Origin of the sequence: Micromonospora sp. NPDC048887 (assembly GCF_040649715.1) — a bacterium.
Taxonomy (GTDB): Bacteria; Actinomycetota; Actinomycetes; order Mycobacteriales; family Micromonosporaceae; genus Micromonospora.
This window is the reverse complement of the sequence record NZ_JBEZGA010000008.1, coordinates 113,895-169,850: the sequence shown is the minus strand read 5'-3', so window position 1 is coordinate 169,850 and position 55,956 is coordinate 113,895. Positions and strand designations below refer to the sequence as shown.

Here is a 55,956-nt window from a genome sequence, read left to right as displayed (position 1 = left end):
TGATGCCGTCCTTGTCCCGCACGTGCTCGGGGGCGACGCAGTAGCCCAGCGCCTCCTCGTAGCCGTACACCAGCGGCTCCCGGCCGCCGCCGGCCCGCACGATCCACTTGAACCCGGTGAGCGTCTCGTCGTAGGGCAGGCCCCGGGCCGCCGCCATGGCCCGGAGCAGCGCCGACGACACGATCGTGGTGGCGTACAGGCCGGTCACGCCGCGCCGCATCAGGTGGTCGGCGAGCAGCGCGCCCACCTCGTCGCCGCGCAGCATCCGCCAGGACCCGGCGCCGCGTACGGCCACCGCGCAGCGGTCCGCGTCCGGGTCGTTGGCGATGGCGAGGTCCGCGCCGGTGCGGTCGGCGAGCGCGACGAGCAGGTCCACCGCGCCCGGCTCCTCCGGGTTCGGGAAGCTCACGGTCGGGAACGCCGGGTCCGGATCGGCCTGCTCGGGCACCACCCCGGGCACGCCGAACCCGGCGCGCGCGAACGCGGCGGTCAGCACCGCGGCGCCCACCCCGTGCAGCGGCGTGTACGCCACCCTCAGGTCCCGCGGTCCGGTCGGATCCACCACGGCGGCGGCCCGCTCGACGTACGCGGCCACGAGGTCGTCGCCGAGCACCTGACCGGCCGGGCCGAGCGGCACCGCCGCGAGCGGGCCGACGGACCGGATGGCCGCCTCGATCCCGGCGTCGGCGGGCGGCACGATCTGCGCGCCCGCGCCCAGCTCACCGCCGAGCCGTGCGCCCAGGTAGACCTTGTAGCCGTTGTCCTGCGGCGGGTTGTGGCTGGCCGTCACCATCACTCCGGCGACCGCGCCGAGCTGCCGGACCGCGAACGCCAGCACGGGCGTGGGCAGCGGCCGGGGCAGCAGCAGCGCCGGGCGGCCCGCACCTGTGGCCACCTGCGCGGTGCGCTCGGCGAAGGCACGCGAGCCGCGCCGGGCGTCGTACCCGATCACCAGCGGGCCCTCGCCGCCCTGGGCGGCGAGCCAGCCGACGAGCCCGGCGGCGGCCTGGGTGACCACGGCGAGGTTCATGCCGTTCGGCCCGGCGCGCAGCGGGCCGCGCAGCCCGGCGGTGCCGAAGGTCAGCGGACCGGCGAACCGGTCGGCCAGGTCGGCCGCCGTGCCGGGCAGCCCGTCGAGGACCGCGCGCAGCTCGTCGCGGTCGGCCGGGTCCGGGTCGTCGGCGAGCCAGCGCTCGGCCCGTACGCGAAGGTCGTCAAGGTCAGTGGTTTCCGCCGCCATTGCCTCATGAAAGCACGGCGGCGGATCACCACTGGCCGTCGGCCTCGACTCAGTTGGCCGCCGTGAGCTGGAACGAGCCGGCCATCGCGTCGAAGATCGGCTTGCTCTCGGCGAACCGCGCGTCGGTCGAGGAGAGGTAGAACGAGTAGACCTTGCCGTCCTTGACCAGGCCCCGCCAGATGCCGTGGCGCATGGACTCACCCTCGCCGCAGGTGTATTCGAGCTGGCCGCCGGTCTGCCCGGCCAGCGGCTGCTCGGAGACCGACACCTCGGTGTAGGGGGCGGGGCAGTTCTTGCTCTTGGCGCTGTTCTTCTTCAGGTTCCGCGACGCGAACTCGGCCCAGCTGATCGAGGTGCCGCCCCACGGCTCGGCGATGACCCGCACCTTGCGGCCCTCGTCCTCCGGGTCGACGTAGTCGACGTAGAGGCCGCCGGTCTGCCGCTGCCAGCCCTTCGGCACCTGGATGGTCACGCCCTTGACGGTCTGCTCCTGCATCTCCACCGGGGAGGCGGCGGCCGAGTTCGACGGCAGCGTGCCCACGATCGGCGGGGGCGCGTCGTCGCCGCCGCTGGTCAGCGCGATCACGCCCAGCAGCAGCACCACGGCGAGGCCACCGGCGGCGGCGAGCTGGACCTTGCGCGGCCACGCCTTCACCCGGCCGAGCAGCCCCTTCGCGCCGCCGCCACCGGCGGTGTCCGGGGCGGTGGACGGGGTGGTCCACGGCTGGCCGGTGCCGGGCACCGACCACTGGTTGCCGCCGTACACCGGCTGGGTGGCGTCGACGGTGCGGCCGTACGTGGCCGGCACGGCGGTGGGCACCGCCTGGGTCGCGTCCGCGGCGCCCTGGCCGAGCCGGACCGTGGCGTCCGGCGAGATGCGCTGGGTGGCCTCCGGCGTGCCCGGCCCGGACATCGCGCCGGTCGGCGTGTGCAGCGGACCGGCCAGCGCGTCGGCGCTCGTCTCGTCCAGCGCGGCCGCCGTCGCCGGCTTCTCGGCCGTGGGCCGCTCACCGCGGCGCAGCGCGGCGAGTCGGTCGGTGAGCGACTCTTCCGGGCCGATCATCGCCCGGCCGCCGATCTGCCCGCTCGGCTTCGGCTCCGCCGCGATCGCCGGCGGCGTGGTCGGGCGCGGCACCGGCACCACCGCGTACGGGTCGGTGACCGAGTTGACGGCGGTGGCGGTGCTGGTCAGCGGCCCGGCGAGCAGTTCGCGCAGGTTGGCGCGGGCCCGGTGCACGTCCATCCGGCGGGCCGGGTCCTTCTCCAGCAGCCCCATCAGCACGCCGGTGAGCGGGCCGCTGCGCTGCGGCGTGGCGGGCGGGTCCTCGACCACCGCGTGCATGGTCTCGATCGGGTCGCCCTTGTCGAACGGTGGCCGGCCCTCGACCGCCGTGTAGAGCGTCACGCCGAGCGAGAACAGGTCGCTGGGCGGCCCGAACTCCTGGCCCATGGCCCGCTCGGGGGAGATGAAGTGCGGCGAGCCGAGCACCATGCCGGGCGTGGTGAGCTGCACGTCGGTGGGCATCCGGGCGACGCCGAAGTCGGTGAGGACGCAGCGGCCGTCGGTGCAGATCAGCACGTTCGCCGGCTTGACGTCGCGGTGCAGCACGCCGATCGCGTGTGCCACCTCCAGGGCGCCGAGCAGCGCGATCCCGATCTTGGCGACGGCGCGCGGCGCGACCGGCCCGTCCTCGATCACCATGTCGGCCAGGCTGCGGGCGTCCAGCAGCTCCATCACGATCCAGGGGCGGCCACCCTCGGTGACCACGTCGTAGACCTGCACCACTGCCGGGTGCTGGATCGCGGCGGCGGCGCGGGCCTCCCGCAGTGTCCGTTCGTAGAGCGCGTCGCGGTCGCTCGGGGCGAGCCCCGGCGGGAGGACGACCTCCTTGACCGCCACATCACGGCGCAGCAACGTGTCTGTGGCCCGCCAGACCGTGCCCATGCCTCCGTTGCCCACCGGGGAGCGCAGCGAGTAGCGACCACCGATGGTGGTGCCGGGCGCCGCGCGTCCAGTGGGAGGACTGGCCGGTCCGCCGCTCCACGTCGGAATCTGAGTCACAGAAAAGCCACCGGGGGATATCGAGGGGGCTGGGACACAACCCCTCTATCTTGCTGGTTCCGACGCCCGATGCGAAACCCGACGCGGCGGGCGTTTACCTACTCGACGGTATGTGGTCGCTCGCTCACCTCCGGTGGGACGCCGCCGTGGGGTGTGCGGTATCCCTCACCCACCTGACGGTCTGCTCGTCCTACCATCCGGTAATGAGCGATGCGCGGTCAAGCGAGTCGGGTTTCCCGATCCAGGGCGTCTACACGGCGGCAGACCTTCCGGCGGACCTGGACGCCCGGCTGGGTGAGCCGGGCGAGTTCCCGTACACCCGCGGGGTCTACCCGACGATGTACACGTCCCGGCCCTGGACGATGCGACAGTACGCCGGGTTCGGCACCGCGACCGAGAGCAACGCGCGCTACCACCAGTTGCTGCGCGCCGGGACCATGGGCCTGTCCGTCGCGTTCGACCTGCCCACCCAGATGGGGTACGACTCGGACGACCCGATCGCGCACGGCGAGGTGGGCAAGGTCGGCGTCGCCATCGACTCCATCGAGGACATGCGCACGCTGTTCGGCGGCATCCCGCTGGACAAGGTCTCCACCTCGATGACCATCAACGCGCCCGGCTCGGTGCTGCTGCTGCTCTACCAGCTCGTGGCCGAGGAGAACGGCGTGCCGGGGGCGGCGCTCAACGGCACGATCCAGAACGACATCCTCAAGGAGTACATCGCCCGGGGGACGTACATCTTCCCGCCGAAGCCCTCGCTGCGGCTGGTCGCCGACACCTTCGCGTACTGCCGCGCCGAGGTGCCGAAGTGGAACACCATCTCCATCTCCGGCTACCACATGGCCGAGGCCGGCGCCACGCCCGCGCAGGAGGTCGCGTTCACCCTCGCCAACGGCGTGGAGTACGTCCGCGCGGCGCTCGCCGCCGGGCTGGCCGTGGACGACTTCGCGCCCCGCCTGTCGTTCTTCTTCGTGGCCCGCACCACGCTGCTGGAGGAGGTCGCCAAGTTCCGCGCGGCCCGGCGCATCTGGGCCCGGCTGATGCGCGACGAGTTCGGCGCGAAGAATCCGAAGTCGATGATGCTGCGGTTCCACACCCAGACCGCCGGTGTGCAGCTCACCGCCCAGCAGCCGGAGGTGAACCTGGTCCGGGTGGCGGTGCAGGGTCTCGGCGCGGTGCTCGGCGGCACCCAGTCGCTGCACACGAACAGCTTCGACGAGGCCATCGCGCTGCCCACCGAGAAGGCGGCCCGGCTGGCGCTGCGCACCCAGCAGGTGCTGGCGTACGAGACGGACCTGACCGCCACCGTCGACCCGTTCGCCGGGTCGTACGTGGTGGAGGCGATGACCGCCGAGGTGGAGGCGGCGGCCACCGAGCTGATGGACCGGGTCTTCGACCACGGTTCGGCGGTGGACGCGATCGAGGCCGGGTTCCAGAAGCGGGAGATCGAGCAGTCCGCGTACCGGATCGCCCAGGAGATCGACTCGGGCGAGCGTGTGGTGGTCGGCCTCAACCGGTTCCAGGTCGACGAGGAGGAGCCGTACGAGCCGCTGCGGGTGGACCCGGCGATCGAGGCGGCGCAGGGGGAGCGGCTGGCCCGGCTGCGCGCCGAGCGGGACTCGGGCGCGGTGGAGCGAGCCCTGGCCGAGCTGCGTGCCGCCGCCGAGGGGGACGCCAACGTGCTCTACCCGATGAAGGAGGCGCTGCGGGCCCGCGCCACCGTCGGCGAGGTCTGCGGCACGCTGCGCGAGGTGTGGGGGATCTACCGGCCCAGCGACCGCTTCTGAACCGTCCGGCGGCGGCCCCGCCGCGCACTGCGGTGCGTGGCGTGGGCCGCCGTCGCGCGTGTGCGATCCGGCGATCCGGGTAACCCGATCGGGTGAACGGGGACGGACAGCGTGTGCGGGCGGCTGTCGGGCGGTCGTGTCACCGTCGGGAGTCCTCCGGCAGCCGACAGTTGTCGGGCAATTGTCGGAGCGGCAGTTAATTGCCACGACTAATGCGACAATTCGGAACGGCTGACGGGTATTTGGGGGCCGCTGAAACGGTTACGCGTTGTAGGAGGTGGGGGGCGGATGACGGCGTTTGACCGCGATCTACCTGCTGTCCCGCAGATATTCGAGCCCTCCCACCAGGGCATTCGTGACGCTGCGCGGTCCGACCGCTACACGAAAGATGTTGCGCAGCGTCACCGTCGGAGGTCTAGGCTGTCTGCTGTCCGACCCGAAGATCCATCCACTTCTAGTGATCGAGAATTCGACGTGACGAGTGCGTTGACGCTGCCTTCCGGCGGCCCGCTGGCGTCGTCCCGGCCCGAGGCGCCGACCGGTTACCAGCCCCTGCCCTTCGAGCTCGACCATCTGCTCGCGCTGCGCGTACCCGGCCTCATCGAAACGCGCCGTCACCTCCACTCCCACCCGGAACTGTCCGGCGAGGAGTTCGAGACGGCCGCGCTGGTGCACCGTGAGCTGTCCCTCGCCGGTCTCAAGCCGCGCCTGCTGCCGAAGGGCAACGGCGTCATCTGCGACATCGACGGGCGCCCGGACGGGCCGGTGATCGCGCTCCGCGCCGACATCGACGCGCTGCCGCTGAGCGACCCGAAGGACGTGCCGTACCGGTCAACCGTGGAGGGCGTCTGCCACGCCTGCGGCCACGACGTGCACACGTCGGTGATGCTCGGCGTCGGCATGCTGCTGGCCCAGCTCGCCGACACCGGCCGGCTCGACGGCCGGGTCCGGCTGATCTTCCAGCCCGCCGAGGAGATCCTGCCCTGCGGCTCGCTGGAGGTCATCGAGGCCGGCGGCCTGGAGGACGTGGTGCAGATCTTCGCGCTGCACTGCGACCCGAACCTGCCGGTGGGCAAGGTCGGCCTGCGGGTCGGCCCGATCACCGCCGCCGCCGACAACGTCACTGTCAGGCTCACCGGGCCCGGCGGGCACACCGCCCGCCCGCACCTGACCGTCGACCTGGTGGACGCGCTCGGCCGGCTGGTGACCGAGGTGCCGACGCTGATCAGCCGCCGGGTGCCGGCCAACAGCGGGCTGCTGCTGGTGTTCGGCCACGCCTCGGCCGGCACCCGCTACAACGTCATCCCGTCCGAGGCGTGCGCGGCCGGCACCCTGCGGGTGATGGACCGCGACACCTGGGACCGGGCGCCCGAGATCGTCGCTCAGGTGGTGCGAGACGTGCTCGCGCCCACCGGCGCCACAGTCGACCTGGAATACCTGCGCGGCCGGCCCCCGGTGACGAACGACGCCGGCGCCATCGGCGTGCTCACCGCCGCCACCGCCGCGGCGCTCGGCCCCGACGGCATCGCCGAGACGCCGCAGAGCATGGGCGGCGAGGACTTCTCCTGGTACCTGGAGCACGTGCCGGGCGCGCTCGCCCGCCTCGGCGTCGGCCGGAGCGGGCCCAACGTGGACCTGCACCGGGCCTCGTTCGACGTGGACGAGCGCGCGATCGAAGCCGGCGTACGCCTCATGGTCCAGACCGCGCTGCGGGCACTGGCGGCGGCGCGCTGACCGGACCGTCGGCCGGCCCGGCCGGGCCCGGCGGCATCGGGCCCAGGCCGGGCGGCGGCATCGCGCCCGGGCCGGGCGGCGGCGTCCTCCGGGCCCGCACCCGGCGCCGCCACAGCAGCAGCAACCACAGCGGTACGCCGATCACCACCGCGAAGGGCAGCACCGCGCCGAGCACTGTGAGCAGGACCCGGGCCGAGGCCAGGAACGCCGACCAGCCGCCGCCCAGCCCGGCCAGGAAGCCCAGGTCGGCCTCCTCGTCGGCGGTGCTGGCGTCCTGACCGAGGAACGTCACGGTGATGGTGGACAGCGCGGTCAGGTCCGCCAGCCGGCGCTTGCGGGCCTCCAGCGACGCCAGGTCCGCCTGCCGGGTGCCCACCTCGTTCTCCAGCCGGACCAGCTCGTCGACCGACGTGGCGCGGGCGAGCAGCTTGCGGGCGCTCTCCACCCGCGCCCGCTGGGTGGCGATCCGGGCGTCCAGGTCGACCACCTGCTCGGTGACGTCCTCGGTGCGGATCTCCCGGCGCTCCTGCCGGCCGAGACCGGCGAGCCGGTCGATCACCGCGGTGAACCGGTCCGCCGGCACCCGCAGCGTCAGCGCGGCCCGCGCCTCGGCGGCCCGGCTCGACCGCCGGTCGGCGCCGACGAACCCGCCGGCCGCCGTCACCGCGGTGGTCGCCTCCCGCGCGGCGGCCTCCACATCGTCCACCCGCACCTGCATGGTCCCGGTGTAGATGATGGACCGCTGGTCGACCCGCAGGTCCGCGCCGCCGGTGCCGCCGGGAGCGGCCTGGTCGCTGTCCGCGCCGCCCTCGGCGAGTTGCTCGCTCCCCGCGCCTCTGTCGGCGGCTGGCGCGGCCGAGTCGCTGCCACCGTCTCCGCCCGCGCTGCACGCGCCCACGCCCAGCGCCGCTATCAGCCCCACCGCCACCAGGGCCACGCCCCGGAGTCGCCGTCCACCCATGCCCCGTACTCCGATCCTCGACGGCCCCGCCCGCCGGGACCGATACCTCGGACGTGACGCGTGGTCGCGCCGGTTCCGGCAGACTGCGCTGAGGACATCACGATTCGATAAGCGAGGGATCACGATGCAGGTGACCAAGTACGCCCACTCCTGCCTCCGGCTGGAGCACGACGGTGCGGTGCTTGTCGTCGACCCGGGTGTCTTCAGCGATCCGGCGGCGCTGGACGGTGCGGACGCGGTGCTGATCACCCACGAACACCCGGACCATGTGGACGTCGGCGCGCTGACCCGGGCGCTGGAGCGGCGGCCGGTGCCGGTGCACGGCCCGGCCTCGCTCGCCGGGGTGCTCGGCGACGCGGCCGAGGCGCTCGTCACGGTCGAGCCGGGACAGTCGTTCACCGTCGCCGGGGTGCCGGTGCGGGCGTACGGCGGGCAGCACGCGGTCATCCACCCGGACATCCCGGTGATCCAGAACCTCGGCTACCTCTTCGCCGACGTGGTGTACCACCCGGGCGACGCGTTGTTCGTCCCCGACGACGTGCGGGTGGACACGCTGTTCGCCCCGATCCACGCGCCCTGGTCGAAGTTCTCCGAGGTGGTCGACTTCATCCGCGCGGTCGCGCCGCGCCGGGCGTACGCGCTGCACGACGGGCTACTGAACGACAACGGCCTCGGCGTGCTGGACCGGCAGTACACGGCGCTGTCCAAGACCGACTACCGCCGTCTGGAGCCGGGCACCCGGATCGACGCCTGACCATGGCCGAGGTGCCCGCGGAGGTGATCCGGCGGCTCTACGCCACCCCGCCGGACCGGTTCGTCGCGGCCCGGGACGCCGCCGTCGCGCAGGCGCGGCAGTCCGGCGACCCGCTTACCGCCCGGGAGATCGGCAGACTGCGCCGGCCGACGGTGGCGGCCTGGCTGGTCAACCTGCTGGCCATCCGCCGTCCCGAGCTGGTCGCCGACCTCACCCAGCTGGCCGGGGCGCTGCGCGCCGCGCAACGCGACCTGCGCGGCGGCAAACTGCGGGAACTGTCAGCGCAGCGCCGCGCCGTCGTGGGCGCGCTGGTGGCCGAGGTACGCCGGCTCGCCGCCGCCGAACCCGCCGCGCCACCGGCCGGGAAACTGCCGTTGGGCGAGGTGGAGGCGACACTCAACGCCGCGCTGTCGGACACCGAGGTGGCCGAGCAGGTACGCGCCGGACGCCTGCTGCGGGCCAGCCACTACGCCGGGTTCGGCGAGGTGCCCCGACCCCAGCTGCGGCTCGTGACCGAGGGCGGGGAGACGCCTGTCGTACCGGATCGGGCGGCCGAGCGGGCCGACGCGCGCCGGGCCCGCGACGAGCGGGCGGCGCGGGCCGAACGGGCCGGGCGACGGCGGACCGCGACCCGGGAGCTGACCCGGGCCCGCGCGGACCTGGACCGGGCCGAGAAGGAGCTGGGAACCGCCGAGGCGGCCGAGCGGGACGGCGCTGCGGCGCTGGACCGGATCGAGACGGAACTGGCCGAGCTGGAGCGTCGCCGGGCCGTGGCCGAGCAGGAGCTGAGCCGGGCCCGGCTGGCCCGCCGGGGCGCGGAACGGGCGGTCACCGCGGCTCGGCGCCGGGCCGGCGAGGTGGAGGCCGTGTTGGAGGCGCTCGACGCCGAAGAGGGGGATGCCGACACCGGTGAGCACCCGGCAGACTGAGCGTGATGAATGGCTACGGTGGAGTGACGGTGACGGGCCGCCGATGACTCCGGAACAGCTCGCCGCCGCCTGCAAGCCGCTCGTGCTGGAACTCGGAGAGGCGTTCGCCCGCTGCCCGTCCACGCTGCGCCGGGCGCGGCTGCTCGGCATCTCCGGGTGGGCCTTCTACATCACCGGGCGGGCCGGAGCCCTCGGTGACGTCCGCGCCGAGACGGTGGCCGCGGCCCTCGGTTTCATCGCGCCCGAGGCGGTCACCGACGGCTGGGACGCCGCCGCGCGGACCGTCCCGCCGATCGAGGTGGCCGCCGCCAACCTGGCCGAGTGCTGCCGGTGGGGCACCGCCCGGCTCGGTGACGGCGCCGAGTCGGCGCGGCTCGCCGCGCTGCTGGGCCGGGCGGTCGACGCGGCGGACGCCAGCGGCATGCCGCTGTTCGCCGCCTGGCGGGCCATGCCGGTGCCCGAACCGTCACCCGGCGCGCGGGCGGCGGTCGGCATGCTGCTGCTGCGCGAGCACTTCGCCGGGGCGTACCTCCTGGCGGTGCGCGCGGCCGGACTGACGCCGCTGGAGGCGGTGCTGGCCGGGCCGGAGGGCGAGGCGGGCGCGGCCGCGTGCGGCTGGGCGCCCCCGTACCCGCCGGTCGGGCCGCTGGTGCGGCGCCGGCTGTGGGCCGAGGCGGTGACCGACCGGCTGGCCTCGGCGGCGTTCCGCGCGTTGAGCACCGCCGAGGGCGCCGAGCTGCTGGGTCTGCTCGGTGCCGCGCGGCAGCGCGCCCGCGGCGGATAAATGGGAGGCGACGCGCCCGGTCCGGCTGCCAGGATCTGGCCCGTGACGCTTCCCGCCGGCTGGTCGGCCCGCCGCCCGACCCTCGACGACGTGCCCGCGATCCTGGCGGTGGTGCACGCCGCCGACACGTTCGCCGTCGGCCACCCCGACTTCGACGACGAGGACGTGCGGTCCGCGCTGACCGCGCCGTTCGTCGACCCGGCCCGCGACTCCTGGCTGGTCACCGACCCGGACGGTACGGCGGTGGCCTGGTCGATCCTGGCCAACCCGAGCGGCGTGGGCCGGGAGTGGGTGGACGTGCTCGTCGACCCCGACCGCGGCGCCGACCTGCGTGCCCCGCTGCTGGCCCGGCTGCTGGAACGGGTCGCCGAGCGGGCCGCCGAGCGCGGCCTGCCCGCGCTGACCGCCCGCGCCGGGGTGTACGCGCCGGAGACCCGCTGGGCGGGCGAGCTGGCCGAGGCCGGGTTCACCCGGCTCAAGCGCTACATCCGGATGACCCGGTCGCTGGCCGGCCTGCCCGCCGAACCGGCGCCCCCGCCCGGGGTGACCGTCCGGCCGCTGCGCGCTGGCGACGAGAGCGACCTGCGGCTGTTCCACCGCATCTACGACACCGCGTTCCGGGACACCCCGGACCACGACCCGCTCGACTTCGAGCAGTGGCGGGATCTGCTGCCGTCGTACGGCAAGGTCTGGGACGAGTGGTTCCTGGCCGAGGTCGACGGCGCGCCGGCCGGCGCGCTCCAGTCCTCCGACCAGGCGCTCGACCAGGACCGGGGATGGGTGCGGACGCTGTCGGTGCTGCCCGCGTACCGGCGCCGGGGGGTGGGCGCGGCGCTGCTGCGCCGGGCCTTCGCGGTCTACGCGGCGAAAGGCCGCGCCGGGGCGGGGCTCGGCGTCGACCTGGCCAACCCGACCGCGCCGGTCACGCTCTACCGCTCCGTCGGGCTGGTGGAGGAACGCTGGGTCGACATGTACGAGCGGAGTGTGCCCGCCTCGCGGGTGTGACCCGGCACCCCCGTACCGGGGTCGCCGAGCGCGGCTGCGGCCGCGCGGCGCACACTGTCGGTGTGGGAGACGCGCTACGCCGACGCGGTGCCGGTGGGGCGGGACCGCAGCTCGGTGACGTAGTCGTCCGGCGCGCCCGCCTTCTCCGCGGCGTTCGCCAGCTCCGACAGGTACCACGCGGTGGGCAGTCCGCCCTCGTACCCGTCGAACACGTAGACCCACGCGGTCACGTCTCCGTCCAGCGTCGAGACGCGGACCGTCAGCTTGCGGTACGTCTCGGCGGTCACGCCCTCGATCTCGTCGAGCTGCGCGGCGTCGTACGGGTGGATGTCGTAGAGCGCCACGAACACCCGGTCACCCGGGGACTCGACCACGGTGCTGACCGAGCCCTCCCAGCCGATGACGTCCTCGCCGGCGAAGGTGAGCCGCCACCCCTCCAGCCAGCCGGTGCCCACCATCGGCGAGTGCGGGCAGTAGGCGCGCATGCGGGCGGGATCCAGGTTCGAGCCGTAAGCAGCGTAGAGACCCACGGCGACGACCATAGCCCGGCCGACGGGTGGGGGAGAATACGACAGTGCGTGTCGGACGGGACGGGGAGAAGAAAGTCACTGTGAGTTTCGACGAAGGGACGGCTCTGTGAGCCAGATCGTGATCATCGGCGGCGGGCCGGCCGGGTACGAGGCGGCTCTGGTCGCCGCGCAGCTGGACGCCGATGTCACAGTGGTCGAGGCGGAAGGCGCCGGCGGCGCCTGTGTGCTGTCCGACTGCGTGCCCTCCAAGACGTTCATTGCCAGCTCCGAGGTGGTCACCGGCTACCGGGACACCGAGGAGTTCGGGGTGCACTCCGACGGCCTGGAGGCGGTCACCGTCGACGCCTCGGCGGTGCACGAGCGGGTCAAGCGGCTCGCCCTGGCCCAGTCCGCCGACATCCACACCAAGCTGGTGAAGGCCGGCGTCGAGTTCGTGGCCGGCACCGCGCGGCTGGGTGAGGACACGCTCGGTCACACCCACCGGGTGATCGTCACCCCGGCCGGCGGCGGTGCGGACTACTCGATCGCCGCGTCGACGGTGCTCGTCGCGACCGGCGCGACCCCCCGCCAGTTGCCCACCGCCGTACCGGACGGTGAGCGCATCCTGACCTGGCGCCAGGTGTACGACCTGCCCGAGCTGCCCGAGCACCTGATCGTGGTCGGCTCCGGCGTGACCGGCGCCGAGTTCGCCAGCGCGTACCTGGCCATGGGCGTCAAGGTCACCCTCGTCTCCAGCCGGGACCGGGTGATGCCGCACGAGGACGCCGACGCCGCGATGGCGATCGAGCGGGTGTTCCGCGCCCGGGGCATGAGCATCCTGAACAACTCCCGCGCCGAGGCGGTCCGCCGGGCCGGCGACGGGGTGGAGGTGGTGCTCTCCGACGGCCGTCAGGTCACCGGTTCGCACGCGCTGATCGCTGTCGGCTCGATTCCGAACACCGCCGACCTGGGCCTGGCCGAGTACGGCGTGGAGCTGGCCCGGGGCGGTTACGTGACTGTGGACCGCGTCTCCCGTACCAATGTGCCGGGCATCTACGCGGCGGGTGACTGCACCGGGGTGCTGCCGCTCGCGAGCGTCGCTGCCATGCAGGGCCGGATCGCCATGTGGCACGCGCTGGGCGAGGCGGTCCGGCCGCTGCGGCTGCGTACCGTCGCCGCGAACGTCTTCACCGACCCGGAACTGGCCACCGTCGGCGTCTCGCAGGACGAGGTGGACGCCGGCAAGACCCCGGCCCGCCAGGTGATGCTGCCGCTGTCCGGCAACGCCCGGGCGAAGATGGACGACCTGGCCGACGGCTTCGTCAAGCTGTTCTGCCGGCCGGCGAGCGGTCAGGTGATCGGCGGCGTGGTGGTGGCGCCGAAGGCGAGCGAGCTGATCCTGCCGATCACGATGGCGGTGGAGAACAACCTCACCGTCAACGAGCTGGCCCACACCATCACCATCTACCCGAGCCTGTCCGGCTCCATCACCGAGGCCGCCCGTCAGCTCATGCTCCACGAGCTGGAGTAGCGGCCCTCGCTCGTCGATCATGCAGTTGTGGCCCCCGATCCAGCCGGTATGCCCGTTCTGTACGGGCCGCAACTGCATGATCGCCGGTCTCGGCCGGGGTGCGGCGGGTGGCGTGCACCGCCAGGGTGGTTATGACGGCCGTCTCGGTGAGGATGAGCAGGCGCTCGATCAGGCCGAGCAGCGCGCGGTCGCCGGGATAGGCGGACCAGATCATCGCGCCGGCCAGGAGCAGGCTGGCTACGGTCAGGCCGCGCAGCCAGGCGGCGGCGTCGCTGACCGGGTGACGGGCCAGCAGCCAGGCGGCCACCGGCAGGGCCAGGAACGACAGCACCGAGGCGTACCGGTGCACGTACGCGGCGGTGTCCATCTGCGTACCCGGCTCGTTCGTGGGCACCACGGCGGCGGCCAGCAGCCCGGCCGACCAGGCGGTCAGCAGCGCGAGCGGGACCCGGCCCGCGCCGGAGCGGCGCAGCGCGGGCAGCAGCACGAGAGTTGCCGCCGCGAGGACCGCCATCGCGGTGTCGATCACGCCGCCCCGGTCGGAGACGGCGAAGTCGCTGACGGTCAGCGACCAGGGATCCAGGTCGTCGCTCACCTCGAGGTGACCGTTCACCGCGAGTACCGCCGCCAGGACGATCCCGCCGAGGGCCAGCAGGCCGCTTCTCCGCGTTCCAGCCATACGGCCAGCCTGTCGCCGCAACCGCCCCAGACGGATCCGGGACCACCACCCACTTCGCTCCCCGGGTCGTCCCCTACCGGACCCCCGAGAACCGCGTCAGGCTACGTCGAGGCGGATGTTCCCGATCCGGGCGACCACATCAAGGTGTCCGCCCAGTCCGGTCACATAGGCGCGAAGGATCTCCAGGTTGACGCTCTCGCCATTCTCGATCTGGCTGATCCGCGCCTGAGACAAGCCCGCCGCTCCGCCAGTTGAGCCTGGGTCATACCCAGCTGCTTGCGGATCTCCGCCAGCTGCGCGCCGCTGACCGAAGCCAGCATCTTCTCTCGAAGCTGTCCCCGCCGGGCGACACGCTCGCTGTCGTCCCACGAGGGGTCGATACTTCGGGCCTTCGCCTTGACGTCGCGCCAGTTCGCCCCACCGCTCATGGCTGCTCTTCCTTCAAGTTGATCAGGTGCTCCTGGAACCGCTCGTCCGCCAACGGAAAAACCGGACTTATATGCGACGGGGGTCAACGCTCCGAACTGCGCGTCAGGTGCCGGTGGAGTCGGCGGTGGCCTCGGCGCGGGTCTGCCGGTTGTTGCTGATCCAGGTCATCGCCCACCCGGCCAGCGCGAATCCCGTCGCGGCCACCCCGCCGATCAGCAGCAGCCGCCACGCGGAGTGGGTCAGCGCCGTACCGCCCAGGTGACCGACGAGCGCGCCGTAACTGGACCAGGCGAGGGCCGCCGCCGCCGCGTACGGCACGAACAGGCGGTACGGGTAGCGGCTGCGCCCGGCCGAGAAGCAGGCCGCCATCCGTCCGCCGGGCACGAAGCGGCAGAGCAGGATCACCAGTGGCCCCGGCTCGCGCAGCCCACGGGTGACCCGGGTGACGGCCCGGCGTGCCCGCCCGGGTGTGGTGGCGCGTGCCGGGCGGCGGGTCGGCGTGCTGCGGCCGATCAGGTAGCAGGCCAGGTCCCCGATGAACACACCGGCCGCCCCGACCGCGATGGTCAGCGGCAGGCTGAGCCCGCCGTACACGGTCAGCGCCCCGCTGGTGATCATGACGAGCTGGGTCGGCACCACCGGGACGAAGGCGTCGACGATCAGCAGGATCAGCAGCAGCGCGTACGCCCACATGGGCGACGCGACATCAGAGATGAGTTCGGCCACGACCGCCACCTCGTCGGAGTTCTCCGTTCGACCGGACCGAGCCTGACGCCGTGTCCGGCGTCACCACCACCGGCCCTGCCGTGCGGTGACAGCCGACACCGGTGGGCCGTAGGTGTGGAACGAGGCAGCCCGCCGAGAGGTGACGGGTCACCGGCGCGTCTGGCTCGGGGCGGGGCGGCACATCATCGATACCCGGAGTACCGTTGGTGGGACGCGGCGCCGGAGTCGTCGGGTCCCCCGTTCTCGATGCCCGGGCCGCCGCGGGTCGCCGGCAGGTCCCGTGCCGGCGACCCGCCCCCACTCTCCATATTTCAGGTGCGCCATCGACGCCCGCGCGTCTAGCGTCAGGGCATGCGTAGCGCGGTAGTGACGACGACGCCGGGTGTTCCCGGCGTGCCGCACTGACGTTTCCGTCGACGAGGCCCCGGGGCGATCCGCTCCGGGGCCTCGCGGCGTTCCGGGCCCGCTCGCCTCCGGGTCGTACCCGATCAAGGAGAGCGACATGATCGACCACCGCAGGCTCGGCCGGGAGCTGGAGCTGTTCGTCTCCGACCCGCTCGCGGGCGCCGGGCTGCCGATCTGGCTGCCGGCCGGCGCCGCCGCCCGGCACGCCGTCGAGGAGTACGTGCGGGAGCTGGAGCGCCGGGCCGGCTACCGGCACGTCTACTCCCCGCCACTGGCCAAACGGGAGCTGTTCGAGCTCTCCGGGCACCTGGGCTACTTCGCCGACGACATGTTCCCGCCGATGCGGCTGAGCGCCGACGACGAGTTCGTGCTGCGCCCGGCGCTCTGCCCGCACCACGCGCTGGTGTTCCGGGCCCGTGGGCGTTCCTACCGGGAGCTGCCGCTGCGGGTCGCCGAGCTGGGCGGGATGTACCGGGCCGAGCGTTCCGGGGTGCTCGGCGGGCTGTCTCGCGTACGAGCCATCTCGCTCAACGACGCGCACAACTTCTGCGCGCTGGAGCAGGTCGGCGACGAGGTCCGCGAGATCCTGCGGCTGATCGGCGAGGCGTACGCCGCGCTCGGCGTCCGTCCCGCCGGGTTCCGGTTGTCGCTGCGCGGGCCGGGCCGGCGGTACGTGGGCGACGACGCCGGCTGGGGGCGGGCCGAGGAACTGCTCCGCGCCGCGCTCGACGGGGTGGACGTCGTCGAGGCGCCGGGCGAGGCCGCGTTCTACGGGCCGAAGATCGACATTCAGATCGTCGACGCGGCCGGCCGGGAGTCGACCATCTCCACCGTCCAGCTCGACTTCGACAAACCGGAACGGTTCGACCTGTCGTACACCGACTCGGACGGCCGCCGGAAACGGCCGGTGATGGTGCACCGCAGCCTCGTCGGCAGCATGGAACGGCTGTTCGCGTACCTGATCGAGGTGCACCAGGGCGCGTTCCCGGCCTGGTACGCCCCGGTGCAGGTGCTGCTGCTGCCGGTGGACGCGGCGCAGGCCGACGCGGCCGTCGCGCTGGCCCGCCGCGCCGAGGCGGCCGGGCTGCGGGCCGAGGTCGACCACGCCGGTTCGCTCGGCGCCCGGATCCGGGACGCGTCCCGCCGCCGAGTCCCGTACACCGGGGTCCTCGGCCCCCGGGAGGTGGCCGACGGTTCGGTCTCGCTGCGCCTGCGCGACGGCCGGGTGCTCGACCCGATGCCCGCCGCCGAGGCGCTGGGCCTGGTCGGCGTGGTGGTCGCGAGCCGGTCGGCGGGTCTTCTCCCGCCGGCCTGACTCCGGCCCGTCCGGGTGCCGGGAAGGCACCCGGACACCGACCGGTGCCGGACCTGTGGCCGGGTCCACGTCAGTTCCCGGCCGGCGTGCCGGCACCGGCACGCATTCCCGCCGGAGGGCCGGCCGGGGTGGGCGCCGGGATCTCGTCTTCGATCACCGCGCCGGTGAACTGCGCCCGGTAGAGCCGGGCGTACGCGCCACCGGCGGCGACGAGCTGGTCGTGGGTGCCCTGCTCGACGATCCGGCCCTGCTCCATCATCAGGATCAGGTCGGCGTCGCGGATGGTGGAGAGGCGGTGCGCGATGACGAAGCTCGTCCGGTCCGAGCGCAGCGCCGCCATGGCCCGCTGGAGCAGCACCTCGGTCCGGGTGTCCACCGAGCTGGTCGCCTCGTCCAGGATCAGCAGCGACGGCTCGGCCAGGAACGCGCGGGCGATGGTGATGAGCTGCTTCTCCCCGGCGCTGACGTTGCTGCCCTCCTCGTCGATCACCGTGTCGTAGCCGTCCGGCAGGCTGCGGACGAACCGGTCGACGAACGTCGCCCGGGCGGCGGCGAGGATCTCCTCCTCGGTGGCGTCGGGGCGTCCGTAGGCGATGTTGTCCCGGATGGTGCCGCCGAACAGCCAGGTGTCCTGGAGCACCATGCCGATCCGGCCGCGCAGTTCGTCGCGGCGCATCGTGGAGATGTCCACCCCGTCCAGCGTGATCCGCCCGGCGTCCAGCTCGTAGAACCGCATGACCAGGTTGACCAGCGTGGTCTTGCCGGCGCCGGTGGGACCGACGATGGCCACCGTGTGGCCCGGCTCGGCGACCAGCGACAGGTCGTCGATGAGCGGCTTCTCCGGGTCGTACCGGAAGGAGACGTGCTCGAACTCGACCCGCCCGTGCGGGTCGGCGATCCGGGCCGGCTCGGCCGGGTCGGGGCTCTGCTCGTCGGCGTCGAGCACAGCGAAGACCCGCTCGGCCGAGGCCACCCCGGACTGCAGCAGGTTGGCCATCGACGCGACCTGGGTGAGCGGCTGGGTGAACTGCCGCGAGTACTGGATGAACGCCTGCACGTCACCGAGGCTCATCGAGCCCGACGCCACCCGCAGGCCGCCGACCACGGCGATCGCGACGTAGCTGAGGTTCCCGATGAAGAACATCGCCGGCATGATCAGCCCGGAGACGAACTGCGCGCCGAAGCCGGCCCGGAACAGCTCCTCGTTCTTGGCGTGGAAGGCGGCCTCGACCTCCTTCTGCCGGCCGAAGACCTTCACCAGTTCGTGCCCGGTGTACGCCTCCTCGATCTGGCCGTTCAGCTCGCCCGTGTGCTTCCACTGGGCGATGAACTTGCCCTGCGAGCGCTTGGCGATCTGGCCGGTGACCACCACCGACAGCGGCACCGCGACGAGCGCGACGATTGCCAGCAGCGGCGAGATCCAGAACATCATCCCGAGTACGCCGACGACTGTGAGCAGCGACGTGAGCAGCTGGCTCAGCGTCTGCTGGAGCGTCTGCGACACGTTGTCGATGTCGTTCGTGACCCGGCTCAGCAGCTCACCGCGGGGCTGCTTGTCGAAGTAGGGCAGCGGCAGCCGGTTGAGCTTGTCCTCCACGTCGGCGCGCAGCGTCAGCACGGTGCGCTGCACCACCCCGTTGAGCACCCAGCCCTGCGCCCACTGGAGCATGCTCGCGCCGACGTAGAGCACGACGGCGAACGCCAGCACCCGGCCCAGCGCGTCGAAGTCGATGCCGGTGCCCGGGATCACGTCCATCCGGGCCAGCATGTCGGCGAAGTTGCCGTTGCCCTCGGCACGGGCCGCCTCCGCCGCCGCCTCGGTGGTGGTGCCGGGCGGAAGCTGCCGCCCGATCACCCCGCTGAAGATGATGTCGGTGGCGTGCCCGAGCACCTTCGGCCCGATGACGCTGAGCCCGACGCTGGCCAGGGCCAGCGCGAGCACGCCGGTGAGCTGGAGCCGGTACGGCCGCAGCCGCCCCAGCAGCCGGCGTGCCGACGGCCCGAAGTTCATCGCCTTCTCGGCCGGCATGCCCATGCTCATGTGCGGTGGGCCACCGCCGGGCCGCCGCCCGGCCGGCGGCAGCCGGTTCGGCTCGTTCTTCTGCTGCGGAACCGACGGCGTCCCGCCGTTCCCCCCGCTCACGCTGTGCCCCCGTTCGTTCGCGACTGCGGGGCTCGCAACCCCGGCTCACTCCTCGCGCTCACGCGGCCACCTCCGCCGTCTGCTGCGACGCGACGATCTCGGCGTACGTGGGGCAGCTCTCCAGCAGTTCCTCATGTCGTCCCATCCCGACGACACCCCCGTCCTCGAGCACGATGATCTGGTCGGCGTCGACGATCGTGGAGACCCGCTGGGCCACGATCACCACCGCCGCGTCCGCGGTGACCGGCTTGAGGGCGGCCCGCAGCCGGGCGTCCGTGCCGAGGTCGAGCGCGGAGAAGGAGTCGTCGAAGAGGTAGATCTCCGGTTTGCGGACGAGCGCGCGGGCGATGGCCAGGCGTTGCCGCTGGCCGCCGGAGACGTTGGTGCCGCCCTGCGCGATCGGCGCCTCCAGCCCGCCCGACATCTCGGCGACGAAGTCGTGCGCCTGGGCGATCTCCAGGGCGGCCCACAGTTCGGCGTCGGTGGCGTCCGGGTTGCCGTAGCGCAGGTTGCTGGCGACGGTGCCGGTGAACAGGTACGGCCGCTGGGGCACCAGCCCGATCCGCCGCCACAGCTCGTCCGGGGCGAGATCCCGTACGTCCACGCCGTCGACCAGGACCGCGCCGGCGGTCGGGTCGACCAGGCGGGGGATGAGCGTCAGCAGCGTGGTCTTGCCGGCGCCGGTGGATCCGATGATCGCCGTGGTCCGGCCCGGCTCGGCCCGGAACGAGATGTCGTGCAGCACCGGCGCGGTCGCGCCCGGGTACTGGAACCCGGCGCCGCGCAACTCCAGCTCGCCCCGGCCGGTGACCTCGGTGACCGGGTCGGCGGCCGGCACCACCGACGAGTCGGTGTCGAGCACCTCCTCGATGCGCTCGGCGCAGACCGCCGCCCGGGGCACCATCATCAGCATGAAGGTGGCCATCATGACTGCCATCAGGATCTGCATGAGGTATTGCAGGAACGCGGTGAGCGCGCCGACCTGGATCTGGCCGGAGTCGACACGTGCCGCGCCGAACCAGAGCACCGCGACGCTGGAGACGTTCAGCACCAGCATCACGATCGGGAAGATCAGCGCCTGGAGCCGCCCGATCCGCAGCGCGGTGGCGGTCAGGTCCGTGTTCGCGGCCCGGAACCGGTCGGTCTCGTACGGCTCCCGTACGAACGCCCGGACCACCCGGATGCCGGTGATCTGCTCGCGCAGCACCCGGTTGACGGTGTCGATCCGGGTCTGCATGAGCCGGAAGCCCGGGACCATCCGGCGGATGATCAGGCCCAGCGCGACGGCCAGCACCGGTACGCAGACCAGCATCAGCCAGGAGAGCCCGACGTCCTCGCGCAGGGCCATCACCACGCCGCCGACGCTCATGATCGGCGCGGCCACCAGCATGGTGCAGCTCAGCAACACCAGCATCTGCACCTGCTGGACGTCGTTGGTGTTGCGGGTGATCAGCGACGGCGCTCCGAACCGGGCGACCTCGCGGGCGGAGAAGCTGTTGACGCGCCGGAAGATCGAGCCGCGCACGTCGCGGCCGAACGCCATGGCGGTCTTCGCGCCGAAGTAGACGGCGGCGATCGAGCAGGCGATCTGGAGCAGGCTGACCAGCAGCATCCACCCGCCCGTACGCATGATCTGGTCGGTGTCGCCGACCGCGACGCCCCGGTCGATGATGTCGGCGTTCAGGCTCGGCAGGTAGAGCGAGGCGATCGTGCCGACGAACTGGAACGCCACCACGGCGGCCAGCCATCGTCGGTACGGGTGCAGATGTGTGCGGAGCAGGCGGATCAACACGGATGGCTCCCCGTCGGCGGCTCGGTGTCGGACTCGCTGTCCCGGTTCAACCGACGGAGGTCCCCGTCGGACATGCCGGTGATGATTTCGATCAGGAACTGGCGGATCACCGCCCGGTTGGCCGGGTCGGCGTCGACCGACGTCAACGGCCGGTCGCTGTGAATCATGTCGATGATGGCGCGGGCGTGCTCGCCGCCCTTGTCGGTCAGGGCGAGCCGGACCGTGCGGCGGTCCTCCGGGGCGCGACGGCGGCTGACGAAGTCGTCGCGTTCCAGCGTGTCGACGATGCCGGTGAGCGTGGCGGGCCGGACGAAGCACAGCTCGGCCATTTCCCGGTGGCTCACCTCGCCGGCCCGCAGGAGGATCATCAGGACCCGCATGCCGGCGGACGTGAGCCCGTGTTCGGCGAGGTAACGCCCCCAGTGCTGTTCGACGACGTGACCGGCGATCGAGATCAGCCGGCCGAGTGGCGCGTGGTGCAACGCGTCGGGGAAGCGGACGAGCGGGCCCATGTTCACGAGCGTCAGGTTAGCTCCCGAACCATCAGGGCCCAAACTAATTCTGAGAATCTCCTCAGCGGCGGTCGGAGCGGGCCCGCGACGGCTCGTCCGGGGCGGTGGCGACGTACTCCCGCATCACCTCGGTGACCTCGCGCAGGAAGGCCGTGGTGGCCTCGGCCTGCTCGGGGGTGAGCCGGGCGACCGCCCGGTCGACGCCGACGAGCATCGGGCGGAGCGCCTCCAGCACCTCGCCGACGGCGCTCTCGGTCACCTGGAGGCTCAGTCGACGCCGGTCGTGCGGGTGCGGGGTCCGGGTGACGTGGCCCGCCTGCACGAGCCGGTCGACGAGCGTGGTCGCCGAGGCGGAGCGGATGCCGAGGCGGTTGCCCAGCTCGACCGGGCCCAGCGGCTCCGGGCTGGAGACCAGGTGGTCGATCGCCGCCGCGTCGGTGACGTTGAGGCCCAGGCGGCGGGCCAGCGCGGCCCGGGTGTCACCGGCGATCCGCAGCACGTCGCGCAGCGCGCGGGAAGTCTCGCTGCTCGGCGGCGCGGCCGGCGTCGGCTCCCCGCTTGACGGCACCCCCTCCATGGGATAAAGCTAGCACCTCAGGTAGCTAGAGAATCTAGCTAAAGGGAGGGCGCAATGCGCGGCGACGGGCGCGGACGCTGGTTCGGGCTACTTGCCATCAGCCTCGGCGTGGCGATGATCATCGTGGACGCGACAATCGTGAACGTCGCGGTGCCGCAGATCATCCGGGACCTCGACATCACCTCCACCGACGCGCAGTGGGTGCAGGAGGCGTACACCCTGGTCTTCGCCGCGTTGCTGCTGGTCGCCGGCCGCTTCGCCGACCGGTCCGGGCGACGGCGGATGTTCCTCGTCGGCGTCACCGTGTTCGTGGTGGCCAGCGTGCTCGCGGCGCTCGCCGGCTCCGGCGAGACGCTCATCGCGTCCCGGGTGCTCCAGGGCATCGGCGGGGCGATGATGCTGCCCACCTCGCTCTCCCTGCTGAACGCCAACTTCACCGGCCGGGAGAAGGGCATCGCGTTCGCCGTCTGGGGCTCCACCATCGGCGGCGCGGCGGCGCTCGGGCCGCTGCTCGGCGGCTGGCTCACCACCACGTACTCCTGGCGGTGGGCCTTCGGCATCAACGTCCCGGTCAGCCTGGTCGTGATCGTGGCGACGCTCGTGTTGGTCGCCGAGTCCCGCGACGAGCAGGCCGAACGCGGCTTGGACCTGCTCGGCGCGCTGCTCTCGGTGATCGGCATGACCGGCGTGGTCTTCGCCCTGATCGAGGGCCGCACCTACGGCTGGTGGGAGCGGGAGCGGCCGTTCAGCCTGTTCGGGCTGGACTGGACCGCGTCGATCTCGCCGGTCCCGGTCTCCGCGCTGGTCGGCCTCGTCGCGCTCGGGATCTTCCTGGCGCAGCAGGTACGCCGCAACCGGTCCGGCCGCCCCGCACTGCTCGACCTGTCGCTGTTCGGCATCAGCTCGTTCCGCAACGGCATCCTGGCCGCCGCGATCGTCAGCCTGGGCGAGCTCGGACTGCTGTTCGCGCTTCCGCTGTGGTTCCAGAACGTGCTCGGCTACAGCGCCTTCCGCACCGGCCTGGCGCTGCTGCCGCTCGCCGTCGGCAGCTTCCTGGCCAGCGGCATGGGCGCGCCGCTGACGCAGCGCTGGGGTGCCGCCCGGGTGGTCCAGCTCGGCGTCGCCGCCGAGGTCGTCGGCGTGATCGGACTCGGGCTCGTGGTCGCGCCGGACACCAGCTGGTGGGCGCCGCTGGGCTTCCTGTTCGTCTACGGCCTCGGCGTCGGCCTGGCCACCGCCCAGCTCACCGGCGTCTCCCTGTCGCAGGTGCCGGTGCGCCGCAGCGGCCAGGGCTCGGGCCTGCAGAGCACCGCCCGTCAGGTCGGTTCCGCGCTCGGCATCGCGGTGCTCGGCACCGTCCTCTTCGCCGGCCTCGGCGGTATCCTCGGTGACCGCCTGGCCGACCAGCCCGGGCTCACCCCCGCCCAGCGGGACCAGGTGGTGAGCGCGGTCAAGGAGAGTGCCGGCGCGGCGATCGGCGGGCTGGAGGCGGACCCGCGCACCGCACCGATCGCCCAGGAGGCGAAGCAGGCGTTCTCCGACGCCACCCGGTACGCCGCCTTCGCGGGGGCCGGATTCCTGCTGATCGGCCTGGTCGCCTGCCTGCGCCTGCCGACGGTCCGGCACGGCGAGGCCGGGGACGCCTCGCCCGCCGAGGCGGAGCCGGCCCGCGCCTGAGCCGGGTCCCGTGCGGCCCGCCGGTCTCGTTCCGGCGGGCCGCCGGGGCGGGCCCGGCCCTCGCTGCGGTCACCCGCCGAGGGCCACCGCCAGCGCGGCGCCCACGAAGACGACCTGGAGCAGGGTACGGACGCCGATCGGCGTCACCGGGCGCCCGGCGAGCGTGAGCCCGCGCCGCGCGGCCGACACGTTCGCCGGGAACATGGCGAGCATCAGCAGCGCCAGCCCGGCCGCCGCCGGACGCGCGGTGGCCGGGACCAGCAGGGCGAGCGCGCCGGCGAGTTCCAGTACGCCGGTGACGGTGACCAGCAGGTCGGGCCGGGGCAGCGACGGCGGGACCATCGCGATCAGGTCGGCCCGGCGGGACGCGAAGTGGGCCACGCCGGTCAGCACCATCATCAGCGCCAGCCCGACCCGCAACGCGGGGTGCCACCCGTCCAGGGCGTCCACGCCGAGCAGGCCGGCGATCCGGGCCAGCGCGGTGCCGGCGAGGAGTGCGATCAGCGGTGCCATGGTCAGTCCCTCCGACGCGGAATCTTGTCGGTGACAAGATTCCGCGTCCGGTGCCATCTTGTCAATGACAAGTTAGGGTGGCGGCATGGCCTCGTACCACCACGGCGACCTCCGCCGCGTCCTGCTGAGCGCCGCCGCTGAGGCGATCGCCGAGTCCGGGCCGGCCGCGCTGAGCCTGCGTGAGCTGGCCCGCCGGGCCGGGGTCTCGCACGCCGCGCCCGCGCACCACTTCGGCGACAAGGCGGGGCTGCTCACCGCGTTCGCCACCCAGGGCTTCGACCTGCTCGCCGACGCGCTCCGGCAGGCCGGCGACGACCTGCTCGACACCGGTGTGGCGTACGTCGGGTTCGCGGTGCGGCACCGCGCGCACTTCGACGTCATGTTCCGGCCCGAGCTGTACCGGGCCGACGACCCGGAGCTGATCGCCGCCCGGGCCCGGTCCGGCGAGCTGCTGCGCGGCGGGGTGGCCCGGCACACCGGGCGGGAGCCGGACGCGGACGCGCTGGCCGCCTGGTCGATAGTGCACGGCTTCGCCACGCTCTGGCTCTCCGGCGCGCTGCCGCCACGGGTGGGCGACGACCCGGAGGCCGCCGCCCGTACCGTGATCAGGCGGCTGTTCAGCTGAGCCGCGTCACCAGCTCGTCGGCAGCGGCATTCCCTCGGTGTACCCGGCGGCGCTCTGCACGCCGACGAGCGCCCGCTCGTGGAACTCCTCCAGACTGCGCGCGCCCGCGTACGTGAACGCGCTGCGCACGCCGGAGATGATCTCGTCGATCAGGTCCTCGACCCCGGGCCGGTTCGGGTCCAGATACATCCGGGCCGAGGAGATGCCCTCCTCGAAGATCGCCTTCCGGGCCCTGTCGAACGCGCTGTCCTCGGCCGTACGGGCGCTCACCGCACGCGACGACGCCATGCCGAAGCTCTCCTTGTAGCGCCGCCCGTCGGCGTCGGTGTAAAGGTCACCGGGGGACTCGTAGGTGCCGGCGAACCAGGAGCCGATCATCACGTTCGAGGCGCCCGCCGCCAGCGCCAGCGCCACGTCGCGCGGGTGCCGTACGCCGCCGTCGGCCCAGACGTGCCGCCCCAGCGAACGGGCCGCGGCGGCGCAGTCGAGCACGGCGGAGAACTGCGGGCGGCCCACGCCGGTCATCATCCGGGTGGTGCACATCGCGCCTGGCCCGACGCCCACCTTCACGATGTCCGCGCCCGCGTCGACCAGGTCGCGTACCCCGTCGGCGGTCACCACGTTCCCGGCCGCCACCGGCACCGGCGGGTCCAGCCGGCGGACCGCCCGCAGCGCCTGGAGCATCCGCTCCTGGTGCCCGTGCGCGGTGTCCACGACCAGCGTGTCCACACCGGCCTCCAGCAGCGCGGCGGCCTTGCCCGTGACGTCACCGTTGATGCCCACGGCGGCCGCGATCCGCAGCCGCCCCCGGTCGTCCACGGCCGGGGTGTAGAGCGTGGCGCGCAGCGCCCCCTGCCGGGTCAGCACCCCGACCAGGCGGCCGTCGCCGTCCACCACCGGCGCGATCCGCCGCCGGCCCGCCGACAGCCGGTCGAACCCGGTACGCGGGTCCGCGTCCGCCGAAACGGTGTGCAGCTCGGTCGACATCACGTGCCGGAGCTGGGCGAAGCGGTCCACCCCGACGGTGTCCGCCTCGGTCACCACGCCCATCGGCCGCCCGTCCGCGTCGACCACCACCACCGCGCCGTGCGAACGCTTCGGCAGCAGGTGGATCGCGTCGCCGACGGTCTCGGTCGGGCCGAGCGTGATCGGCGTGTCGTAGACCAGGTGCCGCTGCTTGACCCAGCCGACCACGTCGGCGACGACCTCGATCGGGATGTCCTGCGGGATCACCGCCACCGCGCCGCGTCGCGCCACGGTCTCGGCCATCCGCCGGCCCGCGACGGCTGTCATGTTCGCCACCACGAGCGGGATCGTGGTGCCGGTCCCGTCGGTGGTGGCCAGGTCGACGTCGAGCCGGGAGCCCACCTCCGAACGGTTGGGCGCCATGAAGACGTCGTTGTAGGTCAGGTCGTGCGCGGGGACCGCGCCGTGAAGGAACCGCACCCGGCCATCATTCCCGCCCCGGGCCCCGCCCGCCTGCGGTGGTGGCTCAGACCACCCGGCCCTGCGCTGTTAAGAAGGGGCCCCTTCACTACCTCACGCGTTAAGAAGGGGCCCTTCCTTACACCTCAGGCGATGGTGCAGATCGCCGCGCCGGAGGTGATCACCGCGCCGACCTCGGCCGCGAGCCCGCTCACCGTGCCGGCCTTGTGCGCGTGCAGCGGCTGCTCCATCTTCATCGCCTCCAGCACCACGACCAGGTCGCCCTCGGCCACCTCGTCGCCGTCGGTCACCGCGATCTTCACGATCGTGCCCTGCATCGGGGAGGCGAGCGTGTCACCGCTGACCGCGGCGCCCGCCTTGCCCCCGCCGCCCCGGCGGGCCGGCTTCTTCGCGGCGGGCGCGGCTGCCGCCGTACCAGCGCCGAGCCCGGCGGGCAGGACGACCTCCAGCCGCTTGCCGCCCACCTCGACCACGACGGTCTCGCGCTCGGCCGGCTCGTCGCCGGCACCGGCGGCGGCGGTGAAGGCCGGGACGGTGTTGTCCCACTCGGTCTCGATCCACCGGGTGTGCACGGTGAACGGCTCGGTGGTGAACGCCTCGTCGCGGATCACCAGGCGGTGGAAGGGCAGCGCGGTGGCCATGCCGTCGACCACCATCTCGTCGAGCGCCCGGCGGGCCCGCTCCAGCGCCTCGGCGCGCGTCTCGCCGACGATGATCACCTTGGCCAGCAGCGAGTCGAAGTTGCCGCCGATCACGTCGCCGGCCGAGATGCCGGTGTCGACCCGCACGCCCGGCCCGGAGGGCAGGCGCAGCGCGGTGACGGTGCCCGGCGCGGGCAGGAAGTTGCGGCCCGGGTCCTCGCCGTTGATCCGGAACTCGATGGCGTGCCCGCGCGGCGCCGGGTCCTCGGTGAAGCGCAGCTTCTCCCCGTCGGCGATGCGGAACTGCTCGCGGACCAGGTCGATGCCGGCGGTCTCCTCGGTGACCGGGTGCTCGACCTGGAGCCGGGTGTTCACCTCCAGGAAGGAGATCGTGCCGTCCGCGCCGACCAGGTATTCGACGGTGCCGGCGCCGTGGTAGCCGGCCTCCCGGCAGATGGCCTTGGCGCTGTCGTGGATCTGGGCGCGCTGGGCCTCGGTGAGGAACGGCGCGGGCGCCTCCTCGACCAGCTTCTGGTGCCGGCGCTGGAGCGAGCAGTCCCGGGTGCCCACCACGATCACGTTGCCGTGCTGGTCGGCCAGCACCTGCGCCTCGACGTGGCGCGGCTTGTCCAGGTAACGCTCGACGAAGCACTCGCCCCGGCCGAACGCGGCGACCGCCTCGCGGGTGGCCGACTCGAACAGGTGCGGGATCTCCTCCATGGTGCGGGCGACCTTCAGGCCGCGCCCGCCACCGCCGAAGGCGGCCTTGATGGCGACCGGCAGGCCGTGGTCGACGGCGAACGCCATCACCTCGTCCGCGTTGCCGACCGGGTCGGGGGTGCCGGGCACCAGCGGGGCTCCGGCGCGCTGCGCGATGTGCCGGGCGGTCACCTTGTCGCCGAGGTCGCGGATCGCCTGCGGGGTGGGGCCGATCCAGGTCAGCCCGGCGTCGATGACGGCCTGGGCGAAGTCGGCGTTCTCGGAGAGGAAGCCGTAGCCGGGGTGCACGGCGTCCGCGCCGGAGCGGGCCGCCACGTCGATCAGCTTGTCGATGCGCAGGTAGCTGTCGGCGGCGGTGTCCCCGCCGAGGGCGTACGCCTCGTCGGCGAGCGTGGCGTGCAGGGCGTCCCGATCGGAATCCGCGTAGACGGCGACGCTGGCCAGTCCGGCGTCGCGGCAGGCGCGGATGACGCGGACGGCGATCTCGCCGCGGTTGGCGATGAGAACCTTGCGCACCTTGGGGCTCCTCCCGGGAGGTCGTTGCCGGGAGTTTAGCGGCCGAGCTGCGGAGCCTAACGATCGCTCAGTGTGGGATGCGGCACTGTAGTCAAACTTGCCTATTACGCTTGCGTCCGTGTCGGCGACGCGGATGATGATTCTCGGACTGGTCAGGTGGATGCAGCCGGTGCACGGCTACGACGTGCGCCGTGAGCTGCTCAGTTGGAGCGCGGACAAGTGGGCGAACGTGCAACCGGGCTCGATCTACCACGCGTTGCGCAAGCTCACCGACGAGGGCCTGCTGCGGACCGTCTCGGTCGAGCAGGTGGGCGCGCGTCCGGCGCGCACCACGTACGAGGTGACGCCGAAGGGGGAGGACGAGTTCGAGACGCTGCTGCGGGCGCAGTGGTGGCAGGTCCACGAGTCGCCGGACCCGTTCGTGGCGGCGTTCTCGTTCCTGCCGGCGATGCCCCGCGAGGAGGCCGCGGCGGCGCTGCGCAACCGGGCGAACCTGCTGCGCGCCGGGGTGGAGTCGATGCGCGCCTCGCTCGACTCGGACTGGGTGCGCACCCGCAAGCCGGTGCACGTCGGGTGGATGTTCGAGCTGTGGCTGGCTCGCGCCGAGGCGGAGACGGCCTGGTGCGAGCGGATCGCGGAGCGGATCGAGTCTGGAGTGTCGTACCTGCCCGATGGGATGGAACGGGCCGAGGGCTGGTCGGGTTGGACCGACGGGTCGGAGTGACACGACATAATCAACGTTGACCAAAGAAGCTATATCGCGTTAGCCTCGGCGTGAATCGCGGGGGATCCGTGCGTCCTCGCGGACGATCGGCGGCCACTCGGTCCGCCCGGACGACCAGGAGCAGAGATGATCGAGACCAGGGGGCTGCGGAAGACGTACCGCTCCCGCGAGGGTCGCCAGACGAAGACCGTGGACGCGGTCCGCGGCGTCGACCTCGACGTCGCCGCGGGGGAGATCTTCGGCTTCCTCGGGCCCAACGGCGCCGGCAAGACCACCACGCTGCGGATGCTCGCCACCCTCATCGAGCCGGACGGCGGCCAGGCCACGGTGGCCGGCGCCGACCTGCGCAAGGACCCGGCCGAGGTGCGCCGCCGGATCGGCTACGTGGCCCAGGGCGGCAGCACCTGGGACGAGTCGACCGCCCGCGAGGAGCTGGTGCTCCAGGCCCGCCTCTACGGCATCGGCAAGGCCGAGGCGCACCGCCGTGCCGAGCGCGCGCTGGAAGCCTTCCAGCTCACCGAGTACGCCGACCGCAAGTGCAAGACCTACTCGGGCGGCCAGCGCCGGCGCGTCGAGATCGCGCTCGGCATCATCCACGAGCCGAAGATCGTCTTCCTGGACGAGCCGACCACCGGCCTCGACCCGCAGAGCCGCGCGCACATGTGGGACGAGATCCGCCGGCTGCGTACCGAGGGCATGACCGTCTTCATCACCACGCACTACCTGGACGAGGCGGACGCGCTCTGCGACCGCATCGCGATCATGGATCACGGCGAGGTGGTCGCCGAGGGCACGCCGGCCGAGCTGAAGCGGGAGATCTCCGGCGAGGTGGTGATCGTCGGCCTGGACGCCCCGAGCACCCCGCGCGCCGCCGAACTGCTCGACACCGAGGCGTACGTGAGCAAGCTGGAGACCGTCGACGAGGGCGGCCTGCGTCTCTACGTCGACGAGGGCGCCACCGCCATCCCGCAGGTGCTGCGCCGCCTCGACCACGCCGGGCTGGACCTGCGCTCGATCGAGCTGCACCGCCCCAGCCTCGACGACGTCTTCCTCACCAAGACCGGCCGCTCGCTGCGCGAGTCCTGACCTCCGGAGAAGCTGTCATGAAACTCGCCCGCGACACCTGGCTGATCTTCCAGCGCCAGACGCTGCTGCTCCTGCGCAACCCGGTGTGGATCTTCGTCGGCGTCTTCCAGCCGGTGATGTACCTGCTCCTGTTCGCCCCGCTGCTCAAGCCGGCGCTGAACGCGCCCACCCAGGCCGCCGCGTACAAGATCTTCGTGCCCGGCCTGCTCGTGCTGCTGGCCATCTTCGGCGGCCTGTTCCAGGGCTTCGGCCTGATCGCCGAGCTGCGCGCCGGCGTCATCGAACGCTCCCGGGTCACCCCGGTCAGCCGGCTCGCGCTGCTGCTCGGCCGCTCGCTGCGCGACGTGGTCTCGCTGATCGTGCAGGCGGTCATCATCACGCTGCTGGCGCTCGCGTTCGACCTGCGCGTGTTCATCGGCAACCTGCTCCTGGCGTACCTGATGCTCGCCCTCATCGCGCTGATGACCTCGGCTGTCTCCTACGGCATCGCGCTCAAGGTCAAGAGCGAGGACGCGCTCGCCCCGCTGATGAACACCGTCGCGCAGCCGGTGCTGCTGCTCTCCGGCATCCTGCTGCCGCTCACCTTCGCGCCCGGCTGGCTCCAGGGCGTGGCCAAGTGGAACCCGTTCTCCTGGGCGGTCGAGGGCACCCGCGCGCTGTTCAACGGCGACCTGGGCAACGACCGGGTCTGGCAGGGCCTCGGCATCATCGCGGTACTCGCCGCCGCCGGCGTTTTCTGGGCCGCCCGCCAGTTCGCCCGCAGCGTCCGCTGAGCAGGGGAGACCTGCATCTCAGCAGGGGTGGGGCACCGGCCGGGCGCGCGTAGCCTCAGGCCGGTGCCTCGCCTCGCCCGTGACCGGATCACCTGGCTGACCTACGCCCAGCTCGGTCTCTGGGGCTTCTTCCTCTACGGGTTCGGCCCGGTCGTACCCCTGCTCCGCGACGAACAGGGCACCAGCGCCGCCGTCGCCGGCCTGCACAGCACCGGTATCGCCGTGGGCGCCCTCGCCGGCGGCGCGCTGTTCGCCCCGGTCGCCCGCCGCCTCGGGCGCGGCCCGGCCATCTGGCTCGGCCTCGCCGGTGTGGCCGCGGGTGCCACAGCGCTCGGCCTGCTCCGCCCGCTGCCGGCCACCATCCTCGCCGTAGCCGTCGTGGCCACCGCCGGCATGCTCGTCATCAGCGGCGTCAACGTGGTGCTCACCGCCCGGCACGGATCCGCCGCTCCGGCAGCGCTCACCGAGGCCAACGCCGCCTGCGCCGGCATGGGCATCCTGGCGCCGCTCGTCATCGGCGTCGGCGTCGGTGCCGGTCTCGGCTGGCGACCGCTGATGGCCGTCGAGGTCGGCCTGATCACGCTGGTCGCGCTCGCCGCCCTGGCTTTCCGGGTACGCGGGCCGCGACCCGCCTCCGCTGTCGCGGCTGCCGGCGCAGCCGTACCGGTGGCCGCCCCCACCCGGGTGCCCGCCTCCGGGGAGCGTTCGGCGTCGGGGCGGCTGCCGCGCGCGTACTGGATCGCCTGGATCTTGATGTCGGTCACCGGGTCGATCGAGGTCTGCCTGTCCCTGTGGACGGCCGACGTGCTGCGGACCCACGCCGGGCTGAGCGCGGGCGGGGCGTCGGCGGCGGTCGCCGCGATCGTCTGCGGCATGTTCGCCGGCCGGATCGCCGGTGGCCGGGCCGCGCTGCGCTGGGCGCCGGTGCCGCTGCTGCTCGGCGCGCTCACCGTCTCGCTGGCCGGGTTCGCGCTGTTCTGGGCCAGTACGGTCGGCTGGCTCGCGGTCACCGGGCTGGTGGTGCTCGGGCTCGGCAACGCGCTGCACTACCCGCTGGCGATCTCGATCGCGCTGGCCGTCGCCGGCCCGGCCGCCGACAAGGCGGCGGGCTGGTCGGCGTACTCGATGGGTGTGGGTTTCGGGATCGCGCCGGTGGCGCTCGGGTGGGTGGCCGACGGGGTCGGCCCGCACCCGGCGTTCCTGCTGCTGCCCGCGTTCATCGCGGTGGCGGTGCTGCTCACGGTGCGGCTGGGGCGTGCCCTGCGCCCGGCGGCCCTGCCGGCCTGAGAGCCGCAGGGCTTCAGCGCACCCGGGCGAGCGTGACCCCGTCGGCGATGGGAAGCATGACCGCCTCCACGCGGACATCAGCGACGACCGCGTCGTTGAAGGCGGCGATCGCCCGGTCGTCGGCGTCGCGCGGGGCCAGGACCCGGCCGTCGCGCAGCGTGTTGTCGACGGCGATCACCGCGCCGGGACGCATGCGGGGCACCAGCTCGTCCCAGTAGATCGGGTAGCCGACCTTGTCCGCGTCGATGAACGCGAAGTCCAGGTAACGCTCGCGGGGCAGCTCACGCAGCGTCTCCGCAGCCGGACCGATACGCAGCTCGATCCGGTCCCGCACACCCGCGCGCTCCCAGTAGCGCCGGGCCACGCCGGTGTACTCCTCGGAGACGTCGAAGCAGGTCAGCCGGCCACCATCGGCCAGCCCTCGGGCGATCGCCAGCGAGGAGAGGCCGGTGAACGTGCCCACCTCGACCGCCTGCCGTACGCCGAGCAGCCGGGTCAGGAACGTCAGGAACGCCGCCTGTTCCGGCGCGACCTGCATGACCGCCTCGGCCGGCAGGACCGCCCGGGTCTCCTCGGCCAGCTCCCGGACGATCTCGTCCGGCGCGGACCCGTGGGCCACCAGGTAGGCGTGCAGTTCCGGGGTGAGCGGCAGCGTCTTCGTGGTCATGACCGGACGTTAGCCGAGATGCTCGATCTCCTGGCCCCCGGGCGCGATCTTCGTCCACAGGTCGACGATGCTCAGCTCCACCTCGGCGAGCAGCCGGCGCAGCAGCGGCAGGGACAACCCCACCACGGTGCCCGGGTCACCCTCGATCCCGGTCAGGAACGCCCCGCCCAGCCCGTCGATGGTGAACGCGCCGGCCACCGCCAGCGGCTCACCCGTCGCCACGTACGCGGCGATCTCGTCGTCGCTGATGTCGGCGAAGTGCACGGTGGTGGAGGCGACCGCCTCGGCACGCGACTCGTGGGTCACGTCGATCAGGCAGTGCCCGGTGTGCAGTACGCCGCTGCGCCCGCGCATCCGCTGCCACCGCCGGGTGGCGTCCGCCGCGTCGTCCGGCTTGCCCAGGATCTCACCGTCGAAGGCCAGCACCGAGTCGCAGCCGAGCACCAGCGTGTGCTCGTCCGGCGAGGGCCGCAGCCGATCGTGTACCGCCTGCGCCTTCAACCGGGCCAGTTCCAGGCACAGATCCTCGGCCCGATCGCTCACCACCTGCGACTCGTCCACACCGCTGACCAGCACGTCGGGCTCGATCCCGGCGGCCTGGAGCAACTTGCGGCGGGCAGGGGACTGCGAGGCGAGCACGAGGCGCACCGGTACGGAGGTCGACACCCCGCCGACGCTACCGGCTGACCCTCGGCGGCGGGTCGTCGGCACGTCGGCGCCGACGCCAGAACAGGTACCCGCCGACCGCCGTCACCAGCACACCCAGGGTGGCGAGGCCGCGTACGGTTCCGCTGCCGTCGCCGCCCTTGTCCGGGACTGCCTCCACCGATGCGGGTGGGGTGACGTTCGAGGACTCGAAGCCGAGCGGGGGGACGTCGGCGGTGAGCGCGGCGACCAGGTCGATGACGCCGTAGCCGTACTGGTCGTCGCGGCCTGGTGGTCCCTTGTCGACAGCTGTGGCGGTCAGTCGGTGGGCGACTTCGGCAGCAGGGAGGTTGGGGTACTTGGAGCGGATGAGAGCAGCAGCCCCGGCAACGATGGCGGTTGCGCTGGAGGTCCCGGTGCCCTTTGAGTACTTGCCGCCGTAGCTCGTGCTGTAGATATCGACAGCAGGAGCAGCGACATCGATCTTAGATCCTGTGACTGCAATTGAGGCATGGTTCCCGGCCTGATCGGTCCCGCTTACGGCGATGACGCCTTCCTCTGCGGCTGGATAGCCGATCGTGGCGGCTTCAGGGCGATTGCCAACGCCTGCGATCACGACTATGTCGGCGGCCAGGGCATTCCTCACTGAGTGAATCAATCTATCGCTTGTTACACCAGCGCTCGAGATGCTTATAACGCCGACGTGCTGCGTGACTGCAAAGTCTATTGCCTCGGCGAGATTGTCGGCCTCGCCGTAGTTGTCTGATGTGGAAGATATGATTGGGAGGATCTTGGCTTCGGGTGCTATGCCGAGTGCGCCGGTTTCCCGGGTAGAGCCATGGGCTGCGATGAGCCCAGCCATGGCGGTTCCATGGCTGTTCGCATCATGTAAGCCATCTCCGGTGCCTTTAAGGACATTCTTGCCATTAAGGATATTACGGGAGAGGTCCGGATGAGGGTCAACGCCAGTATCAGGGACGGCCACGAGGACGCCCGCTCCCCGAGTGATTTTATGGGCTTCATCTACCTTGAGGAAGGTTAGGTGCCACTGGTCTTTTCGGACTTGCGTAGCGTCCGCTGGCATGACTGGCTGCACTGCCTGAATTGTGAAGCTGGCTGCGGCCAATACTGAGAGGGCTACGCGCATACTGAATCAGTCAACGGTCTCGACCGATGGCTGGTCCTGGATCGATCGGACCGTCGTCGGTCGGAGGCAGCACGACCGGACTAACCCCTTTATCGGTCTCCCAGGGGTGATCTAGATCCCATGTTCGAGAGGCTCCACCTGGCTCGTTCTGGCGACTGGAGCGGTTACTTGCGGGGGGATAACCGCCAAGAGGTGGCCCGCCTGTTTGGCCCATCGCTGGGCTTCTCCCGATTCCGGGGCGCGATCCAGCATTGCCAGTGGGCGCGGTGCCGGCGCCGCCACCGCCGATGACGCCTCCTACAGGATTCACCCTGCGGGGAGAGGAATTTGGAGACGGTGGCTGGACTGGACCCGGGCCGAACGGTTGACCGATCAATCCGTTCGGCTGCGCGCGGGGGAAGGCGTTTTTCGGCGCTTCGCCTGAACCTGATCTGCCCGTGAAAGGGTGAGGCCGACCCCGCAAGGACGGGTTAGCGCCTAGAGCGCCAGGAGTGGTCGGCGGCAGGGGAACCGAGTTGGGCAACGATGGGGAAGCCGACGGAGCGTTCGGTGTGGCGGTACTTGGAGAAGGGGCCAGGGTGGAACCGGCGCTGCCAAGGATCGGCCCGATGCCTACGGCGGGGGGAGTTTGTGGCCTTTGGCTGGAAGCGCCACCAAGCGGAGACGGTTTTGGCTTTGGGCTTGGACTCGAACTTGCGACGGTAACCGGAACGATTGGTGGGATAACAGGTGCTACCCCACTGGCCCCGTAGACATCTGGGTTATTCGTCTCGATGCCAGGTCGAGGAACAGTCGGCGGGCGCTGGAGCATGACCTGGGCCTGCTGGAGTTCGCCGCTCAACCCCGTCATCAACCCGCGCGCCCGTACGTTCAACTGCTCCAGGTCGTCGTCGGTCACCGGGGGCCGCTCCGGTAAACGGCTGCCCGCCACCGCCTTCGGGTCGGCGATCGTCGCCTCGTACGCCTGCTTCTGCCGCAGCTTCTTCTCGTACTCCTCGCGCAGTGGTTGCAGTTCGCTCCGCGCGCTGCCGATGGCGCGGGTGGCGGCCGCCAGCGCGTCGTAGTTCGCGGCTGCGGCGTCGTGGGTGCGCTGCACGCGGTCGATGAGCTGGTCGAGTTCGGCGATGTACGCCCGCGCGGCGGCGTTGGTCTGCGGCGGCCATGCCTCGGCCAGGCCGCGCCGGTATTCCCGTAGGCGGCTCAGGTGGGTCAGGGCGAGGTCGCAGACCTTGCGCCATCCGGCCACCTGCTTCCACTGGCCGGCGGTGTCCTGGTCCTGCACGCACGCCCACATGCTGAGGACGTCCATCAGCCGCCAGTCGGTCAGCCCGGAGGTGCGTCCGCTGCCTCGTTCGATCACGGCAGGATCACCCGGCTCTGTTCGGGGGCGGTGGGGTCGGCGATCGGTGGCATCGGGCGGGCGACGGTGCCGGACGGCCCCGCGAGTGCTCGTTCCACGTCCGCCACGCGGGCGGAGGAGAACGCGTCGGTGTCGTCGTAGCGGGCGGCGATCCGTCCGGCGGCGTCGGCGAGCCGGCCGGTCGCGGGTGCGAGATCCCACACGGCGCTGACCGCCGCCGTCTGGGTGTCGTGGTGGGCCTGGAGGAACTGCACCAGCTCGATGAAGGCGTCAGCCGGGTTGGGCACCGGGGCCTTCATGTCGTCGGCGATGTAGGACAGGTGCGGCGCGTAGTTGCGTGTCACCTCGTCCTGGAGGCGGTCGGCGAACTCCCGCATCTGCCGGATGTCAGCCTCGATGCCGCCGTAGCCACGCAGCCAGCCGGCTGGCTGGTTGTCCTCCGGGATCATCGAGCCTCCTGCCCGTCACCACACGGTTTCCCTGAGTGAGGTTAATGGCTCCACGGGGATCCCGGCAGCCCCACACGGGGGCCGCGGGCGGAACGGGACGTCAGCGGGGCAGGCCGGAGGCCCGCCACGCGCCGGGGCCGGCGATCGGGCCGGCCGGCGCGGGCCGCGCGCTGCGCGCCCAGTGCGACACGGGGGTCGGCGCGGCGGCCTGGGCCGGGCGGGTGCGCACCACGATCGCGCCGACCAGAGCGGCCAGCTCCTCGGCGGTGGGCACGCCACGGACGATCCGGAACAGCGGCTCCTCGGCAGACATGACCCAAGGGTACGCGTCGTGAATTCGACCTTCGGCGTACAGTGGCGTGCCGACGGTGTGGGCGTCGCAGCGGCCGGGTACGGTTCTCTGCGATGTCGAACGCGCTCCCCCAACTCGTCGCCGACCGGTACCGGCTTCTCACGCCGCTCGGTCAAGGCGGCATGGGCCGCGTCTGGAAGGCGCGGGACGAGGTGCTGCACCGGGACGTGGCCATCAAGGAACTGGTCCCACCCCCAGGTCTCACCCCGGACGAGCGCCGCGAGATGCGCGAACGTTCGCTGCGTGAGGCGCGGGCGATCGCCCGCCTCAACAACATCAACGTGGTCCGCATCTTCGACGTGCTGCGCACCGACGGCGATCCGTGGATCGTCATGGAGTACGTGGCGTCGAAGTCGTTGCAGGACACCATCGCCGAGGACGGCCCGGTCACCCCGGCCAAGGCGGTCGAGATCGGCCTCGGCGTGCTGAACGCGCTGAATGCCGCGCACAAGGCGGGCATCATGCACCGCGACGTCAAGCCGGGCAACGTGCTGCTCGGCGAGGACGGCCGCGTGGTGCTCACCGACTTCGGCCTGGCCACCATCCCGGGCGACCCGAACGTGACCCGCACCGGCATGGTGCTGGGCTCGCCCGCGTACATCTCCCCGGAGCGCGCCCGCGACGGCACGGCCGGGCCGGAGGCCGACCTCTGGTCGCTCGGCGCCACGCTCTACGCGGCGGTCGAGGGCAAGTCGCCGTACGCGCGCCCGTCCGCGATCGCCACGCTGGCCGCGCTCGCCACCGAGCCGATGCCGCCGCCGCGTAACGCCGGGCCGCTCAAGCCGGTGCTCCAGGGCCTGCTGCGCAAGGACCCGGACGAGCGGATCACCGCCGAGGTGGCCGAGCGCATGCTGCGCAAGGCCGCCGGGCGGCGGGCCAAGAGCATCTCGCTGCTGGACGGCGTACGCCGGCCGGGGCCGAACGGTCCGCGCGTGCCGCGCCCGCCGCTGGTGCCCGCGCCGCGCCCGGCCGACCAGGCGGAGCGTGCGGCCACCTCGGGGTCCGGGGTCGCCGCAACCGGGGGTACGGCGGCGGCAGCCGCCGACCCGACGGCGAAGGTGCCGGCGCCCACTCCGGACGCCGGGCCCACCGCGAAGGTGACCCCGCCGCCCGCCGACCCGACGGCGAAGCTCGACCCGGCGCCCTCGACCGACGAGACGCTTGTGGACGACGAGGCCCGGGTGGACGGCGTCGACCCGGCGCTCGACGAGACACGGCTCGACGGCGAGCCGGTGCCGGTCAGCCCGGCCGCTTCCGGTTCCGCGCCGGTCAGCCCGGCTCCGGACCCCGCCGATCCGGCGCCGTCGACCGGCCGGGCCACTGTGCTGCCGGTCGAGAAGGCCCCGCCCAACCGGCGCAACCTGCTGATCGGCGCTCTGGTCCTGCTGCTGCTCGTCGGCCTGGTCGTGGCCGTGCCGCTGCTGAACAACGGTGACGACGGCGACGGCGGTGAGCCGACGGCCGGCACCTCGGCGTCGGCGGCGCCACCGCCCGCGCCGAGCGAGAGCTCGTCGCCGAGCGCCCCGGCGACGAGTGCGTCGGCCAGCCCGTCTCCCTCGGCGAGCCCGTCGGCGTCCGGGGCGGCCGCGTTGCCGGCCGGCTGGCGTCTCTACACCGGCCCGAACGGCTTCAAGGTGCCGATCCCGGACAACTTCCAGGCGCGGGTGGGCAGCGACAACGTCGTGCTCTACGAGGTCGGCGGCAGCCGGCGGGTGCTGTTCATCCAGTGGACACCGAACCCGAAGCCGGACGCGTACGCCGACTGGCAGGGCCAGGAGAAGTACCGCGCTTCGCGCGTCCGGGACTACAAGCTTGTCGACATCACCAAGTGCGACCCCTACTTCCGCACCTGCGCCGACTGGGACTGGCTGGAGACGCGCAACGGCGACACCCGCTTCCACGTGCGTAACCGTGGTGTGGCGACCGCCAGCAACCGGGGCTTCGCGCTGCGCTGGGAGGTGCCCGCGAAGGACTGGGACGCCAACCTGGCCAACTGGGAGATCATCACCAAGGGCTTCGTGCCGGACCGCAAGAACTGATCGGGAATCCCGCCGGTCACGAAACTCGCTCGCATGGCTTTCCGTCGTCGGGGGTATGAATCCTCCGACGACGGAAGGAGGCGCGACATGGGTTACCGACGGAGGTACACCGGCCCGCGGCTGGCACTGTGGATGCTCGTTGCGCTCGGCGACGTCGTACTGCTCCTGATCAGCGCCGGCCTGTCCGCGCCGGTCGCGGTGCTCGGCGTGCTGACGCTCACGGTCGCCGGTGTGGCGGCGTGGCGCCTGACGCGCCGCACGCCGGTGCCCGTCCCGACCGCCGCGCGCCGCAGAGCCTGACCGGGTACGACGACAGCGGGACCGCCCCTGTGAGGAGGCGGTCCCACTTGTGTCGCGCGTACGTCAGGCGGTGTTGTTCGCCAGCGCGATCAGCCGGCTGCGGTCACCGTTCCAGTAGTTGCGGTCGACGTTGCCGCTGATCCCGGAGACTGCGCCGGTGCTGGTGTACTGCCAGAAGCTCCACACCGGGGCGCCGGCCGGCAGCGTGCCGGGGGCGCTGGCCCAGCGGGCGAGCCACAGCGGGTGGTTGGCCCACGGGCCGGTCCAGCTGCCGGTGCACTGGTTCCACCAGCTCGTGGTGGTGTAGATGACCGCGTACCGGCCGGTGCGGGAGCGGTAGGTGCTGAGGAAGTCCTGGATCCAGTTGCGCATGCCGGTGGTGCTCAGGCCGTAGCAGTAGCCGCCGCTGTACGGGTTGCCCTCGATGTCCAGCGCGGCGGGAAGCGTACGGCTGTCGGCCGACCAGGCGCCGCCGTTGCTGGCCAGGTAGTTGGCCTGGGTGGAACCGGCGGAGATGTTCGGCCGGGCGAAGTGGTACGCCCCGCGGATGACCCCGGCGTTGTACGCGTTGACGTAGTTCGCGTTGAAGTTCGGGTCCTTGTAGCTCGTGCCCTCGGTGGCCTTGATGAAGGCGAACTGGATGCCCGAGTTGCGGACGCTGGTCCAGTTGATGCTGCCCTGGTAGCGGGAGACGTCGATCCCGGGCGTGGTCGCGGCGGCGGCCGGTCCGGCGGTCGCCACGAGGGCCACGGCCGCGGTGGCGGCGGCGGCCAGGCCGGCGGCGAGAAGCCGGCGTACGGAGAGTCTGGTACGGGCCATGATTGCCTCCAGAGGGACATCCACTGATTGATGCCCATCTTTGGAGGTTAGTGCCCTCGATCGCAATAGGGGGAAAGGAAATTTTCATCGACGGATGTCGTTCGCCCAGGTGGCGCGATGCTTGCCGATCAGCGCAGGGCGCTCGGGTCCATCGCCCAGCGGAACGGCTCGGCGACACTGCGCGTCTCGCCCGCCTTGGCGACGGCATCCTCCACGTAGTGCGGCGCTGTAGACGAAGAACGTGGCCGCCGCCGACTCGACCGCGTTCGCCAGCCGTCGCGCCACCCGCTGATGCCGGAGGTCGGGGGCGGGACTGATGATCACTGCCCGCCCGCGACTGCGCGCCGGTCGAGCGACACGGCTCGGGCCGGTAGGCTCCCCGCCCATGCCCCTGATCGACGGTCTCACCACGCTCTGGGACACGCTGACGAGCGCCCAGCCGGACCCGCCGCCACTGCTCGTGGTGGTCACCGCCGTGGTCGCGCTCGCGGTGGTCGTGGCCCGGCTGCCCTGGCGGATCGCCCGTAACGCGGTGACCATCGCGCACGAGGGCGGCCACGCGCTCGTCGCGCTGCTCACCGGCCGCCGGCTGCACGGCATCCGGCTGCACTCGGACACCTCCGGGCTGACGCTGTCGGCCGGCCGCCCCACCGGGCCCGGCATGATCCTCACGCTGCTCGCCGGGTACGTCGCACCGTCGTTGCTCGGCCTCGGCGGCGCGTGGCTGCTGGCCGGGAACCGGATCACGCTGCTGCTCTGGCTCGCGGTGGCGCTGCTGCTGGCCATGCTGGTGATGATCCGCAACCTGTTCGGCGTGCTGTCGCTGCTGGTCACCGGCGGCGTGGTGCTCGCCGTGTCCTGGTACACCTCGCCCGAGGTGCAGGCCGCGTTCGCCTGGACGTCGGTCTGGTTCCTGCTGATCGGCGGCGTACGGCCGGTGTTCGAGCTGCACCGCCAGCGCGCCCGGGGGCGGATGCCGCAGTCCGACGCCGACCAGCTCGCCCGGATCACGCCGTTCCCGGCGCTGTTCTGGGTGGGCCTGTTCCTGCTGGTGACAGTGGGCGCGCTGGCCGCCGGCGCGCTGCTGCTGGCCGGCCCGATCCTGGCCGGGACGGGCCTCACCACCTGACCGTCGCGTCACACCGCGTCGCGGAGCGGGCCGCCATCCGGCAGGGCAGAATCGGACCGTGCGATACGTGATCATCGGAGCGGGCGCGGTCGGCGGCACCATCGGCGTACTCCTGGCCGAGGCCGGCCGTGACGTGACGCTCGTGGCGCGCGGCGCGCACCTGGACGCGCTGCGGGAGCGGGGTCTGACGCTGCGCACGCCGGACCGCGGCGTCACCGGTCGGCTCCCGGCGGTGGCCGGGCCGGACGGGCCGCCGCTGCCGGCGGACACCGTGCTGGTCCTCACCGTGAAGTCGCAGGACACCGTGGCGGCGCTCACCGCCTGGGCGGACGCCCCGGTCGAGGGCGGCGGCACGGCGGGCGAACGGCTGCCGGTCGTGCTGGCGCAGAACGGTGTCGCCAACGAGCCGGCCGCGCTGCGGCTCTTCGCCCGCGTGCACCCGGTGTGCGTGTGGCTTCCCGCCACCCACCTGGAGCCGGGCGTGGTGGTCGCCAGCGGGCATCCGCACCCCGGCATGCTGCACATCGGCCGGTATCCGAGCGGCGCCGACGACACCAGCCGGGCGGTCGCCGCCGACCTGACCGCCGCCGGGTTCGTCGCGCCGGTCCGCGACGACGTGATGCGCTGGAAGTACGGCAAGCTGCTCGCCAACCTCGGCAACGGCCTCCAGGCGCTGCTCGGCCGGGACGTGCCCGAGTCGCTGTCGAAGCGGGTACGCGCCGAGGGCGAGGCGGCGCTCGCGGCGGCCGGCATCGCCCACACCACAGTCGAGGAGGAGGCCGCCGAACGCGGTGACCTGGTGTCGCACCGGCCGGTCGGCGGCGAGGAGCGCTCCGGCGGTTCCACCTGGCAGAGCCTGGCCCGTGGCGCGGGCTCGGTCGAGACCGATCACCTCAACGGCGAGATCGTGCTGCTCGGGCGCCTGCACGGCGTGCCCACCCCGGCCAACGCGGCGGTGCAGGTCGCGGTACGCCGGGCGGTCCGTGACCGGATTCCCGCCGGCGGCTTCCCGTTGCGCGAGCTGGAGAAAATGATCGGCTGAGCGGGCAACCGCACCCGGTACGCCAGGCGTCTCCCCTGCGACCGTCACTCGGGAGGTAGCAGGTGCCGGACGTCGACGGGTTCGACGAGTTCTACCGGGGCAGCCGGCAACGGCTGCTCGGTTTCGTCTTCGTGCTCACCGGCAACCTCGCCGAGGCGCAGGACGCCGTGCAGGAGGCGTACATCCGGGCCTGGCAGCGATGGTCCACGGTGCGCCGGTACGACGACCCGGAGTCCTGGGTGCGGGTGGTGGCCAGCCGGATCGCGGTGAGCCGCTGGCGCAGCCTGCGCAGCCGGGCCCGCGCCTACCTGCGCCACGGCGCCGAGGAGAGCGTGCCGGCGCCGAGCACCGACACGGTCGAGGTGGTGGCGGCGTTGCGCCGGCTGCCCGAGGAGCAACGCGTCGCCCTCGCGTTGTACTACCTGCTCGGCATGCCGGTGGCCGAGGTCGCCCGGGAGACCGACGCGCCGGTCGGCACGGTCAAGGCGCGGCTGTCCCGGGGCCGTGCCGCCCTGGCCGAACTGCTCGCGGTAGTGGATCTGGAGGAGCCCGCCGATGCGTGACGACGACCTGGCATTCATCGACGCGATGCAGCGGGACCTGCGCGACGTCCGCTGGGCGGAACCAGCCGAGCTGCGGGCACGCGCCCGGCGTCGCAGCCGCCGCACGGTGGCCGCCGCGGCGGTGGCGGTGCTGGCGCTCACCTCCGGTGCCGCGTTCGTGGCGGCCGGCCGTGCCGCCGCACCGGCACCCGCACCGGCGCCGGTCGCCGCCAGCCAGTCGGCGATCCCGTGGAGCGCCGCGGAGGTGCCCGCCGAGGTGCTGCTGCAACCGGTCGACCTGCGGCCGGCCGGCATCACGCCGTGGAACGACACCGGACTCGACGAGGAGATCCGGCTGGACCAGATGCTGGAGGTCTGCCGGCAGGACCAGGGCCTGCGGACGGAGTGGGTGAGATCCCGCTACTCGCGGTCGGTGACCCTCCTGCGGCAGCGGCCGGGCACCAGCGACCCGTCGGAACGGCAGCCGGTGGCCCTTCAGGACGTCTACCGCCTCGCGGCGCAGGACGGCGAGCGGCTGTTCGACGGGCTGCCCGCGCTGCTGGCGCCCTGCCGCACATGGCGATCCGCGGGCCCGGTGGAGTGGAAGGGCAAGCGGATCCAGGCGGAGGTCGTCCACTCCTGGCAGACGGTCGACAGCGGCTTCGCCGGCGACGAGTCGGTGCTCGTGCGGCACACCGTCGGGAAGGGCCGGCGGCTGGACACCGGAGCGCCGCTCGGTGCCGGGAGCCCGCCGAGGGACCAGGCGGTGGTGCGGGTCGGTGACCTCGTCACGGTGCTGCGCGCCGGGGCGGGCGGTGACGACGTGGCACTGCGGGATCTGGCCCGGGTCGCCGCCGAGCGGATGTGCCGCGCCGCGAACCCGGCCTGCTGACGCCGGTGCCCCCGCCGCCGACCCGGCGGGGGCACCCGACGCACTACAGCGGGATGTTGCCGTGCTTCTTCGGCGGCAGCGTCTCGCGCTTGGTGCGCAGCACCCGCAGCGCCCGCACGATCTGGGTACGCGTCTCGTGCGGCGGGATCACCCCGTCGACGTAGCCGCGCTCGGCCGCGATGTACGGGTTGGCGAGCGTGTTCTCGTACTCGGCGATCTTCTCGGCGCGCACGGCGGCCGGGTCGTCGGCGTTCGCCAGATCCGAGCGGTAGAGGATGTTCACCGCGCCCTGTGCGCCCATCACCGCGATCTGCGCGGTCGGCCAGGCGAAGTTCAGGTCCGCGCCGAGGTGCTTGGAACCCATCACGTCGTACGCGCCGCCGTACGCCTTGCGGGTGATGACGGTGACCTTCGGGACGGTGGCCTCGGCGTACGCGTAGATGAGCTTCGCGCCGCGGCGGATGATGCCGTCCCACTCCTGGCCGGTGCCGGGCAGGAAGCCGGGCACGTCCACGAAGGTCAGCACCGGGATGTTGAACGCGTCGCAGGTGCGCACGAACCGGGCCGCCTTCTCCGACGCGGCGATGTCGAGCGTGCCGGCGAACTGCATCGGCTGGTTCGCCACCACGCCCACCGGGCGCCCCTCGACGCGACCGAAACCGACCACCATGTTCTGCGCGTACAGGGGCTGCACCTCGAGGAACTCACCGTCGTCGAGCACGTGCTCGATGACCCGGTGCATGTCGTACGGCTGGTTGGCCGAATCCGGGATCAGCGTGTCCAGCTCCCGGTCGGAGTCGGTGACGTCGAGGACCGCCGGGGCGTCGAAGACCGGCGGCTCGTCCAGGTTGTTCGACGGCAGGTACGACAGCAGCGCCTTGACGTACTCGATCGCGTCCTCCTCGTCGGTGCCGAGGTAGTGCGCGTTGCCGCTGCGGGTGTTGTGGGTGCGGGCGCCGCCCAGCTCCTCCATGCCCACGTCCTCGCCGGTGACCGTCTTGATCACGTCGGGGCCGGTGATGAACATGTGCGAGGTCTGGTCGACCATGACTGTGAAGTCGGTGACCGCCGGGGAGTAGACGGCGCCGCCCGCGCACGGGCCCATGATGAGCGAGATCTGCGGGATGACGCCGCTGGCCCGGACGTTGCGGAAGAAGATCTCGCCGTAGAGGCCGAGGGACGTGACGCCCTCCTGGATCCGCGCGCCGCCGGAGTCGTTGATGCCGACGACCGGGCAGCCGATCTTCATGGCGAGGTCCATCAGCTTGACGATCTTCTCGCCGAAGACCTCGCCGAGGGAGCCGCCGAAGACGGTGAAGTCCTGCGAGAAGACGCAGACCTGCCGGCCGTCCACGGTGCCGTAGCCGGTCACCACGCCGTCGCCGTACGGGCGGGTCTTCTCCAGCCCGAAGTTCGTCGAGCGGTGCCGGGCGAACTCGTCCAGCTCGACGAACGAGCCTTCGTCGAGCAGCATCTCGATCCGCTCGCGGGCGGTCTTCTTGCCCCGCGCGTGCTGCTTCTCGACCGCCCGCGCCGACCCGGCGTGCACCGCCTCGTCGAGCCGTCGCTCCAGGTCCGCCAGCTTGCCGGCGGTGGTGTGGATGTTGAACCCGGTGTCGGTAGTCACCCGTGGAATATAACGATGGTTCAGGTGAAAGAGGCTGTGCAGTGCGCCTCACCGCTTCCCGGCGACCGGCGAGCCCGGTGGCCGTAGGCTGGCGGGATGCCCGGCTCGCCGTACACCGATCTGGACCGACCGCCGCTGTCGGCGGCCCGGCTGCGGCGCGCGCTGATCGCGCCGAACGGGCCCTGGCACCGGCTGGAGCTGCGGGCCGAGACCGGCTCGACGAACGCGGACGCGGTGGCCGCGGCGCGGGCCGGTGAGCCGGAGGGCCTGGTGGTGGTCGCCGAGCGGCAGACCTCCGGCCGGGGGCGGCGGGGCCGCGTCTGGCAGTCGCCGCCGCGCGCCGGCCTCGCCACGAGCGTGCTGCTGCGGCCGGGAGAGGCGGTCCCCGAGCGAGGCTGGGCGCCGGTGCCCGTCACCGCGTACGGCTGGCTGCCGCTGCTCGCCGGTGTCGCGCTGGTCGAGGCGGTACGCCTGCTGGCCGAGCTGGACGCGCGGCTGAAGTGGCCCAACGACCTGCTGGTGGACGGCGCGAAGTGCGCCGGGGTGCTGGCCGAGGCGGTGCCCGGGGAGACCGACCGGCCGCCCGCGATCGTGGTCGGTGTCGGGCTGAACGTGACGCTGCGCGCCGACGAGCTGCCGGAGAACCCGACCGGCCTGCCGGCCACCTCGCTCCAGCTCGCCGGCGCCACCGCCACCGACCGCGATCCGCTGCTGCGGGCGCTGCTGCGCTCGCTCGCCGACTGGTACGAGCGCTGGCGGGACGCCGGAGGCGACGCGGAGGCCAGCGGGCTGCGCGCGGCGTACCTGGCCGGGTGCGCCACGGTCGGCCGCCGGGTGCGGGTGCTGCTGCCCGACGGCAGCGAGGCGCACGGCACCGCGACCGGGGTGGACGCCGACGGGCAGCTCCTGGTCGAGACGGACGCCGACACGCTGCGGCTCGCCGCGGGAGACGTGCTGCACCTGCGCTGAAAGGAAGGGCACCCTCTTAACGCCTCCGGTAGAGGAAGGGCCCCCTTTTAACAACCACTGGCAGCCGTCCGCGCGGCCGATGCCGGGCGGACGCGCCGACCGGTTACGGTCAGCGCGTCCGGTTCTGCGAGGAGGTTCCGCCGTGGCGTTCCCCGAAGACGTGCTCACCGAGGACGAGCACGTCGTGTTACACCTGCACCCGCACTGGAAGGCCCTGATCCGGCCGATCCTGGTGCTCGTGCTCGCCGTCGCGGCGGTCGTCGCGGGCTGGCTCCTGCTGCCCGACGGCAGCGGCGGCACGATCGCGCTCTACGTGATCGCGGCGGTCGGCCTGGCGCTCGTGCTGTGGCTGGGGCTGTGGCCGTTCCTGGTCTGGCGCACCACGCACTACCTGTTCACAAACGAGCGGGTGCTGCTCCAGCAGGGGGTGCTGTCCCGCAACCGGCGGGATCTGCCGCTGACCCGGATCAACGACCACGCCATGCACCAGCGTTTCGTGGAGCGGCTGCTCGGCTGCGGCACGCTGACCATCGAGTCGGCCGGTGAGCGCGGTCAGTCGGTGTTGCACGACGTGCCGGGTGTGGACCGGGTGCAGACGAAGCTCTACGAGCTGGTCGAGGCGCATCACGACAAGCACAGCCTGGGCGACGGCGAGATGCGCGAGATCCTGGCCGACATGGCCGAGGGCAAGTCCCTGCGCGACCAGCCCTGACCCGTTCGACGGAGAAGGCCGGCACCCCTCGTCAGGGGCGCCGGCCTTCTCCGTCGTTCAGCGGCGGGCGCGGCGGGGCTGGAGTTCCGCGGCGATTTCGGCGTCCAGCTCGGCGCCGAGCGCGCCGCCCAGTCCGGCGTCCGCGGGTGCGGGGCGGCCCCGGGGTGGCGCATAGTCGGCCGGCCGGCCCGGAGGCGGTTCCTCCTCCTCCAGCTCGCTGACCGACTCGGCCAGCTCGGCCACCGGGTCCATCTCGGCGACGTTGTCCCACTCGTCACGCGGGACCGAGTGCCAGGTCTCCTCGGCGTGCTTGGCGACGGGCTGGAAGACGAACGTCCGGTAGGACCAGAAGCGGAACAGAGTGGCCAGCAGTACGCCGATGGTCTTGGCGACGTTCAGGGCGAGCAGGCCGTGTACGCCGAGACCGTACTTGGCCAGGGCCAGGACGCCCAGTTCGATGACCAGGCCCGCGCCGTTGAAGAGGAAGAACAAGACGTATTCGCGCCGGAGTGCCGATTTCGGTCGATCACGGTACGTCCAGTGACGATTCATCAGATACGACGTGATCGTGGCGACAATGGTCGCGATCACGGTCGCCTTCAGCTGACCGTCGCGGAAAACCGTGAGTGCGAGAGCATTGAACACGGCGTAATTGATGACGGTGTTGATGCCGCCGACGATGCCGAATTTGAGCGCCTCGTGGATGAACTTCTGCCAGCGCTCGGGCAGCAGACGGACTCCAGGCATGCGGAACACCTTAGGCAGTTGGCTGGGCCGGCTGGGCCCGGCGGGTCGGGATGGGCGGGTTGTCACGCCCCGGACTCTCGGTCGTGGCTCGTTGCCGTAACGGGAGGTGTTCCCGCCTCGACGAAGACGAACCGTCGGTACGACCAGAACCGGAAGAGCGTGCCCAGGCCGGTGCCGACGATGAAGCTGGCGATGTTGTCGGCCAGGGGGGTCTTGAACACCGCGGGCCAGAGCGCGCCCAGCCCGTAGTGGCTGATCGCCAGGCAGGCCACCGCGATGCCGAGGCCGACCGCGTTGAAGAAGAAGAACAGCGCGTACTCGCGGGCCGGGTTCGACCGCTGCCGGTGCCGCCACGTCCAGAACCGGTTGCCGAGGAAGGCGACGGTCGCGGCGATCACCGTGGAGACGGTCTTCGCGGCCAGTGGCGGCATGTCCCGGCCGCTGGACAGATAGTTGAAGAGGACGAAGTCCACGACGAAGGCGAGCCCGCCGACGGTGGCGAACTTGCTCAGCTCGTGGATGAGGTGGCCGAAGCGGTCGCGCAGTGCTCCGATCGGACCCCGGCGGGTCTGCGGAGCCCCCGGTTGGTCTCCGGTCATCGTCGCGGCCACCCGCTGAGCGTACCGGTTGTCCGGTAACCGGGCGGACTCCAACGGCGAGTCGGCCACGACGGCTTCGCCGCGGCCGTCGCGACCGGCCCGCCCCGTTCGGGGAGGCGTCGCCCGTTCTCGATGTCCGTGAGCAGAGCGTAACGCGCTGTGCGAATCTGTGGAGCGCATCACGGAATCGTCTTTCGCGACATGTTCGTACGCGCCCGTGATCGGGCTTCACGGCCACTCCGGTGACGGACCGCGCCGTCGAAGGTTCACCGCAGGATTTGCGTGAAACTGCGCGCGAAAGCGGGTATCAGATCGTGAAGCCGCAGCGTGGCCGTACCTTGTGCAGTTCTTCACAACCAGTCCCACTGACTGACGGGGCAGTCCGGTTTACGCTGAGCCCAATCCCAGGTTTCCACGAGGCGGCGCACCAGCCCGCCGGAACTCGTGCACCCCATAGATCGGTCAGCGTCGACCACAAGGAGAAGTGACATGGTTGCTCCGGCTGCTGTTCGGGGTATCGATCAGGCCCCGACGTCCCACCCCAAGCTGCTCGCCTGGGTTCGTGAGGTCGCGGAACTGACCACCCCGGACCGCGTGGTCTGGGTGGACGGATCTGATGAGGAGTGGCGCCGCCTCACCGACGAACTCGTCGAAAACGGCACCCTGATCCGACTGAATCCCGAGAAGAAGCCCAACTCGTTCTACGCGCGTACCGATCCCACGGACGTCGCCCGGGTGGAGGAGCGCACCTTCATCTGCTCCGTCGACGAGGCGGACGCCGGCCCCACAAACAACTGGATGGCGCCGGCCGAGATGAAGCGGACGATGACGGAGCTGTACCGCGGCAGCATGCGCGGGCGCACCATGTACGTCATCCCGTTCTGCATGGGTCCGATCGAGGCCGAGAACCCGATGTTCGGTGTCGAGATCACCGACAGCCCGTACGTCGTCGCCTCGATGCGGATCATGACCCGGATGGGCTCGTCGATCCTTGCGGCGATGGGCGACGACGCGGACTTCGTGCACGCGCTGCACTCCATCGGCGCCCCGCTCGCGCCGGGTCAGCAGGACGTGGCGTGGCCGTGCAACGAGACCAAGTACATCTCGCACTTCCCGGAGACCCGGGAGATCTGGTCCTACGGCTCCGGCTACGGCGGCAACTCGCTGCTCGGCAAGAAGTGCTACTCGCTGCGTATCGCCAGCGTGATGGGGCGCGACGAGGGCTGGCTGGCCGAGCACATGCTGATCCTCAAGATCACCTCGCCGGAGGGCAAGGTCTTCCACATCGCCGGCGCCTTCCCGTCGGCCTGCGGCAAGACCAACCTCGCCATGCTGGAGCCGACCATCCCGGGCTGGAAGGTCGAGACCATCGGCGACGACATCGCCTGGATGCGGTTCGGTGAGGACGGCCGCCTCTACGCGATCAACCCGGAGTACGGCCTGTTCGGCGTCGCGCCCGGCACCGACTGGAAGACCAACGCCAACGCCATGCGGACGCTGGACCGGGGCAACTCCATCTTCACCAACGTGGCGCTCACCGACGACGGCGACATCTGGTGGGAGGGCATGGGTGAGCCGCCGGCGCACCTGATCGACTGGAAGGGCAACGACTGGACGCCGGAGAGCGAGGGCCTCTCCTCGCACGCGAACAGCCGCTTCTGCACCCCGATCACGCAGTGCCCGATCCTGGCCGACGACTACTACGACCCGAACGGCGTGCCGATCGACGCGATCCTGTTCGGCGGCCGTCGCCGGGACACCATCCCGCTGGTCACCGAGGCGCGCGACTGGGTGCACGGCGTCTACATGGGCGCGACGCTCTCCTCGGAGACCACCGCCGCCGCCTCCGGCGCGGTCGGCGTGGTCCGCCGCGACCCGATGGCCATGCTGCCGTTCATCGGCTACAACGGTGGCGACTACTTCCGGCACTGGATCGAGATGGGCAAGGGCGCGGACGGCGACGAGTCCAAGCTGCCCAAGATCTACTACGTCAACTGGTTCCGGAAGGACGCCGAGGGCAACTTCCTCTGGCCGGGCTTCGGCGAGAACTCCCGCGTGCTCAAGTGGATCATCGAGCGGCTGGAGGGCCGGGCCGAGGCCGTGGAGACGCCGATCGGCATGGTCCCGGCGCAGGACGCGCTCGACGTCGAAGGTCTGGACATGACCCCGGAGGACGTCCGGATCGCGCTGAAGGTCGACCCGGACGAGTGGCGCAACGAACTGCCGCTGGTCACCGAGTGGTTCGAGAAGTTCGGGGACAAGCTCCCCGGCGTGCTCTGGGCCGAGCTGGACGCGCTGCGCGCCCGGCTGGACGCGGAGCCGCAGAAGTAACAGGTGTGCCTGTTGCCCGCACCGGGCAACATCGGATGCCATGAGGACGGCCGCTGAACCTGTCGAGGTCCGGCGGCCGTCCGCCGTCCGGGCGCTCACCACGCTGCTCGCCGTGACCGCGGCGGCCACCGTCGTGGTCGAGCTGCTGAACTACTGGTACGCCCCGGAGCAGGAGTTCGGTCTGGCCGTACGCACCGGCTGGGCGATGCTCCGGTCGCTCGGTTTCCTGCTGCTGATCGGGCACGTGAACAACGGCCGGGTGGGTGCCCGGCCGTTCGGGCTGATCCTGGCGGTGACCACGATCTTCGCGGTCGGGCGGCTGATCGTGCCCCGGCAGGGGGTGCCCGCGCTGCCCGGCCTGGTCGGGTTCGCCGTGCTCACCGCGCTCTGCGTCGCCGTGGTGGTGCTGCTGTACCGCTCCGAGACGATCCGCGCCCACCTGGTCCGGCACCGCAAGGGCCTGGTCGTCGAGGGCGGGACGATCGCCTGGCGGGAGGTCGCCCCGAAGCGCCCGCAGGCGAACGGCTGGCTGCTCACCGCCCGGGTCGCGGCGTTCACCTACAGCCCGCTGATGCTGGTGCCGGCGCTCGTCGCCACCGGTGCCGTGCTGGACGGGCGGCTGTCCGCCGTACCGGCTCTGGTCCTCTGGTTCGGCGCGGGCATCGCGGTCAGTTACGCCGTGCTGTTCTGCACCGCGTTCCTGCTGCGCGACAAGGCATGGGCACGCCGGGCGCTCGTCGTGGTCACCCTCGGCGTCCTGGCGATCGACCTGCCGCTGTGCTGGTGGCTGCTCGGCACCGACGGCCTGATCAGAGACGGCGCCCCCCTCGTCACGGCAGCGGCCCTCTGTCTCTACTCCCTCCACCGCGCCACCGGACCCCGTTTGATGCCGTCAACCTCATGATCGTCGCCCGGGGCGGGGTGCGGCGGGGGAGGATGAGGGCGTGTGGGACGTCGTGGTGGTGGGGGCGGGGCCGGCCGGAGCCGCGGCGGCGCTCGGCGCGCGACGGGCCGGGGCGGCGCGGGTGCTGCTGCTCGACCGGTCCGACTTCCCCCGCGACAAGGCCTGCGGGGACGGCATCGCCGCGCACGCGCTGGACGTCCTCGCCGAGCTGGGCGTGACCGGGGCGGTCGACGGCTACTCGCCGCTGCCCGCGCTGCGCCTGGTCGGCCCCGGCGGCGGCACCGTCGCGCGGACGCTGCCCCGGCCCGCGTACACGGTGCCCCGCCAGGTGTTCGACGCACGCCTGGTGGCGGCGGCGGTGGCGGCCGGCGCGGAGCTGCGGCGGCACACGGTACGCCGGGTGGAGATCGCCGCCGACCGGGTGCTGCTCGACGGGGAGTTGTCCGCGCGGGCGGTGGTGGGCGCGGACGGCGCCGGATCGGTGGTACGCCGCGCGCTCGGGCACCCGGTCAACCCGGACCGGCACCTGGCGCTCGCGATCCGGGGCTACGCGCCCGCACCGGCCGGGCCGCCGGAACAGTTGATCGTCACCTCGGCGGCGCGCTGGCCCGCGTACGCCTGGGCCTTTCCGATCGGCGACGGGCGCGCGAACGTCGGGTACGGGGAGGTGCTGCGCGGCGAGCCGCTGACCCGCGCGCACCTGCTGGACCGGATGGCCGCGCTGCTCCCCGGCGTCGACCCGGCCACGGTGACCGGCCTGCGGGCGCACCACCTGCCGCTGTCCACCCACCGGCCGGCGCCCGGCCGGGGACGGGTGGTGCTGGCCGGGGACGCGCTGTCGCTGATCAACCCGTTCACCGGCGAGGGCATCTTCTACGCGCTGCGCTCCGGGGCCCTCGCGGGCGCTGCGGCGGCCGGCTCCCCGGCCGGGGCCGCCCGGGTGTACGCCGCCACGTTGCGCGCCCGGCTCGGCACCCACCTGCGGCACAGCTCCGTGGCGGCGTGGCTGGCCCGGCGGCGCCGGGTGGTCGACGCGGTGGTCGGCGCGGCCGGGCGGGACGAGCGGGTCTACCGCACGGTGGTGGAGCTGGGGCTCGGCGACGGCCGGCTGGACGCGCGCACGCTCATGGCGATCGGGGCGGACCTGCCGCGACCGCGCCGGAGCGGTTCGCCCTCAGGTGATATGCCACCGAGACACTGATCTCTCCCGCGGGTCGCTACCCTGCAAGGTGATGACTCTGCGGAAACTCCTCTACTCCGTGTACGAGCGCCGGCTGACGGCGAAGCTCGCGGGCAAGCCCGTACCCGCACACGTCGGCGTGATGTGCGACGGCAACCGCAGATGGGCCCGGGAGATGGGCTTCGTCGACCCGAACGACGGCCATCGGATGGGCGCCGAGCGGATCAAGGAACTGCTCCGCTGGTGCGACGCGGCAGGCGTCGGGCACGTCACACTCTGGCTGCTCTCCACCGACAACCTTTCCCGCCCGGCCGCCGAGCTGGACCCGCTGCTCCAGATCATCGAGGACCTGAGCACCGAGCTGGCCGAGGAGGGCAACCCCTGGCGGCTGCGGATGGTCGGCGCGCTCGACGTGCTGCCGGCGCAGCACGCCGCCGCGCTCAAGGCCGCCGAGGAACGCACCCGCGACCGCGACGGCGGGGCTCAGGTGAACATCGCTGTCGGGTACGGCGGGCGGCGTGAGATCGCCGACGCGGTCCGCTCGCTGCTGCTGGAGCACGCGGCGAGCGGCGGCACGCTGGAGGAGCTGGCCACCTCGATAGACGTCGACCACATCTCCGAGCACCTCTACACAAAGGGGCTGCCGGACCCGGATCTGATCATCCGGACCAGTGGCGAGCAGCGGCTCTCCGGTTTCATGCTCTGGCAGAGCGCGCACTCGGAGTTCTACTTCTGCGAGCTGAACTGGCCCGACTTCCGCAAGGTCGACTTCCTGCGGGCCCTGCGCTCCTACGCCACCCGCCAACGCCGCTTCGGCACCTGACCCCTCGCCGCAGCCCTCTCGCCCCGCCCCCGCCCCGCCCCGCCCCGCCCCGGCGGGCCGGGGTGTCAGCGGAGGTGGGGCAGGGCTGAGGTGAGGAAGTCGGCCAGGGCGGCGGGGGAGTCCAGGGTCATGTCGGCGGCGTCGGCCACCTCGTGACCGGTCTCCGGGTTGGCGACCGCGACACAGACACCGAGGAAGTCGGGGTCGTCGGCGGCGCGGGCGCGCAGCGCGGCGAACGCCTTGATGTCGGAGACGTCGTCACCGAAGTACCAGGCGCCACCGGCGTCCCGGACCGTCTCGCCGATCACCATGCCCTTGTCCCGGTCGACAGGGGGCTTCAGTTCCAGCACCATCCGGCCCGGCTGGGCGCGCAGCCCCAGCCGCTCGGCCTGGGCCCGGCCCCACTCCTGCACCAGCTCGCCGAGATGCGGGGCGGTACGCCAGTGCAGCGCCACGGAGAGCCGCTTGAACTCGACGAGCGCGCCGGGCGGCAACTCGGCGCGGGCCTGCTCGGCCAGCTCGGACATCGTCGGCACCCACGGCAGGGCGGCCGGCTCGGTGACCGTCTCACCGCCGGAGTGGCTGTGCTCCAGGCCGTAGAGCCCGTACAGGTCGATGCCGGCGAGGCCGCCGAGGTGGTCGCGGAGGAAGTCCACCGGGCGGGCGGAGACGATCGCGATCCGGCGGACGTGCGGGGCGAGCGCCTCCAGCGCGGTGAGCACGTTGGGCGCGGGCCGTACGGCTGTGGGATCGTCGTCGACCGGCGCCAGGGTGCCGTCGAAGTCGAAGAAGAGGACGACGTCACCCGCGCGGGCGGCGGTCGCACGCCAGGCGTGCTCCGCGTTCAACGGGGTCTTCGGCTGCTGGTTGCCCAGATTCAACGGCGGCACGCGCGTCAGCGTACCCCGCGCCGGGCGGCGTATTCGTGGCCGAGATGCGACGTCGGAACGACGTGGGGATCAGCGTTCGGCGGCTCCTCGTCCCCGGCGGCCGAACGGCACCACTGCCGCCTCCTGCCCGTGGCTGAGCAGGTAGCCCTCCACGAAGCCGGTGTTGCGGTCGCCGGTGTGCGCCTCGATCTCGTTGAGCCGCGCCACCAGGAACTCGGTGAGCGCGCTGACGCGGTCGTTGAGCCGATCGTGCAGCTCGGCGACGACGGCGAGGATCACCGCGGTGCCGGCCGTGGTGAGCGCGAAGAGGTTGACGACCAGTGGGAGCTGCCCGCCGTCCAGTACGCCGACCACCACGTTGCCGGTCACGCACGATGTCAGCGACACCACCGCGACCACGACTGCCAACCATTTCAGGGTCATGGACAGACCCCTCCTTCTGTCCCGCAGGGCTGGGTTCGGCTGTGTCCCGTCCCCCCGCCGATGACGAGCCCCTAGCAGTACAAACGTGGACGCTAGCGGGTCCGATCCGTCCCCGCGGCGAAACGATCGGGTCTGCTCATCCGTTCTTTCGCCATCTGAGGAACTAGCCCGCCTGTTTCCCCCTATTTCGGACACCGCCCGGCAGGGTCGGGCGGTATGCGAGGTAACGGATGGTTTCTCGGATGTGGAACTTCTCCGCGTCGGAGACGTTCGGGTCGACCAGCCGGCGCAGCAGCGCCTCCACGTCCGGGTCCATCGGGGGCGGTGCCGGCACGGTGCGCGGCCCGGCGGCCCGGTCCCAGCCGAGCGCGGTGAACGCGGCGGCCGGGTCGAGCCCGAGCCCTTCGCAGAAGGCGACCACCCGCTCCGCCTCCGGGTCGCTGGCCCAGTCGCCGCGTACCCATCGGTTGATGGTCTGGCGGGAGACGCCGGTGCGCCGGGAGACCTCGGTGCCGCTCCAGGCGCGCAGCGCGCGGGCGTCGTCGAGCGCGCGCCGGACGAAGGTGGCGAAGGCGATCTTCCGTGCGTTGGCCGTCTCGGTCACCCCGTGACGGTACGGCCAGTCGGTCCCGAGGGGGTGGCTCGGCACGCTGCTGTCACGCTGACGGGACGCCGGTCCGGGATTTCCGGTAAACGATCCAGTGCTGCTCAGGAGGGGTGTCACCCGGGCAGAATAGATGGACACGAGTGCAGCGGCAAAGGGCTGAAAAGCTGATACTGTCACGCTCATGAGACAGCTTACGGTGTGTCACGTGCCTGAGACGACGAGTGCTCACATGCGTCACTCCGCGGGTGCCGAGGGGGTCTCGTGACCGAGCTCGCGACCCGTGCCCAGGCCTTCGGGCTGATCGCGGACGGAGTGTCCGCCGGGCTGAGCGCCCCCTGGCGTCTCTACCTCGCCCGCGGGTGCCGGTACCTCTCGCTCAGCGTCGGCGACCGGGGGGAGTGGGACGCCTGGCGGACCCACCTCGGCTGCCCCGAGCTGAGCGTGCGGGTCTACGACTCCGGCGGGGAGATCCGCCGGGCGTCGGTGGCCGAGGTGGTCCTCGACGGATGCCGGATCAGCGTCGAGCTGGTCGAGGAGGTCAGCACCGACGACCTGGAGCGGCTGCTCGTGGTCGACCCACTGCCCGGGACGGACGAGCGATGACCCCCTTTCTCGCCGTGGTGCTCGTCCTCGTGCTCGGCTCCACCTGCTACGCGGCCGGCCGCCTGCACGGTCAGCTCAGCTACCGCATCGGCTACCGGTTCGGTTACCGTCAGGGCTACTTCGACGGCGACCGGGGTGCCTGGAACCGCCGTCGCCGCGACGCCCAGGCGGCGATCGCCTCGGCGCTGTCCGGTCCCGGCCCGACGGTGGTGACCTCGGCCGGGCGCTCGGCGGTGCCGTTCGCCGGCACCTCGGTACCCGCCGTGGTCGCCGCCC

Annotated in this window: 55 protein-coding genes (2 of these 55 running past the window's edge); 29 read left to right on the top strand and 26 right to left on the bottom strand. The window is 72.3% G+C overall.

Annotation, left to right across the window (positions count from 1 at the left end; translation table 11 throughout):
* Both AB0C17_RS15205 and AB0C17_RS15200 read right to left on the bottom strand, forming a co-directional pair.
* Positions 1 to 1,240: the 5' portion of a phospho-sugar mutase gene (locus AB0C17_RS15205; protein WP_357478952.1), read on the bottom strand. 425 nt of this gene lie to the left of the window's left edge; 1,240 of the gene's 1,665 nt are visible here — the first part of the coding sequence; its start codon is at positions 1,238 to 1,240; its stop codon lies beyond the left edge, outside the window.
* A gap of 49 nt (positions 1,241 to 1,289) precedes the next feature.
* Entirely contained in the window at positions 1,290 to 3,302 is a 2,013-nt protein-coding gene (locus AB0C17_RS15200; protein WP_357478949.1) for a protein kinase, read from the bottom strand.
* 203 nt (positions 3,303 to 3,505) lie between these two features.
* On the opposite strand from AB0C17_RS15200, the gene AB0C17_RS15195 reads away from it, so the two are divergent.
* Both AB0C17_RS15195 and AB0C17_RS15190 read left to right on the top strand, forming a co-directional pair.
* Positions 3,506 to 5,089, top strand: coding sequence for a methylmalonyl-CoA mutase family protein (locus tag AB0C17_RS15195; RefSeq protein WP_357478944.1), 1,584 nt, complete (start codon positions 3,506 to 3,508; stop codon positions 5,087 to 5,089).
* Between the two features lie 474 nt (positions 5,090 to 5,563).
* Positions 5,564 to 6,823, top strand: coding sequence for an amidohydrolase (locus AB0C17_RS15190; protein WP_357381516.1), 1,260 nt, complete (start codon positions 5,564 to 5,566; stop codon positions 6,821 to 6,823).
* Here AB0C17_RS15190 and AB0C17_RS15185 read toward each other — a convergent pair.
* On the bottom strand, positions 6,780 to 7,784 hold the full coding sequence (locus tag AB0C17_RS15185; RefSeq protein ID WP_357381518.1) for a DUF4349 domain-containing protein: 1,005 nt from the start codon (positions 7,782 to 7,784) through the stop codon (positions 6,780 to 6,782). The genes AB0C17_RS15190 and AB0C17_RS15185 overlap by 44 nt on opposite strands.
* A 124-nt stretch (positions 7,785 to 7,908) precedes the next feature.
* Between AB0C17_RS15185 and AB0C17_RS15180 the strand changes: the two genes are divergently transcribed.
* Genes AB0C17_RS15180 through AB0C17_RS15165 form a run of 4 tightly spaced genes read left to right on the top strand, consistent with a single transcriptional unit; the run spans position 7,909 to position 11,256 of the window.
* Entirely contained in the window at positions 7,909 to 8,538 is a 630-nt protein-coding gene (locus tag AB0C17_RS15180; RefSeq protein ID WP_357381520.1) for an MBL fold metallo-hydrolase, read from the top strand.
* A 2-nt stretch (positions 8,539 to 8,540) separates the two neighbouring features.
* Entirely contained in the window at positions 8,541 to 9,467 is a 927-nt protein-coding gene (locus AB0C17_RS15175) for a hypothetical protein (RefSeq protein ID WP_357381522.1), read from the top strand.
* A 43-nt stretch (positions 9,468 to 9,510) separates the two neighbouring features.
* Positions 9,511 to 10,251, top strand: a complete 741-nt coding sequence (locus AB0C17_RS15170; protein ID WP_357381524.1) for a hypothetical protein — start codon at positions 9,511 to 9,513, stop codon at positions 10,249 to 10,251.
* A 42-nt stretch (positions 10,252 to 10,293) separates the two neighbouring features.
* The gene (locus tag AB0C17_RS15165) at positions 10,294 to 11,256 is read left to right on the top strand and encodes a GNAT family N-acetyltransferase (protein WP_357381526.1); all 963 of its coding nucleotides are present in this window, start codon (positions 10,294 to 10,296) and stop codon (positions 11,254 to 11,256) included.
* Positions 11,257 to 11,330: 74 nt separating this feature from the next.
* Here AB0C17_RS15165 and AB0C17_RS15160 read toward each other — a convergent pair whose 3' ends face one another.
* Positions 11,331 to 11,786 carry a gamma-glutamylcyclotransferase gene (locus tag AB0C17_RS15160; protein ID WP_354864796.1) on the bottom strand — a complete coding sequence of 152 codons (456 nt, stop codon included), beginning with the start codon at positions 11,784 to 11,786 and terminating at the stop codon, positions 11,331 to 11,333.
* A 106-nt stretch (positions 11,787 to 11,892) separates the two neighbouring features.
* Between AB0C17_RS15160 and AB0C17_RS15155 the strand changes: the two genes are divergently transcribed.
* Positions 11,893 to 13,296, top strand: a complete 1,404-nt coding sequence (locus AB0C17_RS15155) for an NAD(P)H-quinone dehydrogenase (protein WP_357381530.1) — start codon at positions 11,893 to 11,895, stop codon at positions 13,294 to 13,296.
* Here the strand turns inward: AB0C17_RS15155 and AB0C17_RS15150 are convergent.
* The 3 genes from AB0C17_RS15150 to AB0C17_RS15140 form a co-directional block, all read right to left on the bottom strand.
* Positions 13,274 to 13,975, bottom strand: a complete 702-nt coding sequence (locus tag AB0C17_RS15150; protein WP_357381532.1) for a DUF998 domain-containing protein — start codon at positions 13,973 to 13,975, stop codon at positions 13,274 to 13,276. The genes AB0C17_RS15155 and AB0C17_RS15150 overlap by 23 nt on opposite strands.
* Positions 13,976 to 14,071: 96 nt before the next feature.
* A complete protein-coding gene (locus AB0C17_RS15145; RefSeq protein WP_357478940.1) occupies positions 14,072 to 14,209 on the bottom strand; it encodes a hypothetical protein in 138 nt (45 codons plus the stop codon).
* 297 nt (positions 14,210 to 14,506) lie between these two features.
* Positions 14,507 to 15,130 (bottom strand): DedA family protein, encoded by a 624-nt coding sequence (locus tag AB0C17_RS15140; RefSeq protein WP_357478937.1) that lies wholly within the window; start codon positions 15,128 to 15,130, stop codon positions 14,507 to 14,509.
* A 502-nt stretch (positions 15,131 to 15,632) separates the two neighbouring features.
* Between AB0C17_RS15140 and thrS the strand changes: the two genes are divergently transcribed.
* Positions 15,633 to 16,850: a threonine--tRNA ligase gene (gene thrS, locus AB0C17_RS15135; RefSeq protein ID WP_357478934.1), complete on the top strand. Its 1,218-nt coding sequence runs from the start codon at positions 15,633 to 15,635 to the stop codon at positions 16,848 to 16,850.
* 70 nt (positions 16,851 to 16,920) lie between these two features.
* Here thrS and AB0C17_RS15130 read toward each other — a convergent pair whose 3' ends face one another.
* From AB0C17_RS15130 to AB0C17_RS15115, 4 genes are all read right to left on the bottom strand, one after another.
* Complete coding sequence (locus tag AB0C17_RS15130; protein ID WP_357479040.1) at positions 16,921 to 18,891, bottom strand: ABC transporter ATP-binding protein; 1,971 nt, start codon at positions 18,889 to 18,891, stop codon at positions 16,921 to 16,923.
* A 160-nt stretch (positions 18,892 to 19,051) separates the two neighbouring features.
* A complete protein-coding gene (locus AB0C17_RS15125; RefSeq protein WP_357478931.1) occupies positions 19,052 to 20,785 on the bottom strand; it encodes an ABC transporter ATP-binding protein in 1,734 nt (577 codons plus the stop codon).
* Positions 20,779 to 21,297, bottom strand: a complete 519-nt coding sequence (locus AB0C17_RS15120) for a MarR family transcriptional regulator (protein ID WP_357381799.1) — start codon at positions 21,295 to 21,297, stop codon at positions 20,779 to 20,781. The genes AB0C17_RS15125 and AB0C17_RS15120 overlap by 7 nt, the downstream gene beginning before the upstream one ends.
* Positions 21,298 to 21,358: 61 nt before the next feature.
* Positions 21,359 to 21,874, bottom strand: a complete 516-nt coding sequence (locus tag AB0C17_RS15115; protein WP_357478928.1) for a MarR family transcriptional regulator — start codon at positions 21,872 to 21,874, stop codon at positions 21,359 to 21,361.
* 54 nt (positions 21,875 to 21,928) lie between these two features.
* On the opposite strand from AB0C17_RS15115, the gene AB0C17_RS15110 reads away from it, so the two are divergent.
* Positions 21,929 to 23,551, top strand: a complete 1,623-nt coding sequence (locus AB0C17_RS15110; RefSeq protein WP_357478925.1) for a DHA2 family efflux MFS transporter permease subunit — start codon at positions 21,929 to 21,931, stop codon at positions 23,549 to 23,551.
* A gap of 69 nt (positions 23,552 to 23,620) precedes the next feature.
* Here AB0C17_RS15110 and AB0C17_RS15105 read toward each other — a convergent pair whose 3' ends face one another.
* Positions 23,621 to 24,064 (bottom strand): DoxX family membrane protein, encoded by a 444-nt coding sequence (locus tag AB0C17_RS15105; RefSeq protein WP_357470045.1) that lies wholly within the window; start codon positions 24,062 to 24,064, stop codon positions 23,621 to 23,623.
* An 85-nt stretch (positions 24,065 to 24,149) separates the two neighbouring features.
* Between AB0C17_RS15105 and AB0C17_RS15100 the strand changes: the two genes are divergently transcribed.
* Positions 24,150 to 24,689 carry a TetR/AcrR family transcriptional regulator gene (locus tag AB0C17_RS15100; protein WP_357381548.1) on the top strand — a complete coding sequence of 180 codons (540 nt, stop codon included), beginning with the start codon at positions 24,150 to 24,152 and terminating at the stop codon, positions 24,687 to 24,689.
* Between the two features lie 6 nt (positions 24,690 to 24,695).
* Here the strand turns inward: AB0C17_RS15100 and AB0C17_RS15095 are convergent, their stop codons facing one another.
* A complete protein-coding gene (locus AB0C17_RS15095) occupies positions 24,696 to 26,135 on the bottom strand; it encodes a GuaB1 family IMP dehydrogenase-related protein (RefSeq protein WP_357470048.1) in 1,440 nt (479 codons plus the stop codon).
* 125 nt (positions 26,136 to 26,260) lie between these two features.
* Positions 26,261 to 28,012, bottom strand: a complete 1,752-nt coding sequence (locus AB0C17_RS15090; RefSeq protein WP_357381552.1) for a biotin carboxylase N-terminal domain-containing protein — start codon at positions 28,010 to 28,012, stop codon at positions 26,261 to 26,263.
* A 133-nt stretch (positions 28,013 to 28,145) separates the two neighbouring features.
* On the opposite strand from AB0C17_RS15090, the gene AB0C17_RS15085 reads away from it, so the two are divergent.
* From AB0C17_RS15085 to AB0C17_RS15070, 4 genes are all read left to right on the top strand, one after another.
* Complete coding sequence (locus AB0C17_RS15085; protein WP_357381801.1) at positions 28,146 to 28,736, top strand: PadR family transcriptional regulator; 591 nt, start codon at positions 28,146 to 28,148, stop codon at positions 28,734 to 28,736.
* A 126-nt stretch (positions 28,737 to 28,862) separates the two neighbouring features.
* Positions 28,863 to 29,822 carry an ATP-binding cassette domain-containing protein gene (locus AB0C17_RS15080; protein ID WP_357381555.1) on the top strand — a complete coding sequence of 320 codons (960 nt, stop codon included), beginning with the start codon at positions 28,863 to 28,865 and terminating at the stop codon, positions 29,820 to 29,822.
* 17 nt (positions 29,823 to 29,839) lie between these two features.
* Positions 29,840 to 30,595, top strand: coding sequence for an ABC transporter permease (locus tag AB0C17_RS15075; RefSeq protein ID WP_116503979.1), 756 nt, complete (start codon positions 29,840 to 29,842; stop codon positions 30,593 to 30,595).
* A gap of 63 nt (positions 30,596 to 30,658) precedes the next feature.
* Complete coding sequence (locus AB0C17_RS15070) at positions 30,659 to 31,882, top strand: MFS transporter (protein WP_357478922.1); 1,224 nt, start codon at positions 30,659 to 30,661, stop codon at positions 31,880 to 31,882.
* Positions 31,883 to 31,895: 13 nt separating this feature from the next.
* Here the strand turns inward: AB0C17_RS15070 and AB0C17_RS15065 are convergent, their stop codons facing one another.
* From AB0C17_RS15065 to AB0C17_RS15055, 3 genes are read right to left on the bottom strand one after another with little or no spacing between them, the layout of a single operon-like run.
* Complete coding sequence (locus AB0C17_RS15065; RefSeq protein WP_357478918.1) at positions 31,896 to 32,549, bottom strand: O-methyltransferase; 654 nt, start codon at positions 32,547 to 32,549, stop codon at positions 31,896 to 31,898.
* Between the two features lie 9 nt (positions 32,550 to 32,558).
* On the bottom strand, positions 32,559 to 33,215 hold the full coding sequence (locus AB0C17_RS15060; RefSeq protein WP_357478915.1) for a Maf family protein: 657 nt from the start codon (positions 33,213 to 33,215) through the stop codon (positions 32,559 to 32,561).
* Positions 33,216 to 33,225: 10 nt separating this feature from the next.
* Positions 33,226 to 34,290, bottom strand: a complete 1,065-nt coding sequence (locus AB0C17_RS15055) for a S8 family serine peptidase (protein WP_357478912.1) — start codon at positions 34,288 to 34,290, stop codon at positions 33,226 to 33,228.
* 824 nt (positions 34,291 to 35,114) lie between these two features.
* Between AB0C17_RS15055 and AB0C17_RS15050 the strand changes: the two genes are divergently transcribed.
* On the top strand, positions 35,115 to 35,405 hold the full coding sequence (locus AB0C17_RS15050) for a hypothetical protein (RefSeq protein ID WP_357478909.1): 291 nt from the start codon (positions 35,115 to 35,117) through the stop codon (positions 35,403 to 35,405).
* Positions 35,406 to 35,697: 292 nt separating this feature from the next.
* Here AB0C17_RS15050 and AB0C17_RS15045 read toward each other — a convergent pair whose 3' ends face one another.
* A complete protein-coding gene (locus AB0C17_RS15045; protein WP_357478906.1) occupies positions 35,698 to 36,150 on the bottom strand; it encodes a hypothetical protein in 453 nt (150 codons plus the stop codon).
* A gap of 100 nt (positions 36,151 to 36,250) precedes the next feature.
* Positions 36,251 to 36,463, bottom strand: coding sequence for an acyl-CoA carboxylase subunit epsilon (locus AB0C17_RS15040; protein ID WP_357470062.1), 213 nt, complete (start codon positions 36,461 to 36,463; stop codon positions 36,251 to 36,253).
* 92 nt (positions 36,464 to 36,555) lie between these two features.
* On the opposite strand from AB0C17_RS15040, the gene AB0C17_RS15035 reads away from it, so the two are divergent.
* Both AB0C17_RS15035 and AB0C17_RS15030 read left to right on the top strand, forming a co-directional pair.
* Complete coding sequence (locus AB0C17_RS15035) at positions 36,556 to 38,541, top strand: protein kinase (RefSeq protein ID WP_357381571.1); 1,986 nt, start codon at positions 36,556 to 36,558, stop codon at positions 38,539 to 38,541.
* Positions 38,542 to 38,628: 87 nt separating this feature from the next.
* Entirely contained in the window at positions 38,629 to 38,841 is a 213-nt protein-coding gene (locus AB0C17_RS15030) for a hypothetical protein (RefSeq protein WP_357381573.1), read from the top strand.
* Positions 38,842 to 38,904: 63 nt separating this feature from the next.
* Here the strand turns inward: AB0C17_RS15030 and AB0C17_RS15025 are convergent, their stop codons facing one another.
* Positions 38,905 to 39,660, bottom strand: a complete 756-nt coding sequence (locus AB0C17_RS15025; protein ID WP_357381576.1) for a GH25 family lysozyme — start codon at positions 39,658 to 39,660, stop codon at positions 38,905 to 38,907.
* Between the two features lie 385 nt (positions 39,661 to 40,045).
* Between AB0C17_RS15025 and AB0C17_RS15020 the strand changes: the two genes are divergently transcribed.
* The 4 genes from AB0C17_RS15020 to AB0C17_RS15005 all read left to right on the top strand — a co-directional run bounded on the left by AB0C17_RS15020 (position 40,046) and on the right by AB0C17_RS15005 (position 43,265).
* The gene (locus tag AB0C17_RS15020) at positions 40,046 to 40,789 is read left to right on the top strand and encodes a M50 family metallopeptidase (protein WP_357478902.1); all 744 of its coding nucleotides are present in this window, start codon (positions 40,046 to 40,048) and stop codon (positions 40,787 to 40,789) included.
* 58 nt (positions 40,790 to 40,847) lie between these two features.
* Complete coding sequence (locus AB0C17_RS15015) at positions 40,848 to 41,831, top strand: 2-dehydropantoate 2-reductase N-terminal domain-containing protein (protein ID WP_357478899.1); 984 nt, start codon at positions 40,848 to 40,850, stop codon at positions 41,829 to 41,831.
* 62 nt (positions 41,832 to 41,893) lie between these two features.
* Positions 41,894 to 42,394, top strand: coding sequence for a SigE family RNA polymerase sigma factor (locus tag AB0C17_RS15010; protein ID WP_357381583.1), 501 nt, complete (start codon positions 41,894 to 41,896; stop codon positions 42,392 to 42,394).
* A complete protein-coding gene (locus AB0C17_RS15005; protein WP_357381585.1) occupies positions 42,387 to 43,265 on the top strand; it encodes a hypothetical protein in 879 nt (292 codons plus the stop codon). The genes AB0C17_RS15010 and AB0C17_RS15005 overlap by 8 nt, the downstream gene beginning before the upstream one ends.
* A 43-nt stretch (positions 43,266 to 43,308) precedes the next feature.
* On the opposite strand, the gene AB0C17_RS15000 is transcribed toward AB0C17_RS15005, so the two are convergent.
* Positions 43,309 to 44,892: an acyl-CoA carboxylase subunit beta gene (locus AB0C17_RS15000; RefSeq protein WP_357381588.1), complete on the bottom strand. Its 1,584-nt coding sequence runs from the start codon at positions 44,890 to 44,892 to the stop codon at positions 43,309 to 43,311.
* 96 nt (positions 44,893 to 44,988) lie between these two features.
* Here AB0C17_RS15000 and AB0C17_RS14995 point away from each other — a divergent pair, with 96 nt between their 5' ends.
* On the top strand, positions 44,989 to 45,861 hold the full coding sequence (locus AB0C17_RS14995) for a biotin--[acetyl-CoA-carboxylase] ligase (protein WP_357478896.1): 873 nt from the start codon (positions 44,989 to 44,991) through the stop codon (positions 45,859 to 45,861).
* A gap of 142 nt (positions 45,862 to 46,003) precedes the next feature.
* Complete coding sequence (locus AB0C17_RS14990) at positions 46,004 to 46,573, top strand: PH domain-containing protein (protein WP_357381592.1); 570 nt, start codon at positions 46,004 to 46,006, stop codon at positions 46,571 to 46,573.
* Between the two features lie 57 nt (positions 46,574 to 46,630).
* Here the strand turns inward: AB0C17_RS14990 and AB0C17_RS14985 are convergent, their stop codons facing one another.
* Positions 46,631 to 47,320 (bottom strand): GtrA family protein, encoded by a 690-nt coding sequence (locus AB0C17_RS14985; protein WP_357381594.1) that lies wholly within the window; start codon positions 47,318 to 47,320, stop codon positions 46,631 to 46,633.
* A gap of 62 nt (positions 47,321 to 47,382) precedes the next feature.
* Positions 47,383 to 47,919 carry a GtrA family protein gene (locus tag AB0C17_RS14980; RefSeq protein WP_357381802.1) on the bottom strand — a complete coding sequence of 179 codons (537 nt, stop codon included), beginning with the start codon at positions 47,917 to 47,919 and terminating at the stop codon, positions 47,383 to 47,385.
* A 489-nt stretch (positions 47,920 to 48,408) separates the two neighbouring features.
* Between AB0C17_RS14980 and AB0C17_RS14975 the strand changes: the two genes are divergently transcribed.
* From AB0C17_RS14975 to AB0C17_RS14960, 4 genes are read left to right on the top strand one after another with little or no spacing between them, the layout of a single operon-like run.
* Complete coding sequence (locus AB0C17_RS14975; protein WP_357381597.1) at positions 48,409 to 50,250, top strand: phosphoenolpyruvate carboxykinase (GTP); 1,842 nt, start codon at positions 48,409 to 48,411, stop codon at positions 50,248 to 50,250.
* A 40-nt stretch (positions 50,251 to 50,290) separates the two neighbouring features.
* On the top strand, positions 50,291 to 51,154 hold the full coding sequence (locus AB0C17_RS14970) for a hypothetical protein (protein ID WP_357381599.1): 864 nt from the start codon (positions 50,291 to 50,293) through the stop codon (positions 51,152 to 51,154).
* Positions 51,155 to 51,194: 40 nt separating this feature from the next.
* Positions 51,195 to 52,355, top strand: coding sequence for a geranylgeranyl reductase family protein (locus tag AB0C17_RS14965; RefSeq protein WP_357381601.1), 1,161 nt, complete (start codon positions 51,195 to 51,197; stop codon positions 52,353 to 52,355).
* A 31-nt stretch (positions 52,356 to 52,386) separates the two neighbouring features.
* The gene (locus AB0C17_RS14960; protein ID WP_357381603.1) at positions 52,387 to 53,157 is read left to right on the top strand and encodes an isoprenyl transferase; all 771 of its coding nucleotides are present in this window, start codon (positions 52,387 to 52,389) and stop codon (positions 53,155 to 53,157) included.
* Between the two features lie 65 nt (positions 53,158 to 53,222).
* On the opposite strand, the gene otsB is transcribed toward AB0C17_RS14960, so the two are convergent.
* The 3 genes from otsB to AB0C17_RS14945 all read right to left on the bottom strand — a co-directional run bounded on the left by otsB (position 53,223) and on the right by AB0C17_RS14945 (position 55,074).
* Positions 53,223 to 54,047, bottom strand: a complete 825-nt coding sequence (gene otsB, locus AB0C17_RS14955; RefSeq protein WP_357381605.1) for a trehalose-phosphatase — start codon at positions 54,045 to 54,047, stop codon at positions 53,223 to 53,225.
* Between the two features lie 69 nt (positions 54,048 to 54,116).
* Entirely contained in the window at positions 54,117 to 54,470 is a 354-nt protein-coding gene (locus AB0C17_RS14950; RefSeq protein WP_013284062.1) for a hypothetical protein, read from the bottom strand.
* Positions 54,471 to 54,633: 163 nt separating this feature from the next.
* Positions 54,634 to 55,074: an XRE family transcriptional regulator gene (locus AB0C17_RS14945; protein WP_357381608.1), complete on the bottom strand. Its 441-nt coding sequence runs from the start codon at positions 55,072 to 55,074 to the stop codon at positions 54,634 to 54,636.
* A 264-nt stretch (positions 55,075 to 55,338) separates the two neighbouring features.
* Here AB0C17_RS14945 and AB0C17_RS14940 point away from each other — a divergent pair, with 264 nt between their 5' ends.
* On the top strand, positions 55,339 to 55,680 hold the full coding sequence (locus tag AB0C17_RS14940) for a hypothetical protein (protein WP_357381610.1): 342 nt from the start codon (positions 55,339 to 55,341) through the stop codon (positions 55,678 to 55,680).
* Positions 55,677 to 55,956 carry the 5' portion of a hypothetical protein gene (locus tag AB0C17_RS14935; RefSeq protein WP_357381612.1) on the top strand. 146 nt of this gene lie beyond the right edge of the window, so only the first 280 of its 426 coding nucleotides appear in the window; its start codon is at positions 55,677 to 55,679; the stop codon falls past the right edge of the window. Before AB0C17_RS14940 ends, AB0C17_RS14935 begins: the two co-directional genes overlap by 4 nt.

Coding starts and splice junctions, on each gene's coding strand:
- AB0C17_RS15195 (WP_357478944.1), top strand. CDS start 3,506: ATGAGCGATGCGCGGTCAAGCGAGTCGGGTTTCCCGATCCAGGGCGTC.
- AB0C17_RS15185 (WP_357381518.1), bottom strand. CDS start 7,784: ATGGGTGGACGGCGACTCCGGGGCGTGGCCCTGGTGGCGGTGGGGCTG.
- AB0C17_RS15180 (WP_357381520.1), top strand. CDS start 7,909: ATGCAGGTGACCAAGTACGCCCACTCCTGCCTCCGGCTGGAGCACGAC.
- AB0C17_RS15175 (WP_357381522.1), top strand. CDS start 8,541: ATGGCCGAGGTGCCCGCGGAGGTGATCCGGCGGCTCTACGCCACCCCG.
- AB0C17_RS15170 (WP_357381524.1), top strand. CDS start 9,511: ATGACTCCGGAACAGCTCGCCGCCGCCTGCAAGCCGCTCGTGCTGGAA.
- AB0C17_RS15150 (WP_357381532.1), bottom strand. CDS start 13,975: ATGGCTGGAACGCGGAGAAGCGGCCTGCTGGCCCTCGGCGGGATCGTC.
- thrS (WP_357478934.1), top strand. CDS start 15,633: ATGATCGACCACCGCAGGCTCGGCCGGGAGCTGGAGCTGTTCGTCTCC.
- AB0C17_RS15130 (WP_357479040.1), bottom strand. CDS start 18,891: ATGAGCATGGGCATGCCGGCCGAGAAGGCGATGAACTTCGGGCCGTCG.
- AB0C17_RS15120 (WP_357381799.1), bottom strand. CDS start 21,297: ATGGGCCCGCTCGTCCGCTTCCCCGACGCGTTGCACCACGCGCCACTC.
- AB0C17_RS15115 (WP_357478928.1), bottom strand. CDS start 21,874: ATGGAGGGGGTGCCGTCAAGCGGGGAGCCGACGCCGGCCGCGCCGCCG.
- AB0C17_RS15110 (WP_357478925.1), top strand. CDS start 21,929: ATGCGCGGCGACGGGCGCGGACGCTGGTTCGGGCTACTTGCCATCAGC.
- AB0C17_RS15105 (WP_357470045.1), bottom strand. CDS start 24,064: ATGGCACCGCTGATCGCACTCCTCGCCGGCACCGCGCTGGCCCGGATC.
- AB0C17_RS15100 (WP_357381548.1), top strand. CDS start 24,150: ATGGCCTCGTACCACCACGGCGACCTCCGCCGCGTCCTGCTGAGCGCC.
- AB0C17_RS15085 (WP_357381801.1), top strand. CDS start 28,146: ATGATGATTCTCGGACTGGTCAGGTGGATGCAGCCGGTGCACGGCTAC.
- AB0C17_RS15080 (WP_357381555.1), top strand. CDS start 28,863: ATGATCGAGACCAGGGGGCTGCGGAAGACGTACCGCTCCCGCGAGGGT.
- AB0C17_RS15075 (WP_116503979.1), top strand. CDS start 29,840: ATGAAACTCGCCCGCGACACCTGGCTGATCTTCCAGCGCCAGACGCTG.
- AB0C17_RS15065 (WP_357478918.1), bottom strand. CDS start 32,549: ATGACCACGAAGACGCTGCCGCTCACCCCGGAACTGCACGCCTACCTG.
- AB0C17_RS15050 (WP_357478909.1), top strand. CDS start 35,115: ATGCCAGGTCGAGGAACAGTCGGCGGGCGCTGGAGCATGACCTGGGCC.
- AB0C17_RS15045 (WP_357478906.1), bottom strand. CDS start 36,150: ATGATCCCGGAGGACAACCAGCCAGCCGGCTGGCTGCGTGGCTACGGC.
- AB0C17_RS15040 (WP_357470062.1), bottom strand. CDS start 36,463: ATGTCTGCCGAGGAGCCGCTGTTCCGGATCGTCCGTGGCGTGCCCACC.
- AB0C17_RS15035 (WP_357381571.1), top strand. CDS start 36,556: ATGTCGAACGCGCTCCCCCAACTCGTCGCCGACCGGTACCGGCTTCTC.
- AB0C17_RS15030 (WP_357381573.1), top strand. CDS start 38,629: ATGGGTTACCGACGGAGGTACACCGGCCCGCGGCTGGCACTGTGGATG.
- AB0C17_RS15025 (WP_357381576.1), bottom strand. CDS start 39,660: ATGGCCCGTACCAGACTCTCCGTACGCCGGCTTCTCGCCGCCGGCCTG.
- AB0C17_RS15020 (WP_357478902.1), top strand. CDS start 40,046: ATGCCCCTGATCGACGGTCTCACCACGCTCTGGGACACGCTGACGAGC.
- AB0C17_RS15005 (WP_357381585.1), top strand. CDS start 42,387: ATGCGTGACGACGACCTGGCATTCATCGACGCGATGCAGCGGGACCTG.
- AB0C17_RS14995 (WP_357478896.1), top strand. CDS start 44,989: ATGCCCGGCTCGCCGTACACCGATCTGGACCGACCGCCGCTGTCGGCG.
- AB0C17_RS14985 (WP_357381594.1), bottom strand. CDS start 47,320: ATGCCTGGAGTCCGTCTGCTGCCCGAGCGCTGGCAGAAGTTCATCCAC.
- AB0C17_RS14980 (WP_357381802.1), bottom strand. CDS start 47,919: ATGACCGGAGACCAACCGGGGGCTCCGCAGACCCGCCGGGGTCCGATC.
- AB0C17_RS14975 (WP_357381597.1), top strand. CDS start 48,409: ATGGTTGCTCCGGCTGCTGTTCGGGGTATCGATCAGGCCCCGACGTCC.
- AB0C17_RS14970 (WP_357381599.1), top strand. CDS start 50,291: ATGAGGACGGCCGCTGAACCTGTCGAGGTCCGGCGGCCGTCCGCCGTC.
- AB0C17_RS14960 (WP_357381603.1), top strand. CDS start 52,387: ATGACTCTGCGGAAACTCCTCTACTCCGTGTACGAGCGCCGGCTGACG.
- AB0C17_RS14950 (WP_013284062.1), bottom strand. CDS start 54,470: ATGACCCTGAAATGGTTGGCAGTCGTGGTCGCGGTGGTGTCGCTGACA.